The 53,952-nt window shown below is 70.3% G+C and carries 57 protein-coding genes, 5 pseudogenes and 1 riboswitch (1 of these 63 only partly in view); of the genes and pseudogenes, 28 read left to right on the top strand and 34 right to left on the bottom strand.

The features are described from left to right. Positions 1–555 carry the 5' portion of an SMI1/KNR4 family protein gene (locus ACZ5PB_RS21580; RefSeq protein WP_468693325.1) on the bottom strand. Its footprint begins 75 nt before the window's first position, so only the first 555 of its 630 coding nucleotides appear in the window; it begins with the start codon at positions 553–555; its stop codon lies off the left edge, out of view. A gap of 92 nt (positions 556–647) precedes the next feature. Between ACZ5PB_RS21580 and ACZ5PB_RS21575 the strand changes: the two genes are divergently transcribed. After that, positions 648–794: a hypothetical protein gene (locus tag ACZ5PB_RS21575; protein ID WP_468693324.1), complete on the top strand. Its 147-nt coding sequence runs from the start codon at positions 648–650 to the stop codon at positions 792–794. A 91-nt stretch (positions 795–885) separates the two neighbouring features. Here ACZ5PB_RS21575 and ACZ5PB_RS21570 read toward each other — a convergent pair whose 3' ends face one another. Continuing rightward, positions 886–1,407 carry a hypothetical protein gene (locus ACZ5PB_RS21570; protein WP_468693323.1) on the bottom strand — a complete coding sequence of 174 codons (522 nt, stop codon included), beginning with the start codon at positions 1,405–1,407 and terminating at the stop codon, positions 886–888. A 170-nt stretch (positions 1,408–1,577) separates the two neighbouring features. Here ACZ5PB_RS21570 and ACZ5PB_RS21565 point away from each other — a divergent pair. Together ACZ5PB_RS21565 and ACZ5PB_RS21560 are read left to right on the top strand one after the other, a co-directional pair. Then, positions 1,578–1,748: pseudogene (locus ACZ5PB_RS21565) on the top strand (DUF6624 domain-containing protein); the annotation flags it as partial. Positions 1,749–1,788: 40 nt separating this feature from the next. Further along, positions 1,789–1,983 (top strand): annotated as a pseudogene (locus tag ACZ5PB_RS21560) (SgcJ/EcaC family oxidoreductase); the annotation flags it as partial. Between the two features lie 96 nt (positions 1,984–2,079). Here the strand turns inward: ACZ5PB_RS21560 and ACZ5PB_RS21555 are convergent. The 5 genes from ACZ5PB_RS21555 to thiM all read right to left on the bottom strand — a co-directional run bounded on the left by ACZ5PB_RS21555 (position 2,080) and on the right by thiM (position 6,742). Continuing rightward, a complete protein-coding gene (locus tag ACZ5PB_RS21555) occupies positions 2,080–3,495 on the bottom strand; it encodes a purine-cytosine permease family protein (RefSeq protein WP_468693322.1) in 1,416 nt (471 codons plus the stop codon). After that, a complete protein-coding gene (gene tenA / locus ACZ5PB_RS21550; RefSeq protein WP_468693321.1) occupies positions 3,492–4,199 on the bottom strand; it encodes a thiaminase II in 708 nt (235 codons plus the stop codon). The genes ACZ5PB_RS21555 and tenA overlap by 4 nt, the downstream gene beginning before the upstream one ends. 5 nt (positions 4,200–4,204) lie before the next feature. After that, entirely contained in the window at positions 4,205–5,044 is an 840-nt protein-coding gene (gene thiD / locus ACZ5PB_RS21545) for a bifunctional hydroxymethylpyrimidine kinase/phosphomethylpyrimidine kinase (protein ID WP_468693320.1), read from the bottom strand. Beyond that, the gene (gene thiE / locus ACZ5PB_RS21540; protein ID WP_468693319.1) at positions 5,041–5,679 is read right to left on the bottom strand and encodes a thiamine phosphate synthase; all 639 of its coding nucleotides are present in this window, start codon (positions 5,677–5,679) and stop codon (positions 5,041–5,043) included. Before thiE ends, thiD begins: the two co-directional genes overlap by 4 nt. Before the next feature lie 232 nt (positions 5,680–5,911). After that, the gene (thiM, locus tag ACZ5PB_RS21535) at positions 5,912–6,742 is read right to left on the bottom strand and encodes a hydroxyethylthiazole kinase (RefSeq protein ID WP_468693318.1); all 831 of its coding nucleotides are present in this window, start codon (positions 6,740–6,742) and stop codon (positions 5,912–5,914) included. Further along, positions 6,736–6,865, bottom strand: a riboswitch (TPP riboswitch). It overlaps the preceding gene by 7 nt. 165 nt (positions 6,866–7,030) lie before the next feature. On the opposite strand from thiM, the gene ACZ5PB_RS21530 reads away from it, so the two are divergent. Together ACZ5PB_RS21530 and ACZ5PB_RS21525 are read left to right on the top strand one after the other, a co-directional pair. Beyond that, positions 7,031–7,615, top strand: coding sequence for a matrixin family metalloprotease (locus ACZ5PB_RS21530; RefSeq protein WP_468693317.1), 585 nt, complete (start codon positions 7,031–7,033; stop codon positions 7,613–7,615). 4 nt (positions 7,616–7,619) lie between these two features. Next, a complete protein-coding gene (locus tag ACZ5PB_RS21525) occupies positions 7,620–8,108 on the top strand; it encodes a hypothetical protein (protein ID WP_468693316.1) in 489 nt (162 codons plus the stop codon). Positions 8,109–8,542: 434 nt separating this feature from the next. Here the strand turns inward: ACZ5PB_RS21525 and ACZ5PB_RS21520 are convergent, their stop codons facing one another. Next, on the bottom strand, positions 8,543–8,908 hold the full coding sequence (locus ACZ5PB_RS21520; protein ID WP_468693315.1) for a hypothetical protein: 366 nt from the start codon (positions 8,906–8,908) through the stop codon (positions 8,543–8,545). A 253-nt stretch (positions 8,909–9,161) separates the two neighbouring features. Between ACZ5PB_RS21520 and ACZ5PB_RS21515 the strand changes: the two genes are divergently transcribed. The 5 genes from ACZ5PB_RS21515 to ACZ5PB_RS21495 all read left to right on the top strand — a co-directional run bounded on the left by ACZ5PB_RS21515 (position 9,162) and on the right by ACZ5PB_RS21495 (position 12,025). Next, positions 9,162–9,404: a hypothetical protein gene (locus ACZ5PB_RS21515; protein ID WP_468693314.1), complete on the top strand. Its 243-nt coding sequence runs from the start codon at positions 9,162–9,164 to the stop codon at positions 9,402–9,404. Between the two features lie 277 nt (positions 9,405–9,681). Beyond that, the gene (locus ACZ5PB_RS21510; RefSeq protein ID WP_468693312.1) at positions 9,682–9,915 is read left to right on the top strand and encodes a chaplin; all 234 of its coding nucleotides are present in this window, start codon (positions 9,682–9,684) and stop codon (positions 9,913–9,915) included. Positions 9,916–10,064: 149 nt separating this feature from the next. Further along, positions 10,065–11,048, top strand: coding sequence for a chaplin (locus ACZ5PB_RS21505; RefSeq protein WP_468693313.1), 984 nt, complete (start codon positions 10,065–10,067; stop codon positions 11,046–11,048). Between the two features lie 51 nt (positions 11,049–11,099). Further along, entirely contained in the window at positions 11,100–11,333 is a 234-nt protein-coding gene (locus ACZ5PB_RS21500) for a chaplin (protein ID WP_468693312.1), read from the top strand. A 209-nt stretch (positions 11,334–11,542) separates the two neighbouring features. Beyond that, positions 11,543–12,025, top strand: a complete 483-nt coding sequence (locus ACZ5PB_RS21495; protein ID WP_468693311.1) for a chaplin — start codon at positions 11,543–11,545, stop codon at positions 12,023–12,025. Between the two features lie 78 nt (positions 12,026–12,103). On the opposite strand, the gene ACZ5PB_RS21490 is transcribed toward ACZ5PB_RS21495, so the two are convergent. Then, positions 12,104–14,182, bottom strand: coding sequence for an InlB B-repeat-containing protein (locus ACZ5PB_RS21490; protein ID WP_468693310.1), 2,079 nt, complete (start codon positions 14,180–14,182; stop codon positions 12,104–12,106). A 404-nt stretch (positions 14,183–14,586) separates the two neighbouring features. Further along, the gene (locus tag ACZ5PB_RS21485; protein WP_468693309.1) at positions 14,587–14,994 is read right to left on the bottom strand and encodes a rodlin; all 408 of its coding nucleotides are present in this window, start codon (positions 14,992–14,994) and stop codon (positions 14,587–14,589) included. Between the two features lie 264 nt (positions 14,995–15,258). On the opposite strand from ACZ5PB_RS21485, the gene ACZ5PB_RS21480 reads away from it, so the two are divergent. Continuing rightward, positions 15,259–15,666 carry a rodlin gene (locus tag ACZ5PB_RS21480; protein ID WP_468693308.1) on the top strand — a complete coding sequence of 136 codons (408 nt, stop codon included), beginning with the start codon at positions 15,259–15,261 and terminating at the stop codon, positions 15,664–15,666. Positions 15,667–15,803: 137 nt separating this feature from the next. On the opposite strand, the gene ACZ5PB_RS21475 is transcribed toward ACZ5PB_RS21480, so the two are convergent. The 5 genes from ACZ5PB_RS21475 to ACZ5PB_RS21455 form a co-directional block, all read right to left on the bottom strand. Continuing rightward, the gene (locus tag ACZ5PB_RS21475; protein ID WP_468693307.1) at positions 15,804–16,301 is read right to left on the bottom strand and encodes a DUF5949 family protein; all 498 of its coding nucleotides are present in this window, start codon (positions 16,299–16,301) and stop codon (positions 15,804–15,806) included. Between the two features lie 159 nt (positions 16,302–16,460). Continuing rightward, the gene (locus ACZ5PB_RS21470; protein WP_468693306.1) at positions 16,461–19,058 is read right to left on the bottom strand and encodes an ABC transporter permease; all 2,598 of its coding nucleotides are present in this window, start codon (positions 19,056–19,058) and stop codon (positions 16,461–16,463) included. Positions 19,059–19,191: 133 nt separating this feature from the next. Further along, positions 19,192–19,989 carry an ABC transporter ATP-binding protein gene (locus ACZ5PB_RS21465; protein ID WP_468693305.1) on the bottom strand — a complete coding sequence of 266 codons (798 nt, stop codon included), beginning with the start codon at positions 19,987–19,989 and terminating at the stop codon, positions 19,192–19,194. 248 nt (positions 19,990–20,237) lie between these two features. After that, complete coding sequence (locus ACZ5PB_RS21460) at positions 20,238–20,900, bottom strand: response regulator (protein ID WP_468693304.1); 663 nt, start codon at positions 20,898–20,900, stop codon at positions 20,238–20,240. Further along, on the bottom strand, positions 20,897–22,708 hold the full coding sequence (locus ACZ5PB_RS21455; RefSeq protein WP_468693303.1) for a sensor histidine kinase: 1,812 nt from the start codon (positions 22,706–22,708) through the stop codon (positions 20,897–20,899). The genes ACZ5PB_RS21460 and ACZ5PB_RS21455 overlap by 4 nt, the downstream gene beginning before the upstream one ends. A gap of 347 nt (positions 22,709–23,055) precedes the next feature. Here ACZ5PB_RS21455 and ACZ5PB_RS21450 point away from each other — a divergent pair, with 347 nt between their 5' ends. Beyond that, a complete protein-coding gene (locus tag ACZ5PB_RS21450; RefSeq protein WP_468693302.1) occupies positions 23,056–23,382 on the top strand; it encodes an STAS domain-containing protein in 327 nt (108 codons plus the stop codon). 129 nt (positions 23,383–23,511) lie between these two features. On the opposite strand, the pseudogene ACZ5PB_RS21445 reads toward ACZ5PB_RS21450, so the two are convergent. After that, positions 23,512–23,714 (bottom strand): annotated as a pseudogene (locus ACZ5PB_RS21445) (hypothetical protein); the annotation flags it as partial. Between the two features lie 131 nt (positions 23,715–23,845). Here ACZ5PB_RS21445 and ACZ5PB_RS21440 point away from each other — a divergent pair. Both ACZ5PB_RS21440 and ACZ5PB_RS21435 read left to right on the top strand, forming a co-directional pair. Continuing rightward, positions 23,846–24,595 (top strand): GAF and ANTAR domain-containing protein, encoded by a 750-nt coding sequence (locus ACZ5PB_RS21440; RefSeq protein ID WP_468693301.1) that lies wholly within the window; start codon positions 23,846–23,848, stop codon positions 24,593–24,595. Positions 24,596–24,637: 42 nt separating this feature from the next. Beyond that, complete coding sequence (locus ACZ5PB_RS21435; protein ID WP_468693300.1) at positions 24,638–25,381, top strand: GAF domain-containing protein; 744 nt, start codon at positions 24,638–24,640, stop codon at positions 25,379–25,381. 72 nt (positions 25,382–25,453) lie between these two features. Here the strand turns inward: ACZ5PB_RS21435 and ACZ5PB_RS21430 are convergent, their stop codons facing one another. The 4 genes from ACZ5PB_RS21430 to ACZ5PB_RS21415 all read right to left on the bottom strand — a co-directional run bounded on the left by ACZ5PB_RS21430 (position 25,454) and on the right by ACZ5PB_RS21415 (position 28,150). After that, positions 25,454–26,182 carry an ANTAR domain-containing protein gene (locus ACZ5PB_RS21430; RefSeq protein WP_468693299.1) on the bottom strand — a complete coding sequence of 243 codons (729 nt, stop codon included), beginning with the start codon at positions 26,180–26,182 and terminating at the stop codon, positions 25,454–25,456. A 396-nt stretch (positions 26,183–26,578) separates the two neighbouring features. Then, the gene (locus ACZ5PB_RS21425; RefSeq protein ID WP_468693298.1) at positions 26,579–26,995 is read right to left on the bottom strand and encodes a CBS domain-containing protein; all 417 of its coding nucleotides are present in this window, start codon (positions 26,993–26,995) and stop codon (positions 26,579–26,581) included. A gap of 102 nt (positions 26,996–27,097) precedes the next feature. Further along, positions 27,098–27,232, bottom strand: a complete 135-nt coding sequence (locus ACZ5PB_RS21420; RefSeq protein ID WP_468693297.1) for a hypothetical protein — start codon at positions 27,230–27,232, stop codon at positions 27,098–27,100. 441 nt (positions 27,233–27,673) lie between these two features. Continuing rightward, positions 27,674–28,150 carry a MarR family winged helix-turn-helix transcriptional regulator gene (locus tag ACZ5PB_RS21415; protein WP_468693296.1) on the bottom strand — a complete coding sequence of 159 codons (477 nt, stop codon included), beginning with the start codon at positions 28,148–28,150 and terminating at the stop codon, positions 27,674–27,676. 121 nt (positions 28,151–28,271) lie between these two features. On the opposite strand from ACZ5PB_RS21415, the gene ACZ5PB_RS21410 reads away from it, so the two are divergent. Next, a complete protein-coding gene (locus ACZ5PB_RS21410; RefSeq protein WP_468693295.1) occupies positions 28,272–28,871 on the top strand; it encodes an SgcJ/EcaC family oxidoreductase in 600 nt (199 codons plus the stop codon). A gap of 140 nt (positions 28,872–29,011) precedes the next feature. Here the strand turns inward: ACZ5PB_RS21410 and ACZ5PB_RS21405 are convergent, their stop codons facing one another. Further along, complete coding sequence (locus ACZ5PB_RS21405) at positions 29,012–29,740, bottom strand: SDR family oxidoreductase (protein ID WP_468693294.1); 729 nt, start codon at positions 29,738–29,740, stop codon at positions 29,012–29,014. A gap of 104 nt (positions 29,741–29,844) precedes the next feature. Here ACZ5PB_RS21405 and ACZ5PB_RS21400 point away from each other — a divergent pair, with 104 nt between their 5' ends. The 3 genes from ACZ5PB_RS21400 to ACZ5PB_RS21390 are packed head-to-tail and all read left to right on the top strand — an operon-like array spanning position 29,845 to position 33,055. After that, positions 29,845–30,105 carry a phosphopantetheine-binding protein gene (locus ACZ5PB_RS21400; RefSeq protein ID WP_468693293.1) on the top strand — a complete coding sequence of 87 codons (261 nt, stop codon included), beginning with the start codon at positions 29,845–29,847 and terminating at the stop codon, positions 30,103–30,105. Continuing rightward, positions 30,102–31,376, top strand: a complete 1,275-nt coding sequence (locus ACZ5PB_RS21395; RefSeq protein ID WP_468693292.1) for a cytochrome P450 — start codon at positions 30,102–30,104, stop codon at positions 31,374–31,376. Before ACZ5PB_RS21400 ends, ACZ5PB_RS21395 begins: the two co-directional genes overlap by 4 nt. After that, positions 31,373–33,055: an AMP-binding protein gene (locus tag ACZ5PB_RS21390; RefSeq protein ID WP_468693291.1), complete on the top strand. Its 1,683-nt coding sequence runs from the start codon at positions 31,373–31,375 to the stop codon at positions 33,053–33,055. The genes ACZ5PB_RS21395 and ACZ5PB_RS21390 overlap by 4 nt, the downstream gene beginning before the upstream one ends. Before the next feature lie 64 nt (positions 33,056–33,119). On the opposite strand, the gene ACZ5PB_RS21385 is transcribed toward ACZ5PB_RS21390, so the two are convergent. The 4 genes from ACZ5PB_RS21385 to ACZ5PB_RS21370 all read right to left on the bottom strand — a co-directional run bounded on the left by ACZ5PB_RS21385 (position 33,120) and on the right by ACZ5PB_RS21370 (position 35,524). Next, complete coding sequence (locus ACZ5PB_RS21385) at positions 33,120–33,665, bottom strand: EF-hand domain-containing protein (protein ID WP_468693290.1); 546 nt, start codon at positions 33,663–33,665, stop codon at positions 33,120–33,122. 422 nt (positions 33,666–34,087) lie between these two features. Then, entirely contained in the window at positions 34,088–34,468 is a 381-nt protein-coding gene (locus tag ACZ5PB_RS21380; RefSeq protein WP_468693585.1) for a DUF2267 domain-containing protein, read from the bottom strand. A gap of 114 nt (positions 34,469–34,582) precedes the next feature. Next, complete coding sequence (locus ACZ5PB_RS21375) at positions 34,583–34,978, bottom strand: DUF2267 domain-containing protein (RefSeq protein ID WP_468693289.1); 396 nt, start codon at positions 34,976–34,978, stop codon at positions 34,583–34,585. Positions 34,979–35,074: 96 nt separating this feature from the next. After that, positions 35,075–35,524 carry an Hsp20/alpha crystallin family protein gene (locus ACZ5PB_RS21370; protein ID WP_468693288.1) on the bottom strand — a complete coding sequence of 150 codons (450 nt, stop codon included), beginning with the start codon at positions 35,522–35,524 and terminating at the stop codon, positions 35,075–35,077. 128 nt (positions 35,525–35,652) lie between these two features. Here ACZ5PB_RS21370 and ACZ5PB_RS21365 point away from each other — a divergent pair, with 128 nt between their 5' ends. Beyond that, a complete protein-coding gene (locus tag ACZ5PB_RS21365) occupies positions 35,653–36,285 on the top strand; it encodes a type III effector protein (RefSeq protein WP_468693287.1) in 633 nt (210 codons plus the stop codon). 161 nt (positions 36,286–36,446) lie between these two features. On the opposite strand, the gene ACZ5PB_RS21360 is transcribed toward ACZ5PB_RS21365, so the two are convergent. Next, on the bottom strand, positions 36,447–38,069 hold the full coding sequence (locus ACZ5PB_RS21360) for a vWA domain-containing protein (RefSeq protein ID WP_468693286.1): 1,623 nt from the start codon (positions 38,067–38,069) through the stop codon (positions 36,447–36,449). Beyond that, the gene (locus ACZ5PB_RS21355) at positions 38,066–39,298 is read right to left on the bottom strand and encodes an AAA family ATPase (protein ID WP_468693285.1); all 1,233 of its coding nucleotides are present in this window, start codon (positions 39,296–39,298) and stop codon (positions 38,066–38,068) included. Before ACZ5PB_RS21355 ends, ACZ5PB_RS21360 begins: the two co-directional genes overlap by 4 nt. 424 nt (positions 39,299–39,722) lie before the next feature. On the opposite strand from ACZ5PB_RS21355, the gene ACZ5PB_RS21350 reads away from it, so the two are divergent. After that, positions 39,723–39,929 (top strand): hypothetical protein, encoded by a 207-nt coding sequence (locus tag ACZ5PB_RS21350; RefSeq protein WP_468693284.1) that lies wholly within the window; start codon positions 39,723–39,725, stop codon positions 39,927–39,929. 913 nt (positions 39,930–40,842) lie between these two features. Further along, entirely contained in the window at positions 40,843–41,031 is a 189-nt protein-coding gene (locus tag ACZ5PB_RS21345; protein ID WP_468693283.1) for a hypothetical protein, read from the top strand. Positions 41,032–41,213: 182 nt separating this feature from the next. Here the strand turns inward: ACZ5PB_RS21345 and ACZ5PB_RS21340 are convergent, their stop codons facing one another. Then, positions 41,214–42,080 carry an LLM class flavin-dependent oxidoreductase gene (locus ACZ5PB_RS21340; protein WP_468693584.1) on the bottom strand — a complete coding sequence of 289 codons (867 nt, stop codon included), beginning with the start codon at positions 42,078–42,080 and terminating at the stop codon, positions 41,214–41,216. 270 nt (positions 42,081–42,350) lie between these two features. Beyond that, positions 42,351–43,052 (bottom strand): DUF6585 family protein, encoded by a 702-nt coding sequence (locus ACZ5PB_RS21335; RefSeq protein WP_468693282.1) that lies wholly within the window; start codon positions 43,050–43,052, stop codon positions 42,351–42,353. Between the two features lie 584 nt (positions 43,053–43,636). Between ACZ5PB_RS21335 and ACZ5PB_RS21330 the strand changes: the two genes are divergently transcribed. From ACZ5PB_RS21330 to ACZ5PB_RS21305, 6 genes are all read left to right on the top strand, one after another. After that, positions 43,637–43,801: a hypothetical protein gene (locus tag ACZ5PB_RS21330; RefSeq protein WP_468693281.1), complete on the top strand. Its 165-nt coding sequence runs from the start codon at positions 43,637–43,639 to the stop codon at positions 43,799–43,801. Positions 43,802–43,869: 68 nt separating this feature from the next. Continuing rightward, positions 43,870–44,961: a UbiA family prenyltransferase gene (locus tag ACZ5PB_RS21325; RefSeq protein ID WP_468693280.1), complete on the top strand. Its 1,092-nt coding sequence runs from the start codon at positions 43,870–43,872 to the stop codon at positions 44,959–44,961. Next, positions 44,958–46,412, top strand: coding sequence for a cytochrome P450 (locus tag ACZ5PB_RS21320; RefSeq protein ID WP_468693279.1), 1,455 nt, complete (start codon positions 44,958–44,960; stop codon positions 46,410–46,412). The genes ACZ5PB_RS21325 and ACZ5PB_RS21320 overlap by 4 nt, the downstream gene beginning before the upstream one ends. Next, positions 46,409–48,190: a DUF6875 domain-containing protein gene (locus ACZ5PB_RS21315; RefSeq protein ID WP_468693278.1), complete on the top strand. Its 1,782-nt coding sequence runs from the start codon at positions 46,409–46,411 to the stop codon at positions 48,188–48,190. The genes ACZ5PB_RS21320 and ACZ5PB_RS21315 overlap by 4 nt, the downstream gene beginning before the upstream one ends. 5 nt (positions 48,191–48,195) lie before the next feature. Further along, the gene (locus ACZ5PB_RS21310; protein ID WP_468693277.1) at positions 48,196–48,603 is read left to right on the top strand and encodes an Mpo1-like protein; all 408 of its coding nucleotides are present in this window, start codon (positions 48,196–48,198) and stop codon (positions 48,601–48,603) included. 612 nt (positions 48,604–49,215) lie between these two features. Continuing rightward, on the top strand, positions 49,216–49,443 hold the full coding sequence (locus ACZ5PB_RS21305) for a hypothetical protein (protein WP_468693276.1): 228 nt from the start codon (positions 49,216–49,218) through the stop codon (positions 49,441–49,443). A gap of 66 nt (positions 49,444–49,509) precedes the next feature. Here ACZ5PB_RS21305 and ACZ5PB_RS21300 read toward each other — a convergent pair whose 3' ends face one another. Continuing rightward, a complete protein-coding gene (locus ACZ5PB_RS21300) occupies positions 49,510–49,779 on the bottom strand; it encodes a barstar family protein (protein WP_468693275.1) in 270 nt (89 codons plus the stop codon). 79 nt (positions 49,780–49,858) lie between these two features. Further along, positions 49,859–51,241: an MFS transporter gene (locus ACZ5PB_RS21295; protein ID WP_468693274.1), complete on the bottom strand. Its 1,383-nt coding sequence runs from the start codon at positions 51,239–51,241 to the stop codon at positions 49,859–49,861. A 291-nt stretch (positions 51,242–51,532) separates the two neighbouring features. Here ACZ5PB_RS21295 and ACZ5PB_RS21290 point away from each other — a divergent pair, with 291 nt between their 5' ends. Continuing rightward, positions 51,533–52,561, top strand: coding sequence for a methyltransferase domain-containing protein (locus ACZ5PB_RS21290; protein WP_468693273.1), 1,029 nt, complete (start codon positions 51,533–51,535; stop codon positions 52,559–52,561). Between the two features lie 418 nt (positions 52,562–52,979). Here ACZ5PB_RS21290 and ACZ5PB_RS21285 read toward each other — a convergent pair. The 3 genes and pseudogenes from ACZ5PB_RS21285 to ACZ5PB_RS21275 all read right to left on the bottom strand — a co-directional run. Then, positions 52,980–53,141: pseudogene (locus ACZ5PB_RS21285) on the bottom strand (IS21-like element helper ATPase IstB); the annotation flags it as partial. After that, the gene (locus ACZ5PB_RS21280) at positions 53,138–53,344 is read right to left on the bottom strand and encodes a hypothetical protein (RefSeq protein ID WP_468693605.1); all 207 of its coding nucleotides are present in this window, start codon (positions 53,342–53,344) and stop codon (positions 53,138–53,140) included. The gene ACZ5PB_RS21280 and the pseudogene ACZ5PB_RS21285, both read right to left, overlap by 4 nt. A gap of 216 nt (positions 53,345–53,560) precedes the next feature. Then, positions 53,561–53,952, bottom strand: a pseudogene (locus ACZ5PB_RS21275) (hypothetical protein); the annotation flags it as partial.

Here is a 53,952-nt window from a genome sequence, read left to right as displayed (position 1 = left end):
CAGCCAGTGGGCGAGATACCAGGCTTCCCATTCCCCGTCCGGGGTGAGTACGCAGGGGTTGAGAAGGTAGACGTCGGTGGCGTCCGGGGTGTGGCTGATCTTCAGGGTGTGCGGCAGGTATTCGGGACGCAGCGTGGTGGAGTCCTGGCCCTCGCCGTAGCGGAAGTACTCCTCGTCGCTTACTCGCTCGGTGTCCCGGCTTCCCTGTGTCCAGGCGGTGATGAGTTCCGGGTCCAGGTCCCGTACCCATCCGACCTCCTGGGCCGGCAGAACGCGGTGAATCTCCTGGGTGGTGTCGAGCCAGCCGTTGCTGGTCAGCAGGAACTGCCGGTAGCTCGGCGGCAGAACGGCGCCCAGGCGCCTTTCGAGCGCGCCGAGTTCCTCGCCGGTGGCCCCAGCGGTCCCCAGCCATCGGGCCCTGCGCACGTCGTCAGGAAACGGCTCGCCCCGTTCCTGTTCATGCAGCACGGGGTCGAGCCACTCATCACTCCACCGTTGCAGCAGGTCCCGCCATGCATAGCGGGGCCCCTCGTCCTGACCTGGTGCATCTCCCATGACGGAAGATTAACGGCGAGCACTGACAGCCCCTCCGGACCGAGACTGCTCAGACCGCCCATGGAGCAGCACCCCAAGCTCAGTGCGCGGCCATGCTGCCCCGGCTGGAGGCCATCATCGATCAGCGGCAACACGATGACAGCGATCCCGTCCTACGACGACGCATCGAGGACACCCGCCAACCAGTCACCGTGATGAAGTTCTGCGTGGACAAGGGCGTTGCGCTCATCTTCGGCTGACCCCCGGACCGCTGCCGGCCGGCCGCACTTACGGGCCGACTGGCCGGTCACCTTCGATGTCGTGGCCGACGTGCCTACGGTGCCGCACAGTTCAGCCCCGGTCCTCGGTGTCCATGGTCGCCAAGGTCTCGCGCATCAACTGGTCGATGGTTCCGGGCTTCTCGATCAGGGAGTCGAAGAGATCAGCGAGCAGCCGCAGCACGAAGCCGTGCACCAACGCCTCCTTCGGCGGAATCTTCCCGAACCGGTCGCGCCAGGCCACGGTGTCCATGCCCATCGAGGCGGCCATGAGTACTCCAGTGGCCATCGGCACCTGCTCCGGGTCGGCCAGCGCGAAGGTAGGCAGTCGGCGGATCACCCCAGGGATGAGCTCGTTGAGCGGATCAATCCGATCCCCGCCACCGGGCGGCGCGGACATCAAGTACCCGGTCAGGACTCCCACCAGGAACACCGTGCCCCGGGCGACCTCCTCGCTCCCGACCGAGTCCATCGCGGCCTTCACCCGCTCTTGAGCCTGCTGCCGCTCCTGGGTCGGCGTCCGCTTCTCCAGGACCCGGCAGGCGTCCCACGCCGCACGGACCGCCTCATCCACCACCACTCCATCGCTGCTCATGAAAGCGACCGTAGACGACCCGACGCGGCACGAAGGCATCCCGGCAACGAGGGCGGCTCTCCGGAACGATCTTTACGCCGCATATGCGCCTTCAGGGTTGCCGTCGCCGCGCACAACGCACCGACGTACCAAGGGAGTCGAGAACGGCGTACGACGCTGCCGCGCTGGCGATGGAACTCACCGACATGGCCGCAGAAGATCATCAGCCCTGGCCGACCGCAGAAACGGTCGGCGAAGAAGCCGCCCGCGCGGCGTGGTTGATCGCCCAGCACGCCGACCGGCAGCTCGACGTCCAGCGGCGCGCCCCTCACCTGATGGAGCAAGCGGTGTCGGCCGGCTCGGACCCCTGCCTCCCTTTCGACGCCCTCGGATGTCCAGCAGATCACCGCACTCTTCGCGCACTTCATGCGGACCTGGACGGACAACGACGCCGCCGCGTTCGGCGCGTGCTTCACGGAGGACGCCGACTACGTGTCGTACGACGGCACCCGCGCCGAGGGCCGGCCCGCCCTCCAGACCAACCACGACGTGCTCTTCCGCGGTGTCCTGGCGGGATCCGCCCTGGTCGGCAACCTGGAGTCGATCCGTTGGGGCTGCGGCAGCCCGGCCGTACGACTGCGACCGTGGTTGAGCGGGACGCAGCCCGTCACCGACCGGTGCGAAGCGCGTTCTCTAACCCGCGACGTGCCGGTGCCTTCGGCCCACCGCGAGGGTGGTGAGCGCGGCCACTGCGAAGGAGAGCAGGGAGGCGCTCATCCACGGCTGGACGGTCATACCCACCGCGTCCTGCAGCCAGGCCCAGAAGTCGGACCAACCGGCGATCTTCGTCGGTGCGATCAGCTGGTAGGTGGCGAAGCCCAGTGCCCAGGGCAGCAGCATGATCCAGCGGGTGGGGGCCTGTTCGGAGACGTCCCAGGTGCGGTGGCCGCCGAGGACGAAGAAGTCCACGACGAGGACGGCGAACATCGGGATGAAGACGGCGCCGATCAGGTAGAGGAAGCTGGCGTAGCTGTCCATGTTCACCAGGAGCGCCAGGCCGGTGGCCAGCGTGCCGCTGATCAGGCACAGGACGCGGCGGTCCGCCCGGGGCAGCAGGTTCTGGGCGGAGACGGCGGTGGAGTAGACGTTGGCGAAGGACTGGTCGACCTCGCGCAGCACCAGGACGCCGAAGCAGATCACACCGACGCTGGTGGCGGTGAAGGGGTCGAAGACCTTGTACGGGTCGGTGCTGTCGAACGCGATCACGGCGAGGGCGGCCACGCCGAGGACCGAGCCCGCGATGCCCGCGAGGGTCTGGCCCACCACCAGGCCGCCGAACGCCTCCCGCTCGCTGCGGGAGTGCCGCGCGTAGTCCGCGACCAGCGGCAGCCAGGAGATCGACACCGCGATCACGCTGTCGGCGGCGAACCAGAAGTCCTTCCAGGAGCCGCCCTCCATCGGGATGCCGCGGCCCGCCAGGTCCCAGCCCAGGTAGAGGATGGCCAGGACGACGGCGACGGTGACGTACCGGCGGATGATGCGCAGGGCGCCCAGCGGGCGCAGCGTGAGCGCCGTTGTCACCGCGCCCGCGAGGAGCACGTACAGCCAGCCGGGTCCCGGTTCGCCGAAGACCTGGCGCGCCAGGATCTTCAACCCCGTGGAAATGACGACCAGTTCGAAGACGGCCCAGCCGACCATCTGGAGGACATTGAGGACGGTGGGCAGGTACGACGCCTTCGCGCCGAACAGGCCGCGCAGCAGCACCATCGAGGGTGCGCCGGTGCGGGCCCCGGTGATGGCGGCGAGGCCGAGCGCGAAGGTGCCGATCAGCGTGCCGACGACGGACGCTGTGACGGCGGCGGCGAACGACAGGGTCGGACTGCCGGTGCCCAGCGGGTCGAGGACGACCAGCATGCCGCTGAAGCCGAGCAGGCTCACGCCGAGGTTGGCCCAGAAGGCGCCTTGGTCCAGGCCGGTCAGAACCTTGGGCGTGGGCTGGTCGAGGGTGAGCGGAGCCTCGTTCGCCGGTGTCGGTGTCGGTGTCGGTGTCGGTGTCGGTGTCGGTGCCGATGCCGGTCTCGGGGCGGTGGGTTCGGTGCTGGTCGTCACTTCGCGCGCTCCGCATTCTGGTCGGGAGCGGCGTCGAAGGGCCAGGCCTCCGTGCGCCAGGCGGCGTCCCAGAACATCCACTCCCAGGTGGACGCGGTGATGAAGGCCGTACGCATCCGGGCGCGGGTGGCCGGGTCGGCCTGGTCCGCGAGCCGGTTGACGATGCTCCTGGCGTGTTCGGTGGCGGCCTCGAACTCCTCGTCGGCGTACGTGCCGATCCAGTCGCCGTACGGGTGGGCGGCGAGGTCACCGGCCTGCCCCAGGAGTTCCCCGCCCACCTCGGCGTAGATCCAGAAGCAGGGCAGGACCGCGGCGGCCAGCTCGGCGTAGCCCTGGGTGTGGGCCACCGAGAGCAGGTAGGAGGTGTATCCGGTGCAGGTGGGGGAGGGCGTCCAGGCATCGACGTCGACGACGTTGCTCTGGTGCAGCGAGCTCTCGACGATGACGGCGTCGTGGGCGTGCTGCGCGAAGAACGCGATGTCCTCGGGCCGGTCCGCCTTCGCGGCGGCGCTGGCCAGCGCGCGGGCGTAGTCCCGCAGGTAGTGGGCGTCCTGGGCCAGGTAGTAGACGAACTTGTCCCGGTCCAGAGTGCCGTCACCGAGGCCGGTGACGAACGGCAGCTTGTCGATGGCCGCGCGTATCTCGGCCGTGGCGGTCCACAGCTCGTCGCAGAAGGTCGCGGTCGTCGCGGTCGTCGTGGTCAAGGGGCTCAGCTCCAGTACTGGTGGAAGTGGTGGACGGGGCCGTGACCGTGGCCGATGCGCAGGGTGTCGGCCGCGCGCAGGGCCCCGTTCAGGTACTCCTTCGCGGCACGGACGGCGGTGTGCCAGTCCTCGTGCCGGGGGCGGAGGGCGGCGATCGCGGCGGAGAGGGTGCAGCCGGTGCCATGGGTGTTGCGTGTGTGCACGCGGGGAGCGGACAGTTCGATGACGCTCGTGCCGTCGACGTCCGTGCAGTCGACTTCTGTGCCCTCGACGAGGACGTCGACCGACTCGGCGTCGTGCGTGTGATGGCCGCCCTTGAGGAGAACGCGCCGGACCCCGGTGCCGAGAAGCGCACGAGCCTGCTCGACGGCCTCGGCGCGGTCCTTCGCGGCAGCGGTGCCCAGGAGGTCGCCCGCCTCGGGAAGGTTGGGGGTGACGAGGTCGGCGAGCGGCAGCAGACGGTCGCGCAGGACCGCCACCGCGTCCGCCTCCAGGAGGCGGTGGCCGCTGGTCGAGACCATGACGGGGTCGAGTACGACGTACCGGGGACGGTGCCGCTCCAGGGCGTCCGCCACGGCCGAGGCGATGCCGGCGTCGGCCAGCATGCCGATCTTGACCGCGTCCACCGCGACATCGGCGAAGAGCGTGTCGAGCTGCTCGGTGACGAATGCCGGAGGGACGGCGTGGATGCCGGTGACGCCCTGGGTGTTCTGCGCGGTCAGAGCCGTCAGCACGGCGGTTCCGTAAGCCCTGTTGGCGGAGAACGTCTTCAGGTCTGCCTGGATCCCGGCACCGCCGGAGGGGTCACTGGCGGCGATGCTGAGGGCGATGGGCGGGGCGCTCACGCGGGAACCTCCTTGAGCAGGGTGTGGACGAGTGAACGGGCCGCCGCCTCGGGGTCGGGCTGCCCGCAGACCGCGCTGACGACGGCGATGCCCGCCGCGCCGCTTGCCACGACCGCGGCGGCCTCGGACACCCCGATCCCCCCGATGGCCACGCAGGGCAGCGGGCTCTCCCGCACGATCCGGGCCAGGCCGGCCAAACCGGTCGGTGTGTCCGCGTCGGGTTTGGTCGACTGCGGGAACACAGGCCCGACGCCGAGGTGGTCGACGGCGTCCGGCACGTGCGCCAGCTGCTCGGGACGGCTGACGGACAGGCCGACATACGCATCAGGACCGAGCAGGCGCCGGGCGGTCGCGGGGGAGACGTCCCGCTGCCCGAGGTGGACGCCGTCGGCGTCCAGCCAGACGGCAACGTCCACGCGGTCGTTGACGATCAACGGGACACCGGTGCCCGCCAGTTCGGCCTGGACCGCCCTGCCGAGCGAGAACAGCGTGCGGGCGTCCGCGTCCGGATCACGCAACTGGACGGCGGTGACACCGCCCTTGACCGCCGCTGCCACGGTGGCGGCGACGCCACGGTCGCCGCAGAGCCGGGTGTCGGTGACGAGGTACAGGGACAGGTCGAGAGGAGGTCGCATGGTGGGTCCTTGGGAGTCTCCCGGCCGGGCAAGGGCGTGGGAGACGTATCGGGAGGTACGCGGGAAGAGAGGCTCTGACCTGCGGGGACGGTGAGTTGTCCACAGGCTTGAGCGCGAGGAGCGGCGGTCGGCCATACTTGATGTTGGGGTCGCCCCCCCGGGCGGGAGGGGGCTGTTCAGCGGGCGGCGTCCAAGCCGTCGCCCACCGCGCAACCCCGCAACATGCCCGCGCTCAGCGCAGGTTGACGGCCTCGGCGAGCCGGTCCGCGCCGAGCTCGTGGAGCGCGTCGAGCAGAGCGACCGCGAACGTCCCGGGCCCCGCGGAGCGCGTCGCGGCGACCTCCGCGGCCACGGTGAGGAGCCCCGTCGCGGCGGTTGCGGCCAGCAGCGCGTCGCCGGTGACAGCCGTACCGGCGGCCACCAGAGCACCGAGAGCACACCCCGTCCCCGTCACCAGGGACAGCAGCGGATGCCCGTTGGCCAGCCGCACCACCCGTGTTCCGTCCGTGAGGACGTCCTCGGGGCCGCTCACCGCCACGGTGCAGCCGTACCGCCGGGCCAGCGTGGTCGCCGCGGCCAGCGCCGCCTCGGGCGCCTCGGTGCTGTCCACACCGCGCCCGCCAGGACCGCCTTCGAGCGCGAGGATCTCGGAAGGGTTGGCGCGAACTACCGCCGGGGGAGCGCTCTCCAGCAGTTCGCGGGCGAGCGCGGTGCGCCAGGGCAGCGGGCCGACCGCCACCGGGTCGAGCACCCACGGCCGCCCGGCCCCGGCCGCCGCCTTCACCGCGACGCGCATCGCCTCCGCCGTCACGGCCGTCACCGTCCCGAGGTTGACCAGCACACCGCCGGCCGTCCTGGCCAGCGCCCCGGCCTCCTCCGCGCTGTGCACCATCGCGGGGGCGGCTCCCACCGCGAGCAGTACGTTCGCGGTGAACTGCGACACCACGGTGTTGGTCAGGCAGTGCACCAGCGGTGCGGAGGTCCGCAGTGACGCGATCACACCCGCCACGGCAGCACGCGAAACGGCAGTGTCGTGCGGAGCGGATACGGAGACAGCATCCATCGTCAACACCCTTCCTACGCCGGCATTACCCGGGCCAGGTTCATGCGGTCGGCGAAAAGGGGAGCTGTCAACTCCCGTCCGCCCTCTCAGCCCGGCTGCTTCCGAGCTCCCGCGGTGGTCGCTACGCAATGTACCCCCTTCGGGAACGGGTGTTCGTGCGCGGGTCACGGCGAAGCCTCCGGACGGCCGGTCCGGTGCACCTCCCTGCGTGGGCCCGGAGGATGCGTCGCGGGAGCGCATGCGCGCCACGGAAATATCACGGAGCGCTATTGTTCGGTGACTATGAGGGTGAACACATTGGCCCTGGCGGCCGCTTCGGCCGCCGTTGTGCTGCTGGCCATTCCGGTACCGGCCCTAGCCGCCCCGCAGGCCAGGCCCCATCTGTGTGAGAAGGGGGAAGCCGATTCCCGCGGGCGCTCCTCGGTGGACGGCACCGAGCTCACGTGGGACGACAGCACCAAGTACGACGACGCGCGGCAGCGAGCGGCGAGGGTCTGGTCGGCGGGCACGCTTCAGCAGGTGAGGATCAAACCGGACGGGGCGACGACCTACGCGGACCTGGAGTGGAAGGACACCCACCACACCGGTGCGGGCTGGAAGCTCGTGTACGGCAAGTGGGATCCGAACACCGGTACCGACTACCTCTGGATGAACAGGGCTTACCTCGACCCCGGGAAATCCCTGGGCGCGGACGCGCACCGCAGACGGGTCGCCGCCCACGAACTCGGGCACGCACTCGGGTTCTGTCACAAGAGCTACGGGAGCGGCAGTTACCCCTCGCTGATGTGGGCGGCCTACGGGCATATCCAGGGCAAGGGGATCAGCTCGCCGACCGCGAGCGACATCAGGGCTTATCACGCACTGTGGGGATGAATTCATGAACAACGGGAAACCGCTGGCTCTGGCCGCAGGCGCCCTGGCGGCCACGGCACTTGCCGCGGGCGGCTGGGCGGGCTACCAACAGCTGGAGGAAGGTGTCGGCTCCGGGCATGTCCTGCGGGGCTACGACGCCATGAGCCCGGCGGGCACCGCGCCGTACGCCGACGACGTCTTCACGGGCCGTGTGCTGGAGTTCGAGGAGCAGCGGGAACTGGCGGACCTGACCACGGACATCTACCGCGTCCAGGTGGAGTCGGTCCTGCGCGGTGACGTACGGGGCACGGTGCGGGTCACCTTCGCGCCGGACGAGGAGCCCGCCCGGCGGCTGACCGACGGCACCACGTACGTCTTCGCGACACAGGCATGGCAGGACACCGTGACGGGTGGTCAGGCACTGCTGTTCCAGGGCGAGATGCGGCCGGCGGACACCACACAAGTGGCCGCGTGGAAGAGAGCCGCTGCTCTCCCCGTGATCCCGGAGAAGTAGACCGCGAAACGTGCTCCCACAGAGAGCCGGGGACGGATGGGGACCAAGTGGATTTTGGCCCCCATCCGTGCACAAACGCCAGGGAACGGGCCAGCGGTCGTACGCCAGGTCAAACGAACCCTGAGCAGAAACGTTGCTGTGCCACTGCCCCGAAGCGCGCATTCTTCACAATTCATGTGCATATCCGGCACTGACCTGCCTGACGATCACATGGTTCGCCGGCGCCGCTACGGCAACCCGGGTGTTTACCTGACGTTCGAGTAAGAGCGCCCGGTGGGCCGTAACCGAACAAAAAAGAACTGCCGACTGCCTCCGCGGCAATCCGCGGAGGCAGTCGGCAGTCCGATGGCCTTCGAGCACGAGCTCCACGAGGCCGGACTCCACCTCGCCCCACTCGTCCTCGCCCGCTGCGCGGGCGCCCGGAACCGAGCAGATCAGCCCAGTGAGTCGAGCGGAACCCCGATCGGGCCCCCACCTGCGGTGAGCCCGCCGAGCAGGGCACCGGGGGCGGGTACTGCGCCGGGGCCGGCCCGGTGCACACCGCGCGCCGCCGCCTCCTCCTTGGCCTGCAGCCCGTCCACGTTCGACTTGACGTCGGCCAGGAACTTCTGAGGGGTGGCCAGGTCCTTGAGCTGCCGCATCTGCTGGGCCGTGACGGCATCGGCCTCCGTCTGCTTCTCGGCGACCTGGGCAGCACCGGGCATGGCGTGGTCCCCGCCGTGGTGGGCGAACGCCGGCGTGGCCGACCCCAGGGCGACGAGCGTTCCCGCGAGAGCTGCGGTGGCCTGCGCGTACTTCATGTGCGGTCCTGTCCTAGGCGATGTCGGAACGACACAGCGCGCCGGAGTGGCCGCTGCCGTTTCACGTCTGGAGAACGCTCGCGGCTGTCGATGGAGACGTCGCCGGACCGGAGATCACCCTTTTGGCTCGGCGCACCGGCCTTTTGGCTAGGCGCACCGGCGCCCGCAGGACAACGGATGCCGACGCGTGACTTTCGCGCGGTGCGGCTCGTTGCGCCAGCGACTCGCCGATCACTCACACCGCAGGAGAACCATGCGCCACCACAAGACCTCCGCCGCCGCCCTCGCCGTCCTCGTCTCCGGCACTGCGCTCGCCGCTGCCGGCACGGCTCAGGCCGCAGCGCCCGAGGCCGCCCCGAAGCCGGCTCCCGCAGCTGCCGCGCCGGCCGACGACCTGCTCGGCGGACTTCCCGTAGCGGGTGGCCTGGCCAAGGGCGGCCTGCCCACCGGCGCCGTCCCCGGTGGCCTGCTCGGCGGACTCCCGCTGGGCAACTGACCCGGCCAGGGAGCCTTTTACGGGAGCAGGCCGGATTCTGGGGCTCCCAAGGCCCTGATATTTGCGATTTCCGCTTCTCGGTGATCCCCTACGCACCTTGCACAATCTCCGGATAGGCCTTTCGGGTGACAGTGGAAGTTCGCGGAATTAAGTGAGTTTCCTTAATGCTGGCGGACTCGTTATCAATGTCGACGGCGACGCTACGGGATTCTGTAGAAGCCTCGTGCAGCACGAAATGCGTGACTGTTCACGACGTCGCTGAAAGAAAGGTCACAAAATGAAGTACACGAAGGTTGCCGCGATCGCTGCCGGCTCGCTGATGGCTCTCGGTGCGGCTTCCCCCGCCATGGCGGACGCCGAGGCCGAGGCTGCGGCCTCGCACTCCCCGGGTGTTGTCTCCGGCAATGTCGTCCAGGTGCCGGTTCACGTTCCGGTGAACGTGTGCGGTAACACGGTCAACGTGATCGCGCTGCTGAACCCGGCGTTCGGCAACACCTGCGTCAACAAGTAGATCTGCGCCCGGACTTCGTGAGTCCGGAGTTGGCCGGCCCTCGCATGCACTGCACGCCTTGCGTCCGAGGGCCGGCCGGTCAGCGCCTCATTGTGGGTGGGCGAGCAGTCGGCTGGCCCCGCAAGCATGAAAGAACAGGAAACGGCGAAGTGCGACAGGTAATGAGTAAGAGCGTGCTGGTAACCGCAGCCGCTTCAGGAGTTCTCTCCTTGATCGGGGGCCAAGCCCATGCCGACGCGGTGGGCGACAGCACGGTCTCGAACTCGCCGGGAGTCGTCTCCGGCAACAGCGCCCAGGTGCCGGTGCACGTTCCGGTCAACATCTGTGGCAACACTGCCAATGTGATCGGCCTGCTGAACCCGGCGTTCGGCAACAAGTGCACGAACGCGTCGGGTGCCCAGCCCGCCGGTGGGGGCGCCTCGGCGGACTCTGCGGTGTCCCACTCGCCGGGAGTCATCTCCGGCAACAGCGCCCAGGTGCCGGTGCACGTTCCGGTCAACTTCTGCGGCAACACGGTCGACGTGGTCGCAGCGCTGAACCCGGCGTTCGGCAACGAGTGCACGAACGCGTCGAGTGCGCAGCCCGCCGGCGGGGGTGCCTCGGCGGACTCTGCGGTGTCCCACTCGCCGGGAGTCATCTCCGGTAACGGCGCCCAGGTGCCGGTGCACGTTCCGGTCAACTTCTGCGGCAACACGGTCGACGTGGTGGCAGGGCTGAACCCGGCATTCGGCAACGAGTGCGCCAATGGGACCCCGAAGGCCGACCAGCCTCCGGCGGATGAGCCGCCCGCGGACGAGCCTCCGGCCGATGAGCCCCCGGCGGACGAGCCCCCTGCGGACGAGCCGCCCGCGGATGAGCCGCCGGCCGATGAGCCCCCGGCGGACGAGCCGCCCGCGGACGAGCCCCCGGCGGACGAGCCCCCGGCCGATGAGCCGCCCGCGGACGAGCCCCCGGCGGACGAGCCCCCGGTGAGCCAGCCCCCGGTGAGCCAGCCCCCGAGCAAGCCCACCACCCCGAAGCCGACCAAGCCCACTCAGTCCAAGCCGGTCAAGCCCACTCAGTCGAAGCCGGTCAAGCCGGTCAAGCCCGCCGGTAAGCCCATGGGCAAGCCCCACGGCAAGCCGATCGGCTAGTTCGCAGCCCGGCACATCACCACTGACATCCCACTGAAAGGTCGTAAAGACATGAAGTACACGAAGGTTGCCGCGATCGCTGCCGGCTCGCTGATGGCTCTCGGTGCGGCTTCCCCCGCCATGGCGGACGCCGAGGCCGAGGCTGCGGCTTCGCACTCCCCGGGTGTTGTCTCCGGCAATGTCGTCCAGGTGCCGGTTCACGTTCCGGTGAACGTGTGCGGTAACACGGTCAACGTGATCGCGCTGCTGAACCCGGCGTTCGGCAACACCTGCGTCAACAAGTAGATCTGCGCCCGGACTTCATGAGTCCGGAGTTGGCCGGCCCTCGCATGCACTGCACGCCTTGCGTCCGAGGGCCGGCCGGTCAGCGCCTCATTGTGGGTGGGCGAGCAGTCGGCTGGCCCCGCAAGCATGAAAGAACAGGGAACGGCGAAGTGCGACGAGTATTGAGTAAGAGGGTGCTGCTCACCGCAGCCGTCTCAGGAGTTCTCTCTATGACCACCGGCTACGCCCATGCCGACGCGGAGGGCGACAGCACGGTCTCGGACTCGCCCGGGGTCCTTTCCGGCAACAACGTTCAGGTCCCGGTGGACGTTCCGGTCAGCGCCTGTGGCAACACGGTCGACGTGGTGGGAGCGCTGAACCCGGCATTCGGCAACGAGTGCTCCAACGGACCGACCGTCCAGACTCCTCCGCCTGCCGACGAGCCCCCTGCGGATGAGCCTCCCGCTGATGAGCCGCCTGCGGACGAGCCCCCTGCGGATGAGCCGCCCGCGGATGAGCCCCCCGCTGAAGAGCCGCCTGCCGACGAGATCCCAGTCGACCAGCCGCCGAAGCCCAGCAAGCCCTCCGCCCTCGTCAAGCCGCAGCTGGCGCACACCGGTGCCGATGAGCTCGGCGGCGCTGCTGCGCTCAGTGCCGCGCTCCTCACCGGTGGTCTGCTGATGACCCGCCGCGGTCGCGCCGCCCAGCGCTGACGGGCGCTGGACTCCGAATGCCGAAGGGACCTGTTCCTGCCTTGTCGGGAACAGGCCCCTTCGGCGTGCTTCGGCCGGTTACCTCACCGGCTTGAAGACGGCGGTCAGCGTGTGGTTCGAGTCGTCGCTGAAGGACACGGCGGTCTCACCGTTGGACTTGTCGGTGTCCCCGCCGTACTCCTCGTTGTCCAGCAGCCAGCCGGCGAACACGAAGCCGCGCTTGGGGACTGCCGTGGCCGTCACGGTGTCACCTTCCGCGTAGGGGCCCTGCTCGGAGAGGGAGACCTCGCCCTGCCCGCCGGTCACCTTCACGTCGAGGTTGTACTTGTTGCGGTCGAACTCCGCGCGCAGCTGGAGGTGCTCGTCGTCGGGCGTGAGCTCGATGGTGTCGTGGTCACCCGCGAACGAGCCGTTCAGGGTCCAGCCGCTGAAGGACCAGCCAGGAGCGGGTACGGCGTCGTAGAGCTCGGTGCCGGTAGCCGGTGCACCGCGCTTGGCCGGGGTCTTCTTCACGGTGCCGCCGCGGGTTGCGGAGGTGTTGACCGTGGGCTTGGGGGTCGCGCCCTTGCGGAAGACCGCGGTGAGCTGCTTGTCGGTGGAGACGGTGACGTTGACGGCGTTGTCGGCGGTGCCGACCTTGCGGCCGTTCAGCGTCCAGCCGGAGAAGACGTAGCCGGCGGCGGGCTTCGCGGTGAACCGTGCGGTGGTGTTCTTCGGGTACGGGCCGGTCTTCGTGGGCGTCACCGTGCCGGCCCCGGCGGGCGATACCGCTGTGGACACCGCGCACAGGGTTTCGCTCGACTTGGCGTTGCGGTAGGTGGCGATGGCCTTGGCGGTGGTGTTGAAGATCCGGGCGGTGTCGGACTCGTCGGGCTTGCCGATCGGAATGCCGAGGGGCTCGCCGCGGTAGGACATCAGCGCGTTGGAGTACTGGTTGATGCGTCCGCACCGGCCCTTGGTGGCCTTACGGCAGCCGGACTCGTACGCCATCATCGTGGCGAAGTCGCCGGTACGCGGGAAGTAGCCGTTGGCGCCGAACGGCGGCGGCTGGACGGGCTCGGTGGTGCGGTCGTGCGCCGCGCCGAGGTTGTGGCCGATCTCGTGGCCGAGGGAGAAGTTCTTCAGCGCGGCGTGCGCCACCACGTTGAACCCGTAGTTGGCGGTCTTCGACGAAGGGGCCTTGGGCGAGTAGCCGAGGCCGCCCGCGGCCCGGCCCCCGGCGATCACCGAGACGAGGTCGGCACCGTACTGGTCGCGGTAGGTCATCATCTCGTCGAGGACGTTGTCGCGGGGCGTGGCGAGTGCCTTGATGAGGTCCTGCGTGACGCCGTCGCGCGCCGCGGCGACCTTGCTGACCGCAGGGATGTTCACCAGCCGCAGCCGGGCGTTGACCTTGCTGTCGGCCAGGCCGTCGTTGGCCAGGGCCACCGCCCGGGTGATGTCGGCGCGCATCTGGGTCACACTGCCGGCCTCGGCCAGCGCCTTGGGGGTGTAGCCCACGATGAGGTCGATGAGGGTGGTCTTGCCGCCCTGCTGGCAGGCCTTGTCCGGGGCCACCGGGGCGGACCGCAGCACGGGGAGCGGGGCCGGGGCCGGGGGCATGCTCATGGATGCCGACTCGTCCTCGTCGCCCAGCGGGGTGACCTGGGTGATCGACACCTGGTTCGGGCCGTTGGACTCGATGGCGTAGCTGTCGCCGCCCAGCATGAACTGGGCGGTCACGTGCTCGTTGCCCGGGTTGCCGTCGCAGGCGTTCTGGGCCGTGGCCACCACGTGCTGGCCGGTGGCCCCCACGACGTCGGCCGTCAGGATGACGGTGTCACCGATCACGTTGCGGGTCTGCTCGACGACCTGGACGTTCACGTCGTCGAAGAGCGCGAAGCTGTACTCACGCTCGGACGGGCCTGCGCAGAGGGCAGCCAGGGCCGTGGGGTTGATCTTGGCGTCCCGCTGGCGCACCGCCTCGCTGCCGCCACCGTCCTCCGGCGTGGTGTCCTCGTTCTCCGAGGCCACGGACAACAGCGAGCCCGGCCCGGCGAACACCGCGGACGGCGCGGTACCCGGCCCGGGCGGGGCGGGCGGTGCGGAGAACCCGGTGGCTCCGAGGACCATCGCGCCGAGCGCGAGGCCTCCCACCCACTGCGTACTGCGGTTCACGTGTCAGCTTCTTCCTGCCGGTGTGCGAAAAGGGAACGGCGTCACCATTCCCCGACCGGGCCATCCGTTACTGCGCCATTCCCGCTTTGTCACCCGGGTGCCGTGCGGGGTTGCTCCCGAACGCTTATTTCGCACTGAGGACACGAAAGGCAAACGGGTGATTCTCGCCGGATCCGCCGATGGGGGTGCGGTAATCTACTTCCTGAACCTGTTCCGACGGAATTCATACAGCCGTCGGCCCCTGCGCCGTCGAAGACCGTCATTTCAACAAGCGGGTTTCGCACTTCCTCCGCAGCACTGGACAGCATTGAGCCCCCTGACCCGAGAAGGGTCAGGGGGCTCAATGCTGTGCGTGGCGGAGTCTGTCCTTGTGTGCGGCCCGTGGGCCGCACACAAGGGGTGGATCAGTGGTTGTTGGCGCCGTTGCCGGAGAGGACCGGGAAGTCGCTGAGGATGTGCGAGAGCGGCTCGTCGCCCTTGGCCTGGGTGGAGTTCTCGACGCACTGCTGGTTCTGCGGCGCGGACAGGACGGGAATGTCCTGGACACCGACCGGGATGGCACCGATGAGCGACGTGGCGTTGGCCTTGACCGGCAGGCCGATGCAGGGCTTGTTGAGCGAGCCCTGGACCAGGGACAGCTGGGGGCTCATGTCACCGGCGGTCTCGGCGTTGCCGTAGTGCTGCTCCGCACCGTTGCCGCTCATCGACGTCGTGCCGCCGTCGTCCGCGGTCGCCATGGCCTGCGGAGCGCCGATGGCACCGAGACCCAGTGTGGCGGCGGCAAGTGCGGCGGTTGCCATGACCTTCTTCATCTCTGAAATCCTTCTTTCCCATTGAGTACCCCGACCTGGAGCTTCCTGAAGAACTGCATTCCCACCGTTTGGTTATCACCGTTCACTCGTACGGAACGTCGTACGGCGGAGACCAAGTAAATGAAGAACGGAAAGAATGAAAATAGCGGAAGCGGTTCGGTGGGTAGTTTCTCTGCCAAATGGGTGAACGGAAAGAACCAAACTTGCAGCCGGGCGGTTGTGCAGTCAGTAGATTGCCCCCCGGAACGAAGAGGTACTTTCCACATGAACAAGATGATGGCCTCGGCCGTACTCGCAGCGTCCGCGATGAGCCTCGGCGCTGTGGCCGCCCCGCAGGCCATGGCGATCGCCAACGACGACGGTACGACGTCGATGAGCGGCAACGGTGCGGAGCAGCACTACGGCAACGCCGAGACCGCCGGTGACATGAGCCCGCAGATGTCCCTGGTCCAGGGTTCGCTCAACAAGCCCTGCGTCGGCCTGCCGGCCAAGGCCAACCTGACCTCCCTCGTCGGCCTGGTGCCGGTCGGTGTCCAGGACATCCCGATCCTGTCCGCGCCGCAGAACCAGCAGTGCGTCGAGAACTCCACCCAGGCCAAGGGCGACGAGCCGCTCTCGCACATCCTCAGCGACTTCCCGGTCCTCTCCGGCAACGGCGCCCACAACGGCTGAACCCAGGACTGGGCATCCTGGGCCCGGTAGCGGTGTGTGCGTGAACAGCCGCTCACGCACATGAGAAGAGGTGGCGCAGGTGGCCCCGCGAAGAAGTCTTCTTCGCGGGGCCACCCGCATGTTCCGCAACGGCGCTGCTAGCGGAGCCGCGACACGGGAAGTCGGCAGTGGGCGGAGGTCCGGATGGTGTCCTCGTCACCGACGAACGCCTGGAGTTCCGTCTCGCCGACGGCCTGGCCCGGCCGGCTCTCCGGCCAGGCCCGCGTGGTGAACATCAGATGCACCTGGCCGCGCTTCTGTGCGGCAACAGCCCATTCCGGCGGGACCGGGCAGGTGACGTTGATGCTGGGCAGGGTCAGGACGGCGTTGCTGCCGTCCACCAGGAGGGTCACCGGCACGCTGGACAGGGCGCCGTTGACGATGGCACCGCCGACCGGAAGCCCGGCCTCGGTGAGCAGGGCGTGGACGGCGGCCTTGCCCTCTTCCTCGGTGCCCGAGCCGTCGCCGAGCGCGTACCCGAGCAGAAAGGCCGCGTCGTGTCCGTCGTCGCTGTGTTCGCCCGCCCACGCGAGTACGGCGATCGTTCCCAAGTGGGCGCGATTGAGGGCAGTTCCAGTGGTCTGAGTTGGAGTCATGGGGCAGGACAGTAATTGCACCGCACGGCCGTCCACCGGCCCATGTCACCCACTCAGGCTAAGGAATGCGGCCCGGTAGCCCGTACGTGTACCTGCCTGCCCGACGCCCGGCGTTCCGCACCGGGGCAGCGAGCACGACAGGCGGGGAGGTCAGTCCGCTCACCGTGTGCCGATGGCCCGCAGTACGTGCAGCCGGGCTGCCCGTCGGGCGGGCCACATGGCGGCCAGCAGTGCGACGGGCAGGGCCAGGGTCAGGAACAGGGCCAGCTGTGGCCAGGGCAACGCCGTCGTGTACTGAGGCAGGCCCGAGACCGTGAGGCTGCCGCCCGCCCAGGCCAGGAAGATGCCGACACCGGAGCCGAGCACCGCGCCGACCAGCGAGATCACGGCCGACTCCAGCTGCACCGTACGGCGCACGCCCCGGCGGTCCAGGCCGAGGGCGCGGAGCAGGCCGATTTCGCGGGTGCGTTCGTGGACGGACATGGCGAGGGTGTTGGTCACGCCGAGCACGGAGATCAGGACCGCCAGGCCCAGCAGCCCGGACGTCATGTCGAGCATGACCGCGATCTCGGCGAACTCCTCCCGGACGACCTGTTCCTGGCTCTGCACCTTCAGCAGGGGGTTGTTGCCGAGGGCGGAGCGGATCGCACGGTCGAGGCCGGTGGCCCGGCCGGGGGCGGCCTTCACCAGGACGCTGTCGTAGCGGCCGGTCACGGTGTACGGCAGGACGTCGTGGAGGGCGCCGACGGCGCTCTGTACGACGCGGTTCTCCCGGTAGACACCGACGACCGTCAGCTCCTTCGGCGGCGAGGGCCGTCCCGATGCCTGGTCGAAGCTGCCCCGCAGGGTGTCGCCGGTGCGCAGCCCGGTCCGGCGGGCGTACGTCTCGGAGAGTGCGATCCGGCCGGGGCCGAGCGCGGCGGCCGAGCCACTGGTGAAGTCGAGGTCCGCGACCTGGCCGAGCCGGCGCGGGTCGAGGCCGGTCACCAGTGCGTACTGGCCGCGCGCCCGGAGCCCGGCCGAGATCACGGGGGTCGCGGCGGCCACGCCCGGGACTCCGGCGACCTGGTCGCCCAGGCGCGGGTCCAGGCCCAGGTAGGCCGAGTCGGTGACCCGGTAGTCGGCGGTGAGCCCCTGGACGGTGGCCCGGTTCACAGCCCGGTCGACCGAGTGGCTCGTCACGGACAGCCCGGTGATCAGGGCGAGTCCGGTCATCAGGGCCGACACGGTGGCGGCCGTACGGCGCGGGTCGCGCAGCGCGTTCCGTCGGGCGAGCCTGCCGCTGACGCCGAAGAGCCGGGCCGCGGCCAGCCCTGCCAGCGACACCAGAGGGTGTGCCAGCAGCGGGGCGAGTACGACTGTGCCGGTCATGGTGAGGAACGAACCGGCCACGGCCAGCAGTACGTGGGACCGCGCGCCGTCCTGCACCGTCGACACGTACAGCATGACGGCGACGCCCGCACCGGTGAGCAGTGCGCCGAGGAGGTTGCGCAGCCGGGTGCCGCGGACCGGAGTCGGCGTGTCCGTGCTGCGGAGCGCGGCCACCGGGGCGATCCTTGCCGCTCTGCGGGACGGCAGCCAGGCGGCCAGCACCGTGACCAGGACGCCGACGGCCGTCGAGCCGAGCAGCGCGGTGGCCGGGACGGCCAGCGGGCCGTCGGGAAGGGCGGCGCCGTTCGCGTTGAGCAGCGGACGCAGCCCGGCGGCGATGCCGAGGCCGAGGACGAGACCGGCGGCCGACGCACCGAGTCCGAGAAGGGCGGCCTCGACGAGGACGGAGCGTACGACCTGGCGGCGCGAGGCTCCCACGGCACGCAGCAGCGCGATCTCACGGCTGCGCCCGGTGACCAGCACGGTGAAGGTGTTCGCGATGACGAACCCGCCCACGAACAGCGCGATCCCGGCGAACACCAGCAGCATCTTGGTCAGTGCCCCGGTGTTCTCGGCGGTCTCCTCGGCCTGCCGGGCGGCGAGTTCGGCACCACTGACCGCGGTCGCGCCCTCCTGGGGCAGCAGCGCGCGCACCCGCTCGGTCAGTGCGTACTGATCGGTCCCGGGCGCGGCGGCCACGGCGATCTCGTTGAACCGGCCGGGGGCGAGAAGGAGGTGCTGCGCGGTGGTGGTGTCGAACAGGACAAGTGTTCCGCCCGCGGTGACCCGGGGGTCCTCGCTGCGGACGGTGCCGACGAGCTTCCCGGTCAGGACGGGGCCGGTCGTGGCGAACCGTACGGTGTCGCCGGTCCGGTATCCCGCCTTCTCGGCGGTGGTGGCGTCGAGCGCCAACTCGCCTCTGGACAGAGGGCTACGGCCGGAGACGAGGGGGTGGCGGGGATCCTTGCCGTCGGGGCCGGGGACGTAGTTGGTAGCCAGGTTCTGCCGGCCGCTGCCGGCGTCGGCGGGCTCGCCGTCCGCGCGGGCGAGGGTCGCGCTGCCGTGCACGGAGGGGCGTACGGACGTGACGCCGGGCAGTGCGCGGAGCCGGTCGGCGAGGCGCGCGTCCAAGGGGGTGGCGGGCTTTCCTGGCGTGACGCCGACGCCGGGTCCGACGCCGACGCCCGGGCCGGTGGTTTCCTCGGCCTGTACCGAGACCGCCACGTCCTTGAGGTTTCTGGCGGAGGCGGCGCCGAAGGCCTGCGCGACCGTCTCGCCGAAGACGAGGGTGCCGGAGACGCAGGCGGTACCGAGCATCACCGCGAGCGCGGTCATGGCCAGCCGGGCTTTGTGCGCGAGGACGTTGCGCAGAGCTGTTCGCAGCATGGGGAGATCCAGGGGTGGGGGAGAGGCAGGAGGTTCAAGGAGCGCGTGTCCGAGAGGCGCGTACGTGAGGTGCGTAGGTGATGTGCGTACGGGACGTGCCGACGGGAGGCGAGCGGTGGTCGCTGCGCGTCGTTCAGCAGGTGTTCTTCGTAGGTCCCTTGGCGCCGATGAGCCGCATCCGGTCCAGGACGCCGTCCGCGGTCGGGGCGAGCAGTTCGTCCGTGAGGCGGCCGTCGGCGAGGAACACGACGCGGTCGGCGTACGCGGCAGCCACCGGATCGTGCGTGACCATCACGACCGTCCCGCCCAACTCCCATACGGATCGCCGCAGGAGGTCCAGCACCTCGGCGCCCGATCCCGAGTCGAGGTTGCCGGTCGGTTCGTCCGCGAAGACGATCTCCGGCCGGGACGCGAGGGCACGGGCCACCGCGACCCGCTGCTGCTGGCCCCCGGAGAGCTGGTCCGGCCGGTGACCCGTCCGGGCGGTCAGCCCCACGGTCCGGACGACCGTGTCGAGCCACTCCCGGTCGGGGCGGCGGCCCGCGATGTCCAGGGGCAGCGTGATGTTCTCGTACGCGGTGAGGGTGGGAAGCAGGTGGAACGCCTGGAAGACGAAGCCGAGCTTGTCGCGGCGGAGGCGGGTGAGGCCGCGGTCGTTCAGGCCGGAGAGTTCGGTGCCGCCGATGCGCGCCGAGCCCGAGGTGACCGAGTCGAGGCCCGCCATGCAGTGCATCAGTGTGGACTTGCCGGAGCCGGACGGGCCCATGATCGCGGTGAACCGTCCGCGTCCGAACTCCACCGAGACCGAGTCGAGTGCGACCACGCGGGTCTCCCCGGTTCCGTACGTCTTGCCGAGACCGATGGCACAGGCGGCGGCCTCGGTGGCCGGTCGGTGCGGCGGGGCGGATAGGGGTACGTCGATTTCGGGCACGGCGGCACTCCTGAGGCTTCGGACGGGATCGCAGGGCGCACCGGGGGCGACCTGCTCCGTTCCATGCTGTTCGCACGAATCGGGCGGTCCGTGGGCCGCAGGGTGTGTTGTACGGCCTGCCGAAGGTCGGGGAGCGGGAAGGGACGTGCTCCGCGCGGAGGAGAAGGGGATCTTACTTCTGGCAGAGGGCAGCCGGCTCGGGGCGCAGCCCCCGACAGCCGGCTCCCTGACAGAGCGTCAGCAGCCCCTCACGGGACGAGACCCGCCCGGTGGGCGAGCACCGCTGCCTGGACCCTGCTCCCGCAGCCCGTCTTCTCCAGGATGGCGCCGACGTGCGTCTTCACCGTGCCCACACCGATGCCGAGCGCCCGTGCGACCTCCAGGTTCGGGAGGCCCCGCCCGAGCATCACCAGGACCTCGCGTTCCCGGTCGGTGAGCCGGGCGAGGCGCGCCCCGCTGTCATCGGCTGTCGGCGGGGTGTTGCCGCGGAGCATCCGCCGGACGACGGTGCCGGTCACGCCGGGGGAGAGGACCGCGTCGCCGGCCGCCGCCGCGCGCACCGCGCTGATGAGTTCCTGCGGCCCTTCGTCCTTGAGCAGGAAGCCGGTGGCACCGGCGTGCAGGGCGTGCAGCACGTTCTCCTCGTCACCGAACGTGGTCAGCATGACGATGTACGGCGCCGGGTCCAGATCCAGCAGGGGGCCGATCGCCGCGAGCCCGTCGAGCACCGGCATCCGTACGTCCAGCAGCACGACGTCCGGGCGGACTTCGGCGGCGGCTGCCACCGCGTCGGCCCCGTTCGCAGCCTCTCCGGCGACCTCGATGCCCTCGGCGTGCCGCAGGATCAGGCGTACGCCGTGCCGGATGAGCTCCTCGTCGTCGGCGAGCAGTACACGGACGGTGTCGGTCATGGGTGTCGCTCCTGGGGGCGGGTGTTCGCGGAGCCCGGTGTCGTGGACGGGCCCGGGGTGCCGGTCCGTTCGGTGACCAGCGGGACGGTGAAGCGGTCGACGGTGGTGAGGGGGCCGTCGGTGAAGCAGTAGCGCACGAGGGTCATTTCGCCCCTCGCGCGCAGCTGAGGGGCGTCGGACGAGGACGGGTACAGGCAGTCGGTCGCCGACTGCGGGCGGGCGGGTTCGTGTCCCACGGCGGCGGCCCGCGCCTCGTCGCTGTCCGTGCCGACCACGCGCACTACCTCCTGACGGCTCATGCCGAGGCGGGGCGACTCGTGTGCCGCCGGGGGCGGGCCCGGCATCGCCTCGTCCAGGAGCGCCATCCCGAACAGTGTCAGCACGCTCACCCCGGCGAGCCCGAGCAGCCCGGTCACGGCGGGGGCCAGGCGTCGCCGGGCCCATGTCCGGCGCGACCCGGAGGACGCCGCGGACCGCTCTGCACGCGCGGGCTGTTCGTCCCGAGGATCCTCGTGCGCGGCACCGGGCGGGTCCTCCGCCGGTCCCGGTGGCCGGGCCGGGCTTCGTACGGTCGGCAGCTCCGCCGACACCACGAATCCGCCGGCCGGGTCGGGGCCCGCCGTCAGCGTGCCGCCGAGCAGGCCCACGCGTTCGGAGAGCCCGGTCAGGCCCCGTCCGGTGGCGACCCGGTCGAGGGGCCGCCCGGTGCGGGAGGGCTGTGGGCCGTTGCGCACCACGACGGCCACGACCCGTTCGCCGTGGGTGATACGGACGTTGACGCGGGCGCCGGCCGCGTATCCGTGCGCGTTCGTCAGGGACTCGCGTACGACGCGGTGCACAGCGCGCCGCAACTGTGCCGTGTGGCCGTCCAGACCGGGAGCGTCGAGGTCGGGGCCCTCCCAGTCGAGGTCGACCGGGACGCCGCCCGCTCGGGAATCGGCGACCAGGGAAGCGATGTCGGCCCGGGTGCCGGTTGCCTCGGTGAGGGATTCGGCGTTCGTGTCGTGGCCCAACGGGCCGAGCACTCCCAGTACTTGGCGCAGCTCGCGCATCGCGTCCCGGGTCGCTCCGCGTACCAGCGCGGCCTCGTCGCGCAGGTCGGGAGCTTGCTGCTGGAGGGCGAGTTCGAGGCCGCCCGCGTGCAGCGAGATCAGGCTGAGGCGGTGGCCGAGCAGGTCGTGCATCTCGGCGGCGATCCGGGTCCGTTCGTGGATCCGGGCAGCACGGTCGGCCTGCCGCCGGGCCTCCTCGGCGGCGGCGGTGCGTTCACGCAGCGCTCGCAGCAGTCGCTGCCGCTGCCCCGCCACCGCCCCGGTCAGACCCGGCACCAGCACTGTGGTGGTGGCGAGGACCGCGCCGAGGCCGAGGCCGAACGGGTAGGGCTCGATCCCGGAGTACGGGGCGAACAGCATGCCGCCGAGGGCGGCAAGGGCCCCGCCCGCGAGCAGCGGCACGGCGCGGCTCCGGGCGTCGGGCAGCTGCCGGGACGCGGTGTACGAGGCGACGGCGGTGAGCAGCCCGGCGGCAGGGAACGCGCCCAGGACGGCCGCGAGCCCGAGCACGGAGGCCACCGGGTACCGCCGCCGAACGACGAGCAGCCCGACCGCGAGCAGACCGAGCAGCACCCGGACCGCGCCGGGCAGGGCCTCGCCGAGCCCGCTCAGTACCAGGGACGAGAGGATCACCAGGCCTCCCGCACACACCGCCTCGGCCCCGGCCCGCCGCAGTCGCCGCGGCCCGCCCGGGGCGGCGGGCGAGCCGCCGCGGGCGGACAGCAGCGAAGTGAGCAACGGAGTGAGGGAGGGCATACGGTCGATTATTGGGTATCGCGGAAGCTCAGCCCGCTCAGCACCAGGGCAGGCAACGGCGGCAGCACACTGCCGGTGAGCAGGAAGAGCAGTGCGACCATCGCAATGACAACGGCTCCCAGAGCGTGGGAAGCCGGTGGCGGTGTCGATGCGGCAGCGGGGAGAGCTCGGGGGCCGCGCCGGCGGACACCCTCCAGCGACACCGGCCCTTGCTGTGGCGACCGCAGGGTACGCGGAGTGAGGACGTCCTGCGGGGCGAGCATGGTGGTCCTGGAGACTCTGTCGCTGCTGGAACCTGGTGAAGTCGTTCGCCCGTTCGGTTGCGATGCGGGGCGGGCGCCCGTTGTGTGCTCCGGGGCGCGCCCAAGTCGCCGGTGGATCACCGCGTATGGCGGGAGCCTCGGGCCGGGAACGACGGTAGCCCAGTCCTGGTCGTGGACTGGACGAGTGCCCCGTTCCTGACAACGACCGGAGTGGGCCTGCTGGAGGAACTGCACTGCCGGCTGGCCGGGATGGGGGTGCAGGTGCGGGTGGCGGTCTCCCGGCGACTGCCCATGACGGTGCTACGGCTGACGAACCTGGATCAGGTGGTACCGGTGTATCCCGGTGTGGACCAGGCTCTTCACGCCGAGGACCGGAGCCGGGCGGACAAGCCGGGTGCGGGTCAGGGGTAGGGAGACAGGGGGAATCAGGTGGCCTGGCGGGGGTGGGGCAGCATACAAAGCGGATGCGACACGGAATCGAAGATGCGCGGCATCGCGTGCCGTCCCTCCGTGACCACTGTGCAACCGGCCAAGGCCCCTGGCCGCTGGGAAGGCGACCGGGCAGCCGAGATGGGTGCAGCGCGCCGAGACGGCGTACGACCGGTCGCCGATGAAGTGCCGTGCCACGTCGGCCTGTTGCTTCAGCAGGGCCGGGTGAGGAGCCGCCTGGCCAGTGTGCCGCCGGACGTGCCCCAGCAGCCGAAGCCCGTGGCGACGTATGTGTGACGACTCGTCGCGCCCGGGGAACGCGTACGGAGGGAAGGGCGCGGGGTCCGTACGGGCCGGTGGCGGGGGCGCAGGAGTGGTGTGGAAGGGGCCTTCGTCCGGGCCGTTGTGAGATCGTGAGCAGCGACGTACGCGCGGGCGGAGGTGGATGGTGACGGACTTCGGGGAGGTCCCCCCTGGCGGCGACCGGCCCTCCGGCTCCCCGGTGCGGCGCGCGCTGCGGCGGGTGTTGGCCGGGGGCGGTGACGTGCAGTACATACCGGCCCGGTTGTGCCAGGTGTGCGTGGACCAGTTGTCGGTCACCGGTGCTTCCATCTCGTTGAGCGGCGACCGGACGAGCCGGCTGGTCTGGTGGTCGAGCGACGAGGTGGCGGGGCGGCTCGCGGATGCCCAGTACTCTCTCGGGGACGGACCGTGCCAGCTGGCCATGGACCTGGCGGCCCCGGTGCTGGCGAGTGATCTGAGCGAGGGTCCCGACGCCAGGCGCTGGCCGGTCTTCGCGGAGCAGGCCGTCGCGATGGGGGTGCGTGCGGTGTTCTCCCTGCCGTTGGGCGTGGAGGCGCAGGTGCTGGGCACGCTCGATCTCTATCGGGACGTGCCCGGCGAGATGGCGGTGGGGGATCTGAGCAGCGCGTTGCTGGCGGCGGACGCTATCATGCTGGCGCTGGTGAACCTTCAGGCGTCGGCCGTTCCCGACGACGGGATGGCGCCCTGGCTCAAGGGGGCCGAGACCAACCGCGACGAGGTCCAGCAGGCCACCGGAATGATCATGTTCTATCTGAACACGGATCCGCAGCAGGCTCTGGCCCGGCTGCGGGCGCATGCCTTTGTCCACGGCCAGAGCGTCAGCGAAGCCGCACGTGATGTGATCGAGCGGAGGGTGACCTTCGATGCGTGATTCTCAGGAGCTGCCCACCCCGGACAGAGACGGTGAACAGACATGATCAGTCGCGAACAGCGCATCGCGAAGGCGTTCGTCAGCCTGGCCGACTGCCTTGCCGACGATGTCGATCCCACCGTGCTGTTGGACCGCCTCGCCGCCCACTGTGTGGCCCTCACCAGCGCCGACGCCGCCGGGATCATGATGATCGACGCCCGGGGGACGCTGCGCGCCATGGCGGTCTCCGACGGTCGGGCCGCGCTGTTGGAACTGTTCCAGATGCAGAGCGGGCAGGGTCCGTGCATCGACTCATGGCGTGAGCAGCACCGTCTCGACGCTCCCGATCTGGCAGCCGAACAGGCCCGGTGGCCGGACGTCGTGCCGCTCGCGCGTGCGCTCGGCTTCCGTGGGGCGTACGCGCTCCCGATGACGGTGAACGGACAGGGCGTCGGCGCACTCAACCTGCTCCGCGAGGATCCAGGAACGCTGACCGACACCGAACTCGGGCTGGCCCAGGCGTTCGCGGACGTCGCCGGCATCGCCGTGGTCCGCTGGCGGGCGGATCCCGCCCGCCCGCACGACGTGCTGACCCAGGTGCAGGCGGCGGTGTCCGTCAAGGCGACCGTCGAGACGGCCAAGGGGCTGCTCGCCGCGGCGGGCGGCATCCCCATGCGGGAGGCCGACGAAGCCCTGCACCGCTACAGCCGCCTCCACGGCCGACGGCCCTCGGAGACCGCCCAGAACCTCCTGCGCCGGACCCTCGCCCCGGAAGAGGTGCTGGCCGTGCACCCCGCCTCCCCCTGACGGAGCGACGAAGGCGACGAAGGAAGTGCGGGGAAGTGCGGGGAAGTACGGGGATGCGGACCGCCCCGCGCCTCACGGGCGTGGTGGGGGGCCGCCCCCGGAAGGAGGCCGGCCGCCGACCTTGGTGATGAGTTCCGCACACAGCGCGTACACCTTGAGGTTCCTGTTCTGCGAAGTGGTCCGCAGAACGGCGAACGCCTCGTCGGGTGTGCAGCGTTCGTGGCCCATGACGACGCCGATGGCCTGGTCGATGACCGTGCGGGTGACCAGGGCCGATTGGAGGCCGGCGGCGAACTCCTGCGCGTCGGCGATGCGTTGGGCGAGCGCCAGGGCGCTGGTGGCCTGCGAGGCGAGGTCGCGCAGCAGCACCAGGTCGGCGTCGGCGAAGCCGTCCTCCTTGGCGGAGTAGAGGTTCAGCGCACCGGCCGTGTGGGTGTGTGTGGCGATCGGCAAGGACAAGGACGAGTGGGTGCCGCTGGCCACGGCGAAAGCGGGATACCCACCCCACCGTTCTTCGGCGTGCATGTCGGGGATGCTGACCTCCCGGCCGGTGCGCAGCGCCGTCAGACACGGCCCGTCGTCCTGTCCGTACTGCTTCTCGTCCAGCTGCTCCGCGCTGGTGCCCGCGCTCGCCACGGTCAGCGGGCGGCCCTCGCGCTCCAGGGTGATGCCGCAGCCGTCGGAGGCCGGGGTGTACGCGGCGGCGCGCTGTGCGAGGGAGAGCAGGAACCCCTCCAGGCTGTCGGTCTCCAGCAGGAGTCCCATCAGATCGGGAGTTCGGTGCCCGGGTTCCTCTGCCATGTCAGTCCAACCCGGGCCACGGAAGCCCTGTCCGAGTGAGGCGCGGGGCATCGGAGTCTTACCGGAAGCCGCCGGAGGCCTCGTACCAGCCCACTGTCCCACTCGGAGCAGTACATGGCGATGGAACCGCGGGGCGGACGGGTCGTTCCGCGATGTTCAGGGAGGCAGATGCCGTCGGTGAACCCGCCGGGTTCCACTCCCCGTACGAGGCCCGGCAACCGGAGCGCGGTCGCCGGGCCAACGGTTGTGCGTGGTCCGTCCGCCTGGTCCGCCCGGGCGGACGTGTCTCTTCCTGCGCCGATGGTGCGCCGCCGGTGGGCCCTCCTCCCGAGTGGCCCACCAGCAGCGGACAGGCAGTCAGCCGGTCGGCCGTCCCTCCGTGGGCGGGCAGGCCGGTCAGTCGGTGGAGAGCGCTTCCAGGAGCTGTCCCGCCTTGGGGTCGGTCAGCGCCCGGGCCGCGTCGGCGAGGGCCACCATGCCGACCAGGACGTGCCCGTCGATGACGGGGAGGCGGCGGACCTTGTGCGCCGACATCGTGGAGAAGATCTCCTCCGCGCTGTCGTCCGCACCGATGGTGACCGCCTCGCCCTGCGCGAGGTCGCCCACCTTCACCGTGGCCGGGTCCTTGTCGGCGCCCAGGACCTTGACGACGATGTCCCGGTCGGTGAGGACCCCCTTGAGACGTTCGTCGGTTCCGCAGATCGGCAGGGCGCCCACGCCGAGCCGCGTCATCTTGCGCGCGGCGTCGAGCACGGTGTCCTGCGCGCCGGCGCACTCTGCGCCGGCGGTCATGATGTCGCGTGCGGTGGTCATACGGATTCCTCCTGGTTCTTGACGGTGAGGTGACCGGGGCCGCCCTGACGAACTGCCCCGGACGTCGTGCCTGCTTGGCGCGCCCGGAGATCGCGTCACGGATCAGGTCGACGAGTCCGGCGCCCGGGGCCAGCAGCTTGTCCGCGGGTGGGGTGTCCGGTGGGTGAACCGTGGGTCGCCCGCCCGGAGGGCTTCGAGGTCCTGGAGGAGCCGCTCGACCTTGGCGTGGTCGCTCACGGCGGACTCACCTCCCGCGTCGATGTTTCCTTCCTTCGCGAACGTCCGGCACACTGCCGCGCCCACCTCGGGTGCCCGGCCGCCGGAGGTCGTAACACGCGGATTTCCGCGGGCTTACGACATAAGGAAACATGGCCGGATTTACGCCCTCGCAGCGTGCCCAACGAGCCGGTTGACGTCGGCCACGGTGACTCCCCCGGCACTGACAGGGTCCACCACGAAGTGCCACGGCCCCGGGCCGGATCGTCACGGAAGACCGCCGGCCGGTTGCACGTGCGGCGCCGTCGCGCCTATCGCCACGTACCGCATCTGGGCCGGGCCTCGCGAAGACCTCCTTCGAGGTGGTCAGGTCCGCCTGCCAACTCGCGGGAATCCGGGCGATCGCCGACCCGAGCCCCATGTGTCCGGGCCAGGGCCCCGTCCTGGCCCGGCTCTCGCAGGTCAGCCCCTCTTGTTCTCGCGTGTCGCCGTCCGGATCTCCTCCGTCGCGGCCCGGAAGGCCGGTGCCGCGCGAGTGAAGTAGTCGAAGAGCAGGGCTTGTTGATCCGGGGTGTACTCGGCGAGCAGGTCCCCGATGTGACGGCGCGCCGGCGCGACAGCCGCCTCGACCGCTCCCAGCGCGTCGGGGACCGCCTCCACCAGGACCCTGCGCCGGTCGGCGGAGTCCGCGGTGCGGCGTACGTATCCGGCGCGTTCGAGCCGGTCGATCAGTCGCGTCGTCGCGCCCGTGGTGAGGCCCGTGCCGGTGGCGAGTTCACCCGGAGTGAGCCTGCCCGCCAGGCTGATGCGGCTGAGCGCGTACCACTCGGACGCCTGGAGACCCGCCGCCTCCGCGCCCGCCATGGCTTGCAGCCCGACGGCGTCGATGTAGTCGCGGAAGACCGCGTGCCGTTCATCCCGTTCCCTCGTCGACATCATGATCCCCTTGCCTAATATCTGCGCGTGTGCAGATAATGCATGTGTGCAGCTACTGCACGACTGTAGTCATTGTGCCCGCTGTTGCCGCCGGTCCGCCACCACCGAACGGAGAGCCCTCGCCATGAACCGGAAGCTCGTCACACGCGCCGCCCTCGTCTCCACGCTCGTCCTCGCCCTCGGCGCGACCGGCACGTATCTCTATCTCGACGCCACCTCCGACGTACGGCGCACCGGTGCCGCTGCCTGCGCCGAGGTGATTCCGGCCGACGCCGACCGCCGCGACGGCAAGGCCGTCTGCGCCACCCTCGACGCTCTCGCCGATGCCTGGGAGCGGGGTGACGCGGAGGCGTACGGCCGTCAGTTCACCGAGAACGGCACGTACACCACCTACATCGGCAGCCACTACGAGGGCCGCGCCGACATCACCGCGAGCCACCGTGCGCTCTTCAAGGAATTCCTCAAGGACAGCAAGCTCGCCGCCGAGTACCTCGACATGCGCTTCCTGACCAAGGACGTCGCCGTCCTCACCAGCCGAGGCGCCGACTACACCGGCGACAAGCCCGACACGGACGAACTCACGAAGGTGACGACCTTCACCCTGGTCCGCGAATCCGACGCCACCTGGCAGATCGCCGCGTTCCACAACACCGAGCGCAGCAACGTCATGGAGCGCTTCTCCTTCCTCTACGCCCCCGACACCGCTCCGAAGGCGGAAAGGTGACCCGCGCCTTGATCAAGGCCGCCCCCACGCACCTGTCCGTCCTGCCCGCCCTGGCCGCGTGGCGCGAGCGCTGCCCCAAGTCCCCCGTCGCCACCGGGGGTTGTGCGCCTGGCGGCGACAGGTGTCCTGGAGTCGTCCGGCTACAGCATCCCGCCGGTGGCGGAGATGGTCTGGCCGGTGATCCAGCCGGAGTCGGGGCCGGCCAGGAAGGAGACGATGCCGGCGATGTCGTCGCCGGTGCCGAGGCGGCCGAGCACGGTGTTGCGGGCCGCGCGTTCGAGGAGTCGCGGGGGCAGGGACTGCCGCAGCATTTCGGTGTCGGTGGCGCCGGGGGCCACGCAGTTCACGGTGATGCGGCGTGGGCCGAACTCCTGGGCCGCCACCGCGGTGAACTGTTCGACTGCGGCCTTGCTGGCGGCGTACACGGCATTGCCCGGTGTGGGGCGGCGGACGCCGATGGAGGACAGGGTGATGACGCGGCCTCCGTCACGCAGCCGGGTGGAGGCGTGCTGGAGGGCGAGGAAGGTGCCCTTGGTGTTGACCGCCATCACCCGGTCGTAGGTCTCCTCGCTCGCGTCCTGGATGCGCGCGTCGGGGAGCCACACGGCGGCGTTGGCGACCAGGATGTCGAGGCCGCCCGTCGCGCGTTCCGCCTCGGCGAACAGTTCGGCCACCATGGCGGAGTCGGCGAGGTCCGCTTGGATCGGGTGGGCTCCGGTGGCGGCGGCGACCTCCTTCGCGGCCTGCTCGGCCCGGTGGTAGCCGAAGGCCACCCGGGCCCCGTCGGCGGTGAGCCGCTCCACGATCGCCCGGCCGATTCCGCGCGAGCCGCCCGTGACCAGCGCCGTACGCCCCGTCAGAGTGCCCATGAAACTCCGTTCAACTACCTTGCGTTGATAAAGCGTTGCGTAGAGTAGCATTTTCGGGGTCGAAGTGATCAGCGGATGGGAAGCGCAAGTTGAGCGAGCGACGGATGAGCAGATCGGAAGTCCGGGCCGTTCTTGTGGACGCCGTACGGGAGTTGCGGCCCGAGTTCGCCGAACTGTCCCTCACCGGAGACGAGCACCTCAGCGCCGAGTTGGGGCTGGACTCGGTGGCCCGGGTGGAGCTGCTGGTCGTACTGGAGGAGGAGTTCGGCATCGAGGACGAGGTGGACCCGAGGATCTTCATGACGCCCGCGACCATCAACGGTCTGGTGGAGCAGATCGTGGTCACCGAGGACGTCTGCCCGTGAACGTCGCAGCAGCGGCCACTCCCGCCATCACCACGCACACCATCAGCGGAGACGATGCCAACCCCGCCGCCCCCGAGGGCGATGCCGCTCCCGTCCCTCGGCTGGGCGAAGGCGGGAAAAGCCACGGCGGAGGGTGCCCGGAGGGCGGTGGACGGGTGTACCTCGCCGGTTCCGGGACGGCGGAGCGGTTCTTCGGGGCCGGGGACGACGAACTGTCCCACGCGGAGGGCTGGGATGCCGTCTTCGGCGGGAGGTTCGGCCGCGGAGTCCTCAATCTCGACGGTGAACGTCACCGTTCCTACCGCCAGGCGCTCGTGCCCCTGCTGCGCCGCGGTGTGGTGGCGGGTCATCGGGAGGTCATCGCGGAACTCCTGGCGCGGGCCGTACAGCAGCTGCCGATGGGCACACCGGTGGACCTGCACGCCTTCACCCAGCCCCTGGCCTTCAGGGTGGCCGCCCGTCTGTTCGCCGGGATGGACGAGCACCAGGCCGAGGAACTCCACGCACTCTTCAGCGAGTTGAGGACGCCGCCCGCGGGGGAGCTGGGCACGCCCGGCGGCAACCAGGCCGCTCGGCGCGTGGGACGTGCGCGGCGCCGGGTGCGCGAGCTGCTGCGCGACGCCGTCAGCCGCCTCGGCCACACCGACGGGCCGGTGAGACGGCTGCGGGCACTGCCCGATCCGCCGCCCGACGATGTGATCGGCGAGAACATCGCCATCCTGATCCTCGCGGGGTACGAGACCACGGGATACCTCAGCGCCCGGCTGCTCTGGCTGCTGGCCCGCCATCCGCTGCAACAGGAGGCGGTACGCGGCGAACAGGGCGATCCTGTGGCCGCACCCCAGCTGGAAGCGGTCTTCAACGAGACGGCCCGCCTGCACCCGCCGCTCGCATGGCTGCCCCGCAGGGCGCGTACCGACCTGGGACTGGACGGCACGGCGGTCCCGGCCGGCACCGAGGTCTTCTACTCGGTCTCGGCCACCCAGCGCGACCCCGAAGTGTTCGCCGATCCGCACGCGTTCCGGCCGCAGCGCTTCGCCGAGGGGGAGCGGCACGGCCGCCTCGCGATGACACCGTTCGGCGCCGGACGGCGCATCTGCGTCGGCATCCACCTCGGCACGCTGGAGACGAAACTGATCGCCTCCGGCGTGGTACGGGAGTTCCGGCTCAGCGCGCCACCGGGCCCCTACATCGGCGACGTCTCCCACAACGGCTCCACCGTCACCTCCGCCGCACCGCTCCTGGCCCGGCTCGACCCGATCTCTGGATGACCATGCGACCGCTCGACTGCCCCACCCTCTGCGACGCCGTACGCGCCCTCGGCCCGGAGGTGTCGGTGACCTACCCGCGCACCGGTGAGCGAGGTGAGCGAATGGACGCCACCGACCTCGACACCGGCTCGACGCGGTTCGCCCACCGCCTGGTGGCGGCCGGAGTACGCCCCGGCGAGGTCGTCGGCCTGCTGTCGCTGACGGGCCCTCAGGTTCTGGTCGGTCTCCTGGGAATCGTGCGCGCGGGTGCCGCGGCCAGCATGTTCCCGACCGCCGGCGGTACGCCCGAGCGCGAGGCCGAACGGCTGGCCCCCGCGATCGACGCCGCCCGGATGAGGCACCTGGTGGTGCACCCGGACTGCCTCGACACGGCACGGGCACTCCAAGGGCTGCGCCCCGACCTGACCGTGGTGAACGCCGGCACGACCGCTGCGGGCCCCTCTCCCACAGACCCCTCTCCCACAGACCCCTCTTCCGCCGGGCCACTGCCGCAGGCTGCGCCCGACGACCTCGCGGTGGTCCAGTTCACCTCGGGCAGCACCTCCGCCCCCAAGGGCGTGATGCTGTCGCACTCCACCGTGCTGGCCGGACTGCGGGCGATCGCGGCCTCCGCGGAGATGAACCGTGACGACGTGATGGTGACCTGGGTGCCCCACTTCCACGACATGGGACTGTTCGGCCCGTTGGCCGTCCTCTTCGCGGGCGGCAGCGTGCACGTGATCCCACCACTGGAGTTCGTACGGCGGCCCGGCAGGGTCCTGCGGCTGATTGCCGAGACCGGCGCCACCATGCTGACCGGACCGGACTTCTCCTACCAACGGCTCGCGGCCGCCGCCACACCGGAGCTGACGGCGGAGCTCGACCTGTCGCGGTGGCGGCTCGCCTTCAACGGCGCGGAACCGGTTCGAGCCGCCACCGTTGACGCCTTCACCGCCCGGATGGCACCCGCGGGGGTGTCGTCGTCGACGATGTACCCGGTGTACGGCATGGCCGAGGCGACCTTGGCCATCGCGTTCCCTGTCCCCGGTACCGCGCCCAGGACCATTCATCTGAACCGCCGACTCCTGGCCGACGAAGGGCTCGCCGCCGAGGTGGCCCCGGACCATCCGCTGGCAAAGCCACTGGTCAGTGTGGGCAGGCCGGTACTGGGAATGCAGGTGCGGCTGGTGGACGAGGCCGGAGTGGTGTGCGGTCCTGGGCAGTTGGGCGAGATCCAGATCGCCGGGCCTGCGGTCACCACCGGATACTTCGGCGCCCCTGATGCCACGGCTGAGGCCTTCGACGGGAGTTGGCTGCGTACCGGTGATCTCGGGCTCCAGCTCGATGGCGATCTCTTCGTCACCGGGCGCCGCAAGGAAATGATCATCGTCAACGGCCAGAACCATTTCCCCGAGGACGCCGAGAGCCTTGCCCGTCAACAGCCAGGCGTGCACCGGGGACGGTGCGTCGCCTACGCGGACAGCGACGGCGAACGTCTCACCGTCGCAGTGGAGATCGCCCCGGGCGGCGACCCCGACATCGTGGCCGGGCAGATCCACCGGACGCTCTCCGACCGCCTGGGCCTGGCTGCCGTGCACGTCCACCCGCTGCGTCCCGGTCGGCTGCCCCGTACGACCAGCGGCAAGTGGCAGCGCGGCCTGGCCCGCGAACTCCTGACGGAACAAGCCCGGACGCGTTGAAGCCCGAGTGCGCCGCCCACCGCCGGGGGCGACAGCGCACTCGGGCCTCTCGGGCCTCAGGGGGTCAGATCTTGCCGAACAGGTGGTTGCCCCCGGCGTTCGCGTCCTCGCTCAGGAAGAACTCCTCGATGGCCTTGGACAGTTCGGCCTCGGTGACGTAGCCGTCACCATCGAGGTCGATGCGCGCCATGGCGGCCTCGTGGTCCTTGTCACCCATGCCCAGGCCGACGTGCGCCTTGGCCAGCTCCTCGCCGTCGAGCTTGCCGTCGCCGTTGGTGTCGCACAGGGCGATGATCGCCTTCGCCACGGGCTGGATGAGCTGGCGGTACCCCTCCCCGGACGCGGCGTCGGACCGCAGCCCGTCGATGTACTCCGCGCGGCTGACCGAACCGTCACCATCGGTGTCGAGAGTCTGCCGCAGGCCCTCCCACAGGCTCCGGTACGCGTCGCTGAGCGCACGGTACTTGGGCGATTCCGGGGTCTGGTCGAACTCCCGCCCCATACGGCTGACGATCAGATCGAAGTCCTCCTGGCTGATCTTGCCGTCGCCGTTGGTGTCGATCAGGTCGAAGTGCCGAGTGATCTTACGGGTCAAGAGGTCGGTGGACATCAAGCGTCTCCTTGCTTCGAAACAGTGCAACTCATCACTCAGGGTACACAGTCGAATGCGGAGCGAAGTCACAACTCGTGTTGCGTTTTCGGGGGAGTCCGAGGGTTTGGAGACGGTCACGGGGAGCTGTCGCGGTCAGTGAAAGGGCTGTCCGGTTCCGGCCTGCGAGCCGGGGTGCACCTCGCTTTGCCGGATCATTTTTGACGCTCCGTCAAATCCCGCTGGCTCAGGCTGAGATGCCTCTTCGGGGTCGTGTCCAAGACATGGGCCACCGCCGCGCTGCATGGTGCGAGCGGGCTGGCGGTACGGTGGGCCGCCCGGCGACGGTGCGGACTGCGCCCTGCGGGCCACCGGACGGTGGCCCGCCAGGCCCTGGGGATCACCGGCGCAGATCTCCGCCCCGCCGTTCTCCGCCTCGCCGTCTACGCGGCTTGGGCGAGTTCGGCGCGGCCGAACAGCAGGGCAAAGCCGGTGGGGAGCTGGTGGAGGATGCGGGTGGTCAGGTCGGGGCCGGCGTAGGCCGCGACGGCGGAGAAGACAGCTCCGGTGTCCCAGCGAGTGGTGGCCAAAGAGGTACCGCTGTGGGCGGCGAGGTCCTTGACGAAGGCCCAGCCGGTCAGTGGCTGGGGGTCGGGGATCTGCGCGGTCAGCACGCGTGCTGCTTCCAAGGGGAGGCAGCCGGCCAGGTCGACGCGTTCGTCGCCAGTCAGCCGGCGCCCCAGCCCGGCGAGAACCAGGCGGACGACCTCGTCCGCTCTTTCGCGGGTGGGGTAGGCGCCCTCGTAGCGGACTTTCTCCAGCATCTGCTCGTATGCCGCTCCGTACGGCTGCTGCGGCGGCGTGGATCGGTCGGGGAACACGGGGGTGGTTGCCCTTCTTGCTCTGGCCGGTGCTCGGGCACCGGCGTGCGGAACGGGTCAGACGGACTGGGGGCGGCCGAAGAGCAGGTCGTAGCCGACGGGGAGCTGGAGCAGGATCTGGCCGAGCAGGTCCTTTTCGGCGGCGTCGGCGACGGTGGACAGCACTGCGCTGACGTCCCAGGCGGCGGTCTGTTCGGTGGCGCCTTCGATCCATGCGGCGGTTGCGCGAACGAACCGCTCCGGGGACAGCGGGTCGGCGCTCTGCAACGGGTTGAGCAGGATGAGGGCGAACTCCTCGGGCAGACGCGCCGCCAGTTGCGCGCGGACGTCGCCCAGCAGGTGCGCGCCCAGAAGTGCGAGCACCACCCGGGCCGCGCGCTGGGCTTCCTCCAGGCTGTCGTACTCGCCGCGTTCCTTCACGCGGCCGAGGAATGCCTCGTATCGCAGAACCATCTCGGTCGCCCCTTTTTCAGCTTCGGGCTGCGTACGGGGTGCGGAGCGCGCTGCGGGGAGATCGGGTGCTCGCGCTCCGCACCCGTACGGCCGGTGTCAGCCGGAGATCTCCTTGCGGTCCTTGCGGTCCTTGTGGCCGGACCCGATGCCGATGGAGATCTTGCGGGGCTTGGCGCGCTCGGCGATCGGGATGCGCAGGGTGAGCACGCCCGCGTCGTAGTCGGCCTGGATGCGCTCGGTGTCGAGCGTGTCGGCGAGCACGATCTGGCGGGAGAAGACCCCCAGCGGCCGCTCGGACAGTTCCATGGTTACGTCGTCGGCCTTGGCTACCGGCCGCCGCTCGGCCTTGACGGTGAGCATGTTCCGCTCGACGTCGATGTCGAGTGCGTCCGTGCTGACACCGGGAAGGTCGAAGGCCACCACGTACTCGTCGCCCTCGCGGTAGGCGTCCATCGGCATGGCCGACGGGCGGGACCAGGTGCCCGGGCCCATCAGCTGCTGTGCCAGCCGGTCCAGCTCACGGAAGGGGTCAGTGCGCATCAACATGGTGAGAACACCTCCAGCAGGTTTGGGCAGTTGCTGCCAATGCGCTGCACTGACACTGTTGTAGCATGTCATCCAATGGATGACAAACATGGTGTCATCCATTCGTTGACAGAAAGGGAGAAGTGGCCGTGAGCGAAGCCGACCAGCCATCCATCACCAGCGCGAATGCCCGCAGCCCGGTGTCGTTCCTGGCCGTCTCGGCGGCCCTGGACGCCATGGACGACGCCCTGCGCGATGCCCGGAACGCGCCGCCGGCCACCCGCGACGCGCCCGGGCCCGGGCCGGAGCGGGCGCTGGCCTCCCTGATGCTTCTGCGGGAGATGCGCGAGCAACTCGCGGACTGGGAGACCGGGCTCATCGAAACCGCCCGCGACGCGGGAGCCAGCTGGGCCGACCTCGCGCTCCCCCTCGGCGTCGCAAGCCGCCAGGCCGCCGAGCGCCGCTATCTGCGAGGCCGCCCCGGCCCCGCCGGGAGCACCGGCGAACAGCGCGTCCAGGCCACCCGCGAACGCCGCGCCACCGTACGCGCCACCGCCACCTGGGCCCGCCGCCATGCGGCCGACCTGCGCCGTATGGCAGGCCAGATCGCCGCCCTCACGGACCTGCCCCCCGGGGCCCGCCTCCCGCTCAGCCAACTCGACGTGGCGCTCGCCCACGACGACCCAGCCGAACTCGTCCGCCCGCTGACCGCCGTCCGCCCCCACCTGGCCGCCTCCCACCCCGACCTCGCCGCACAACTCGACACCCTCACACCCCCCTGAGCCCGCTGATGCGTCACGAGGACGCGAGGCACCCGACATCACGGGCAGGAGTGGTGCACGCGTTCGCGTGGACGCCGAGACTGTTGCTCGCGTGCTCGCGTGCTCGCGTGCTCGCGTGCTCGCGTGCTCGCGCGCGGGAGCTCACAGCCCCGCCCGCCCCGTCAGATGATGCGGAACAGGTCAGCAGCGGCGTGCACGTCCGTGAGGTCCTCGACGGTGCGGAGGTTGTCGGAGAGGAGATCCAGTACGGATTCGGGTTCTGCCGCACGCGGGGCGCCGACGGCTATGGCGAAGAGCCGGAAGTCCAGGCGGCGTTTGGCCGTTCGCCAGCCGCGCAGCCACTCCTCGCCGACGTCGCACTCGTCGTCGGTGATCATCACGATGTCACCGCGTGAGCGCGACGCGTCGTTGAGCTCCTGGTCCAGGATTTCCCTGGCGGCACTCAGCGGGGTCTCGTAGCTGGTGCCGCCGCCGAGGAACGTCTCGGCGAATTCCAGGACCCGGCCGGTCGCGACCTGTTCGCCCGCGGGGAAGCGGAAGGCCTGGATCCTGCCGGGGGCGGAGAAGAGGATGCCGACGAAGTCGCGTCGGGAGTGGCGGGCCTGGTCCAGCAGGGCCAGGGCGCAGCCCTTCGCCCAGGCCTCCCTGGTGACGCCGCCGGGACCGGCTTCGTACATGGAGTGCGAGGTGTCGACGCACGCGATGATGGCGCCGCGGCCGGTGCTCTGCTCGCCCAGGTGGTCGTACAGCATGAGTTCTCCCGCAGCGTAGCGGGCGGCAAAGAGCGCGCGCAGTGCCGGTGAGCCGAGGTGGGCGAGTTCGGCGGGGACGATGCGGGAGAGATCGTCGCCGAGTGTGACGCCGACCAGTTCTCCGGTGGTGCGGTGCACCTTGCGGGCGCGCTCGCCGTCGGCCATCCGGCGGAAGCGGCCGATCAGGTCGGCCCACCGGGCGAGCCGGCCGGTGCCCAGTCGCTGTGCGAGGCGCAGGCGCTGGTCGAACGGCATCCGTTCCTGTTCCGCCGGGGCGACGCCCCAGGCACGCATCAGCGCAGCCTCCTTGCGGGCGGCGGCGACCGCCCGTGCCGCCGCGGTGTGCGTGGCGGCCCGCACTCCGGGGGCCACCGCCGTGAGCGCCTGGCCGGCGGCCTGTCCGGCCTGCCGGGCGGTGGCCCCGGCGGCCTCGGCGGCGGTGACCGCCTGCCGTACGGCGTCGGCGGCCCGACCTGTCACGGCGCCCGCCTCGTCGGTCTGGCCGACGGCTTCCCGGAGCGCGGCGGCCACGGCGGCTGCCGCGTGTTCCGCGTTCCGCTGTGCCTCCTTCGCCCGGTCCGCACTGTCCTGCTCCCGGCGGGTGTGTTCCAGGATCCGGCGGAGTTCCGGGGCCAGCGCGAGCACGGCCAGGGCTGCCGCGTAGGGGTCGCCCGCGGCCGTGCTGCGCAGCTCGTCGAAGTCGGCGGACTCCGTCAGCGCGGTCACGATCCGGTGGTTGAGCAGCCGGGACGGATCCATGGCGGCGCGTGCGCGTACCTGTGGCCTCGTTGAGCGGTACGCGGCCACGAAGACGTCCGTCAGCAGGTCGCGGGCGCCGTGGTGGGTCGCGTCCAGGTCTGCGGCCAGTTCGTGCAGTGCGGTCGCCCGCTCGTAGGTGTCGTGCCAGGTGGCGAGGTCGAAGCGGTCCGCGAGAACGGCGGTGGTGTGCTGCTCGGCGGTGCCGGAGGAGCGGGCCAGCCAGGTCGCGGACAGCCGGGTCAGCGCGGCAAGAGTGTTCGGGGTCTCGCTCACGGTGCGCTTCCGGCAGGTCCGGAACCTGTTGTCACCATGCTCGTGTCCAGGCCCAGTGCCTCGGTCAGTACGCGGGCGCGGACGGCGTGCTGACGGCCCGTCACGCGGTCGACAGTGGCGGTGGAGCGGCCGGTGCGTACTGCCTCGCTGCGCAGTTCCTCCAGCCGCTTCCCCGCCGTGGCGAGCTTGTGGTGGGCGTTCTTGATGACCCAGGTGCTCAGCGCCTCGCGGGACTGCCCGGCCATGGAGTCGAGCTGGACCTCCAGTTCGTCGAGGAGGTCGGCGAGGTCGAGTGCCTCCTTGGCGTCGGGGCTGACCAGGTGCAGTACTTCCCGCTCGACGGTGGGCCGTTCGGCGGGCGAGTTCCACAGGACGTGGGTCAGGACCGGCAGGTCCTGCTCGCTGACCGACGTACGGCCGTCGAGGTACGCGGACGCCTGGAGCAGCCGCACTGCCTGCCGCCATCGACGGTCGGAGGCGACGATCTCCTTGCGGCGGAGGGCGGAGCGCAGGGTACAGATCGCGTCCACGAGCGTGTCCGGGACCTGCACGGCCGGTACGTCCTGGGTCACGGCCTGCTGGAGTGCGGCCAGTTCCACGGTCGTACGGGGCCGCTGCTGCGGGTTACCGGTGACGGCGGAGCGGATCAGGGCGGCGAAGTTCACCGGGTCGTTGAGGTAGCCGACCTCGATCCGCACCAGCAGCCGGTCGTAGATCGCGGCCGAGTCCTCCCCGGCGGGCAGTTCGTTGCCGGCGGTGATGGCGCCGATCAGGGGGCAGCGGACCGGTTCGCCGCCGTTCTCCGGGTGGTAGATCCGCTCGTTGAGGTAGCCGAGCGTCTCGTTCAGGGCCGCGGTGGAGCACTTGAATATCTCGTCGATGAACGCGATGTGCGCGGTGGTGGCGCGGCCGTCGTAGACCTGGCGGTACTCGCCGCGGGCCAGGGCGGCAACGTCGATCGGCCCGAACATCCGGGTCGGAGCGGTGAACTTGGACAGCAGGATCTCCCAGTACGTCGCCCCGTCGACCCGCCCGGTGAGTTCGCGGGCCAGCTCGGACTTCGCGGTGCCGGGTGGGCCGAGCAGCAGTGAGTGCTGTCCGGCCAGCAGCGTCACCACGAGCGTCCGCACCACGTCGTTGCGCTCGTAGAACCGGTCCGACAGCTCACCGGTGATCGCCCGCAGCCGCACGGCTGTCTCCTGCGTGTCCAGCGTGCCGTGTGCGCCCAACTCTTCGACTCCGTAATCTCGTTCGCCGCACCGAGCCGAGCGGTCAGCGGATCTGTCCGTGCGGCTTCGGCGCCATCAGCCGGTAAAGGCCACCCCTGGGGCGGCCCCTGGGGTCGCACTGTCCGGCAGCCTGTCGGCGAGCATACGACGATGATTCGCCAGCGTTCCGGGAGGTCCCACCAGGGGTGTGCGGAACCACACGGCACACCACGCGCGCCTGGCACGCCACAGGCGCCTGGCACGAGACAGGAGCGACACCCCTGGGACAGGCCATGAACACCTCTTCTCCGCGCACGGCACCTTCACGCACCGCAGGCGGCGCCGGGTGTCTCCTCGCCGTTCTCGGCGCGGCGGGCGTGCCGCTGGCCTGGGCACCTCGGCCACGAGCAGTATCAACGGCGGTTTCGAAGGCCAGACGCACGAGTTGAGCGTCCTCTACATCGACCTGCCCCTCATCACGCTCGGCGGCGCGCTCGTCCCGTTGCTCGCCTGGATGCTGACGATGCGCTGGACGGGCCGCCCCTGGGCAGCGGCGGCCGCGGGCCTCGCCGCGCTCACGCTCGTGACGTGGGGGCTCCTGGAGTGGTGGACTCCGCAGCACCCGCCGGGCTACGGCGACGGACCACGGTGACCGGCCCCGCGTCTTCGGCCCGGTGGCGGGCCATGGCGCCGTTCTGACGCGGGTCTTCGGGCGATGGTGGCGCGGGCGTTCCGTACGACGATCCGGTTGCAGCAGGTTCAGGCGCTGGGCACCGACCTCACGGCCGTACAGGCCGCGCAGATTTCCCACCACGCCCGTGTAGTTGCCCTTCCGCCTGGCTCCTCAGCCACAGCATGGACCCATGGTCCGGCCGGCCCCGTCGGGCGCCGGAAGTGCTCGAAACCCCGAGTACGGTTCGTCCAGGGCCTGCACGCCCCGCAGGACCACCTCCGCCGTAAGGGGCAGTTGCATGCGCATTGCCCACGCGCACGGACGGGTCCAGGCGTTCCGAGGACGTCATGGGCCACGGCTGATGCGGAGGCCGGGGGAGGGGCGAGCAGGGGTATGGGGGGCTGACGAACTGCACGCACGTACCCACGGCAGCCGGGCGCCTGGTCGCGGTTGGTCAGCGATAGGGCGGCGATCGGGACGTCCTGATGGTGATGTACGTGGGCCACGATGTGGCGCGCCCGGTCTGGGTACTGCGGGACCTGCCCGTCGGGCTGGTCGGGCCTCTGCGGTTGGACCCCGTCCTGCGCCTGCCGAAGCCTCCGCCCCCCCCCGAGACCTGGCCGGAGCCGACGGTGGTCACGGTGAAAACACCTCCCACTACGACGAGGCCGGAGCCCACGCGCAGGACCAGGACCCTCTCCGGCTCACCCACCGCTCGGCCCGGAGAGAACGAGACGGACAACCTCTCTGGTTGAGGGCAGCCTGATCCGTCCCAGGACCGACCATTTGCCCGTGAACCCCCCGCCGCAGCACAGACGGCAGGCTGAACGGAGCGATCCGTACGGGCCCGTGCCCGGCCTTTGAGATGCGCGGTGTGCAGGCAGGAAGATCGATGACCGGGACGGCGAACGCTCCCTCGCACCCGTGTCCGTTCGGCCCGGGACCTCCCTGCCTCGGTCCACCTGGATCGTGGCGGGCGGTCCGCGCGGAGTTGACGCTCGGCGCGGTGCTGGCACCGCTGGAGGAGCGGGAACGAGAGCTGACCGCGCAGGCCGCGACGGTGCGGGCACAGATCACGTAGCTGACCGCGCAGGCCGCGACGGTGCGGGAACAGATCACGTAGCTGACCGCGCAGATCGACCAACTCGGCCGGGCCGCCGAGGAAGTGCGCACAACCCGCAAGACGCTTCTGAAGCTCAGGGGATCCCTGAGTTCTGCCAACGCCGTTGGCAGGCCGGCACCTTGCGCCTCGGTGCGGGGCGCCTAATCGAGCACCGGTGGCCCTGCCTCGATGCGCCGCAGCACCGGTGCCAGGCGGTCCACGTCGGGGCCGGGGTCGAGTTGCCTTTCGTCCCACCAGGTGGCACCTGCGTCGCGCAGCGGACCGATCACATCCTTGGCCTTGGCCGCGTCCGCCGGAGTGGCGCCGCCGACCACGAGGTCGAAGGGGCGCTGGGCGTCACCTTCTCGGTGAGCGCGCACATAGGTGCTCAATTCCCGCACGTCCTCGCGGTTGGGCGGGTATCCGTGCAGGGCGTTCTTGAACAGAGGAACCGCGCCGTCCCACCGTGCGGCCCGTCGCATGGGCGGGCGGTTCGGCCAGAATCCCCCGATCCACACCGGCGGCCGGGGCCGCTGCACGGTGGCGGGCTGCAGGCTCACGTTCCGCGCCTGGTAGTGCCGGCCGTGGTGGTCGATGGCCTCGCCCGTCCAGAACCGCTCCAACAGCTCCAGCCCTTCGTCCAGCCGCTCGGCGAGCACCCGTCGATCGGTGGAGTCGCCGAAGCTGCCGTACTCGTCCTCGACCGGCCCACCCAGCCCCGCGGCGAAGACGACCCTGCCTCCGCTGAGGTTGTCCAAGGTGGCCACCTGCCGCGCGAGTTGCTGCGGCCGATAGCGGGCTACCGGGGTGAGCAGCGTCCCCACCCGGATCCGTGACGTCGCGAGCGCGGCAGCGGTCAGGAGCATCCACGCGTCCCCGAAGGGCCGCCCCGAGTACCCGCGGTAATGGACGTGGTCCCAGACGAAGAGCCCGTCCCACCCGGACTCCTCGGCCGCCGCCGCTACGGTTGCCACGTTTCGGGGATCGGCGAAGTCGCCGAAGTTCGGAATATTGATCGAGAAGCGCATCCGGGCATCCTGGGCCACCACCACCTGGCCCGGCAATGGATTATGCACGGTCACACAGTGGAATCCACCGTGAAGCGGTGCGCCGTCGCCTACTGGCTCCCGCAGGTCCTGCACGGCATCACGGCGTCTCGGCATCCGCGTCAAAGCCGCCAGATGGCCCGGGCCCGCAAACCCGTGAAGAGGCGCAGCGCGCGGACTGCGCTGCGTGCACGACGGACGAGGGTCGCGGGTTGCGGGCCCGGTGAATGTGGTGTTGATGACCGGCGCTGGTTAGAGGTTGGGGCTGAGGTGGCGGCACAGCTTCATGAAGAGGTCCAGGTTGGGGATCTGGAACACCTGTGCCATCTCCGGAGCCTTCGACCTCCTCTGGTGGCCGTTGAACATGAACGTGCCGTCCTGGACCCCGATTTCGATGATCTCCGGCCAGACGATCGAGTACTTCTTGTCCCAGACGCTCTGCTGATTGACCTGGTAGGGACCGAAGTTCACGGTCTCTCCCTGCTGGATGCGCGCGATCGTCCCGGGCAGCTGAGTGCGGGTGACGCATTCCTGGATGTAGTCGCCCCACATGTACGGGTAGAGGAAACCGGCGCCGTTCGCCCACGAAGTGATGCCGAGCGCCGTCTTGTCGGACTTGAACAGGGGTGGTCTGCCGTATCCGATGTTCAGCGCATTGCCCGCCGGGTCGATGAGCACGGAACACGCTTCCGCCCCAGCGCCGTTGACGGTGCGCCGGTACTGCAGGACGCGCACCGTCTCCCAGTCGAACGCGGCCAGGGAGCCGTCCGGGTTCGTCACGGCCAGGCCGCCCTTGAAGAAGTAGAGCCGGCAGTCCCGCTGCTTCCGCCACCCGAAGCCCTGCTTCGTGGCGAGCGTATCGATCCAGTCGCCCAGGCCGCGCTCGGTGGCGAGCGCGGCGACTGCCGGGGACGGCTGCTCGCGGCGTATGTGCTCGATCTCGTCCTTTGCCATGGGGGGATCTCCTGGGTAGGGATGTGCGATAGAGGCACCTAAGATAGGTCAACTGCCCTATGGATAAAGGGGTTGAGGGACGCCGTCGGCCGATCGCCTCGACATCACCGGCGCACGCTGGGGGCTCGGCGGGGCCGAAGCGCGACGAGCCACCCCTTCGTCCTGCGGTGTCGCGACGGCCGAGGCGCGAATACCCTGACCTGCGCTCCTGTGCCGCCTCTTGGGCCGGAACTGGCCATCTTCTTCCTCCGGCCCGCGGCGAAAGCCCTGTGGCGAGCCCGCTCGAACGCCCCTGCCGTCCGTTCCGGGCATCCCGCAGGCCTGCCCAGAGAAGGCCCTGCGGGGGCAGCCTGCCCAACCCGGCCTGGACGAGCATCAGTTCGAGTCCCATGCGGCTCGGGGCGTACGTGGGGTGAGGGGCGGTGGTCTCGGCGATCTCGCGGCGGGAGACCAGGTCGGTCCGGCGGGCGGGGCCGTCTGTCTCCCTTCCGTGTGCCCACCGGCCTTCGAGCCGCTCTTGAGCGGTTGTCGACCCCGTGGTCCGAGGCTCGTTCCAAGCACTGGAGCTGTATCCCGGAGGATCCATGACCCTCGCGCCCACCCCGTCCGTCACGGCCCCCGCCCGCAAGGTGTCGGGCGACGACGTCCCGGAGCCTGGCTGCTTGCCGGCCCGGGGCGCCGCCGTGCCGGTCGTCGGAGCCCGGCCGTTCCTGGCCCGGCGTCCGCTCAGCGGGCGGTTCGGCGTCTGACCCCTCTTCGCCCGGTGCTCCCGCTTCCCACTCTCGCGCCGCTCCGCCGACAGGAAGGCGAACCACCCATGGCACACACCCGGTCCCACCCAGGGCTCCCGCCGCTGGACCTCGTGGACTTCGCCGCACTCACCCCGGCCGAAAGGGTGGCCGCGGTGCGCGCCGCCCCCGGCTCGTCGGGGTCCGGTGAGACCGTGCGCATCCTGCTCATGCTGGGACGTCCCCGCACCTGCGTTCCCGGCCTGCTGGCCTTCGCGCTCGGCTGGACCGCCGCGGACGGGACGCTCAGCGCCCTGTTCCTCCTCGGGCTCGCCCTCACCTTCGCGTACGGGCTGATGGCCAACCTCTACAACGCGTACACCGATCTGGAGGAGGACAGCGTCAACCTCCCCGGCCGGGTCTGGCTGCTGCTGCGCGCCGGGCAGCGCAGGGTGCTGTGGGCCGGCCACGCGATCACCGGGCTGCTCGCCGTCGCGTCCCTGGCCTACGACGCGTACTACCTGGCGGTCATGCTCGTGGCGCTGCTCGGCGCGCACCAGTACTCCTTCGTACCGCTGCGGCTCAAGGCCCGCCCGGTGAGCGGCCTGTTCGCGTTCAGCCTCGCCGTCTTCGGGCCCTTCCTGCTCGGCTACTTCGGCGCGCCCCGGGGCGTACGGCTGCCGGACACCGAGGGGTGGATGCTGCTCGGCTTCCTGATCCTGTGGTTCGTCGCCAAGGGCATGGTGAAGAACCTCCCCGACTTCACCGGTGACCGGGCCGCCGGGCTGCGTACCTCAGCCACCGTCTTCCCCGACTACGCCTCGGCAGCCCGCGCGGCCACCACCATGACCCTGCTCGGCTACCTCTCGTTGCCCGTACTGGTGGTGACCGGCACGGTGGCACCACCCGCCCTGCTCGCCCTGGTCTGGGCGGTATGGGCCTACACCCAGTGCCGGGCGATGGCCCGGGCCACGGACCCGGCCGCCGCCAACCAGGTGCTCAAGCGCGACATGATCCTCTCCACCGCCTTCCTGGCCACCCTCGTGCTGCTCAACGCCCCCGGCTGGGCCACCGCCCTCACGGTCGTGCTCGGCGCCCTCGTCCTCATCGGCAGCGACCACCTCGCTCTCGACTCCCGCCGCAGCCAGGACAGCGGCGTCCGGAAGGAGCAGACCGCATGAAGCGCCTCCCCGGGCCCCGAGGCCCCCGCCAGACCATCGCCGCCACCCGCGCCTTCCAGCGCTCGCTGCCGCACGGCCTGTCCCACCTCCAGCAGGCGTACGGAGACGTGTGCGCCTTCGGCGTCGGCCCGCTGCGCACCGTCTTCCTCGTCGGCCCCGAGGCGAACGCCCTGGTCCTGCGCAACTCCGACAACTTCGTCTTCACCGGGGCGTACGAAATGCTCCGGCCGATCGCCGGGGACACCGCCCTGGTCGTTACGGACGGTGCCCCGCACGACCGCAGGCGGCGGGCCGCCCTGCCCGCGTTCCACCGCACCGGCATGGAACGCGGCATCGAGCTCATCCTCGACCACGTCGAAACGGCCGTCGGCAGCTGGCAGCCCGGCCGCCGGATCGACATCTACCAGGAGCTGCGGCAGACCGTCCGGGTCGCGATGGTGCGCGCTTTCTGCGGCGAACACGTCGCCCGGCAGATGGACCACCTGGTCGAACAACTGGACCTGATACACGAGTTGATGGACTATCCGCTGCCCCGCCAGCTCGTCGCCTGGCGGCTGCCCGGCCGCGCGCGCAACCGGGCCCTGGCCGGCATCGCCGCGGTGGAAAAGGTCATCTACCAGGAGATCGCCCGCCGCCGACGGGGCGGTGACGTCACCGGTGACGGCGACCTGATCTCCGTACTGCTCGCCGCGCGCGGAGACAGCCGAGACAGCGGAGACAGGCGAGGCAGCGGGGACAGCGGGGAGATGAGCGACCAGGAGATCAGGGACATGGTGGTCAGTTCGCTGATCGCCGGTTACGACCCGGTCAGTTCCGGCATCGGGTGGGCCGTCTACCACATGCTCCGCAACCCGGGCGTCTGGGCGGCGGTCCGCGAGGAGGCGGACCGGGTCCTGGGGGACGACGCGCCCACCGTCAGTCACGTCCGCCGTCTGCACCTGCTGAACAGGGTCGTCTCCGAGAGCCTCCGGCTGCACCCGCCGGTGATGATGAGTCCCCGCCGCTGCGTGCGCGGCTTCCGCTACGAAGGCCATCTCATCCCCGCCGGCAGCCTCATCGCCGTCAGCCAGTACCTCACCCACCGCTCGCCCCGGGTCTGGGAGGAACCGGAGCGGTTCAAGCCCGAGCGATGGGAGCGCGAAACGAACGGCGGCCGGACGCCGACCCCCTTCGAGTACCTGCCCTTCGGCTACGGCCCGCGCCGCTGCATCGGCGGCAACATCGCCCAGGCGGTCATCCCGGCCGCCCTCGCCCGGCTCGCCCAGCGCACCACGCTCGAACTGCTCACCCACGATCCGCAGCCCGCCGGCATCCCGGCGCTGCACCCCCGGGACGGCCTGCACGTGCGCGTGACGGAAACGGCCGCTCCCGCGTCCCGCTCGTACGCGGGCGTCGCACACCAGGTGTCCCAGGTATCCCAGTTGCCGCAGTTATCGCAGGAGGAGCGTTGAACCCGCCCCAGCAGACCTCGGTCCAGGACGCTCCGCCCACGCCCACGCCCACGCCCCCGCAGGGCCGCAACACCGTACCCACCGCGGGCGAGGCCCGGCACGCCCGGCAGATGCGCCATCTGATCTACGGTCACCTCCGCTCCCGGGCCCTGTGCGCCATGGCCGAGTTCGGCATCGCCGACCTCCTGGCGGAAGGCCCCGCGCACAGCCGTCGCCTCGCCGCCGCCACCGGCACCGACCTGGCTCAACTGGAGCGGCTGCTCCGGGCGCTGGTCGCGTTCGGCACACTGCGCCGGACAGGGAGCGGAGCCTATGCGCTGACCCCGCTCGGCGACACCCTGCGCTCGGACGTGCCCGCATCCGTCCTGCCCACCGCGCTGCTGGCGTCCCGGGCGATGGCCCCCGCCTGGGACCGGCTGGCGGACACCGTGCGCACCGGCAGACCCGCGTTCCCCGACGTCTACGGTGAGGGCTTCTTCAGCCACCTCGACAGTGACCCGGAACTGCGCTCGGTGTTCGACCGCTCGCAGGAAACGGGACTTGCCCTGGAGTTCGAGGGGGTACGCGCCGCACTCATGCCGTACGGCGTCGGCCCGGCGGACCTCGCCGGCACCGTCGTCGACGTCGGGGGCGGAGACGGGGCGATGCTCGTCGGCCTGCTCGACACGCTGCCCGGACTGCACGGCGTGCTCGTGGACATGGCCGCGGCGCTGCCCGCCGCCCGTCGGCGACTGGCCGCCGCGGGACTGGAGGAACGTTGCACCCTGGTGGAGGGCGACTTCTTCGGCGTACTTCCCCGGGGCGGTGACGTCTATCTGCTCCGGCACATCCTGCACGACTGGGACGACGACTCCTGCCTGGCCGTGCTGCGCAACTGCCGTGCCGCCATGGGCGCCGACGGCCGCCTGATGGTCGTCGACCACCTGCTCGCGGAGGAGGGCGGGGGAGCGGGACCCGAGGCCGGAGGCACTGACGCCGGAAGCGACGACGTTCAGTCGGGCGCCCTGATGGACCTGTACATGATGACCCTGTTCGACGGCGGCCGGGAGCGCAGCCGCGCGGACGTGACCGCGCTCCTGGAGAGCGCGGGGTTCTCGGTCACCACCGTCACCCGCCTGCCCGGCGGCAGTGCCGTCGTCGAGGCGAAGGCGCTGCCGGAGCCGGCCGCGCCGGACGACACCGAAGAGACCGTACGGCGCTGGCTGTGCGACTACGTGACCCAGCCGCACGAACAACTCGGCAGGGATGGCGCGGTGTGCCCGTTCGTCGCTCCCGCCCTCCAGGCGGACACCCTGCGGCTGCGTACCGAGCGGGATCTGCGGGACGCGACCGCCGCGGACCTCACCGCGCTCGTCCACGACATGGTGCGGGAATTCCTGACGGCCCGCTGGGCGCACTCCAACCCCACCCTGCACACCCTCCTGCTGGCCCTGCCCGACCTGCCGCCCTCCCGCTGGCACCTGCTCGACCAGGTGCAGGCAGACGTCAAGAAGGAGCTGGCGGAACAGGGCCTGATGCTCGGCCAGTTCCACCCCGACTGCGCGGAACCGGCCGCCAGGAACCCTTCGTTCCCGGTCTCCCGTTCCCCCGTCCCGCTGCTCGCGCTGCGCCGTATGGCAGTGCACGACGTGCTGTTCCTGCATGAGGACCCCGAACTCTTCGCGCAGTATCAGTGGCGGTTCGCCGCCCGGTACGAACGGGGAGCGGCCGTCGACCCGTTGTTCCGGCACATCTACCAGGCCAGGTCCCGCAAGCTCGAAACCTCCGAAAGGATCTGAGGACGATGAGAGAGTTCGACAAACGGTTCGAGGACTACATGCGTGGCCACACCAGCGAGGCCAGCAGGTGGATGCACGTCGCCGGGATGGCGGCCGCGGCCGTGTCCGCCACACGCGTACGCGGCCGCGGCGCCAAGCGGCTCTGGACCGTGCCGGCCAGCTTCTTCGCCTTCGCCTGGAGCGGGCACTTCCTCTTCGAGCGCAACCTGCCGGTCGGCTTCACGGATCCGGTCGCCGCGTTCTCGGGAGACCTCAAGATGATCTATCTGATGGCGACCGGCAGGAACCGCGAACTCGTCGTGCTGGTCGAGCGGTTGCGTCAGGAGGAGACCCAGGCGGCCGCCTCCACGGACCACACCCCCGCCCCGGCCCGCGTCGGCTGCCCGGTCACGGATGCCTCGGTGTCCGCCTAGGCGATCGGCGCCCTCCGGCCACCCTGCGCGCCGGCCGGAGGGCACCGACGGCCCGGCCGCGCTGCGGGCAAGCCTTGCCACCACCGCCGCGGGCCGGTAACTGGAGCCCCGCACTGCGAAGACGTGCGCGAACTCGTCGAGGAAGTGCTCCCGGTCGTGGGACGGCTCCTGCTGGTGCCAGACGTGCTTGTCGTCGTCGTGCCCGCTAAGGGCTGCTCGCCCCCGAGGTGTCGCGGCAGCGCGCCTCGACCGAACCGTCGGCTGATTCCCTACTGCGGTCTGCTCTCTGGTCCTGTGCCCGGTACGGGATCTGCCAGCCGCACTTCCGAAATCCGCCGGGTGCTCCGGCCCGACAGCCGGCTCTGTTCCTACGAACACGGGCGGGCCCGATGGCCAGCCACAGTGACTGCGTCCCGCGGTCGCGCAAGTGTTCCTCAAGCTGCGTCGGCCCGGCCGGTACCGCCGCTTCTGCGGCGATCACGCAGAACCGGCCCTACCGCGGCGACCGGAGTGCCTCGGCGCTCTCCTGCACCAAGGCAGGTGGCCGGACGGCGGCCCCGAGCGGCACTGTGAGGACCCGGGTGCGCTCGGTGTGCAGTTCCTGGACTCGCCGTGCCCCCGCCCGCCGGTATCCGTCCGGCCAGCAACTCCCTCGTCCGACCGCTCAGGACCCGGGCCTCGGCCGAACAGGGCTGGTGGGACGGTGTCCTGCTCGACCTGTGGCTGCCGGCCGAGTCGCCCACAGAAGCAGAGGAATCCACCGAGTACTCGTTCTCGAACCTTCCCGCCGAAGCCCCCCTCGTCACCGCAGCCCACGCCTTCCTCACCGGGACGTGCTGAGGTGTCGGACCGGCATCTGCACCACCTGCCACTGTGCATTACCGGCCCCACGGGCAGAGGCTTCATCTATGTGAATTCGACGAGCAGACCCGGACGGTACTCATCGCGGTAACGGTCGAGCTGGTGCCGAAGTTCGTCGGCGCCATCCGGTACGTGCACCAGCAGCTCGGACCAACCGGTGAAGCGTATGCGGTCGGGAATTCTGACCAGGCCGGTGACAGCGTCCCAGAACGCAGCCCAGTTCCTGCCGTAGAAGTAAGGGAAGCCGAGCTCTTGCTTCAGCAGGTCGTGCAGTTCCCTCTCCGTGAAGACGGAGGAAACATCGATCGTCACCATGATCCGACATCCTACGGAGACCATCCACCCGGCCGAGATTCGCAGACGTAGCGGACCTAACGGAGTCCTGCTAGGCCCTTCAGCCCTTCGAGGCCGGACCTTCGCCGACTGCCCCCTTGTGCACCACGCGAGCGCCGCCGATGTCGCGCCTTCCGCCAGCGGGGCCACTGACACGTCTGCTGGCGAGCGCCGCGACCGTCGCGAACAGTGCTGCCAGCAGGTAGGCCGCACCGTCGACCCAGAACGCCAGCCGCAGGCCATCGCGCGGCACCGCGGCGGCAGCGACCAGCCCGCCGAGCAGCGCCACGCCGAGCGAATTGCCGATCTGCCGTGCGGTGTTGTTCAGCCCGGACACCAACCCCGCCGGGTGCCCCGGGGCGGCTGCGACGACACATGCGACCAGCGCCGACATGCCCACGCCCACGCCGATGCCGCACACGACGAGCGCGATCGTCATGGAGAGGGTGTTGCCGAAGGACCAAGCGAGCCACCAGATCGCGAGGCCCGAGAGCGCGCAGCCCGAGACCGCCACCGCGGGGCTGCCCCACCGCTTCGAGAGGTGTCCGGCAAAGGGGCTGGCCAGTGCGTGTGCGAGGAAGAGCGGGGCGATGCGCACACCGGCCGAGGCGGCCGAACCCTGCTGCACGTCCACGACGTACAGGCTGGTCAGGAGCAGCAGTCCGAGTGTGCCGAGGCTGACCAGCAGGGCAGCGAGGTTGGTGCCGGCGAACGGCCAGGACCGGAACAGATGCAGGGGTACGAGTGGAGCGGGCGAGCGGGCCTCCACGAGAAGGAACGCGGCCACCAGCACCACCGCCACGCCGACGGAACCCAGCGCCGGCGCCGACGACCAGTCGGTGCTCGTGCCGTGCGCGACACCCCAGGTGAGGGCCAACAGTGCGGTGCAGGCCAGGACTTGACCCGGCCAGTCCAGGCGACGCAGCGGCCCGTGCGATTCCCGCAGGACTCTCCGTCCGAGGGCGATCCCGAGGATTGCCACGGGGAAGTTCAGCCAGAACATCCAGCGCCAGCCGAGCCCGTCCACGATCAGCCCGCCCAGGATCGGCCCGATGGCCAGTGAGGTTCCGGCGACGGCCGCCCACCAGCCGATCGCCCAGGCGTGTTTGTCGGCCGAGAACCAGTCGAGCAGGACAGCCAGGGAGGAGACCAGGACTGCCGCAGCGGCGATGCCCTGTCCGGCGCGCAGGGCGATGAGCCAGCCGATTCCCGGTGCCAGCGCACAGCCCGCCGACGTGAAAGCGAAAGCCGCCAGACCGGCCAGGAACGTTCGTTTCCGGCCGATGCGGTCTCCGAGGACGCCCAGGCCGAGCAGGCACGACGCGAAGGTCACCAGGAAGGCGTCGACGACCCAGATGACGGTCGACGTCGGCGCCTTGAATTCCGTCTTCATCGCACCGAGAGCCACGTTGGTGATCGTCGAGTCCAGCTGCGTCATGAACATTCCCGTGCAGATGGCTGCCAGGACCGCGCGATCCCGCCCGGAGGTAATGCGACTCGGTAGTTCCTTCACGGCAGACCAGACTGGTGGACGGGGAGAGGAGAGGTCAAGGTCAATATTCGGCCCGGACAGGGAACTTGGCGGGAAGGACCTTTGGCTCGATCCGGGCTGGAGGCCGTCGCTTGCTCTCATTAGAGTTTCACGACGCGTGCGCAGGACTCCAACAGCAGCACCCCAACAACAGCACTCCAACTTCAGGGAAACAGCAAGCAACGACCCAAGGGGAACAGGGAATTGATAGGCGCAGCGAGCGGACCCGAACAGGACGTCACACGCATCTTCAACTCGGCGGTCGCCGCGTCCGCTATCAGCGCGGCGTGGGACCTCGGCATTCTCGACGAGCTCCAGAGCAAGGGGGAAATCGACGCGCACGCCTACTCCTCCCTGCGGGATTTCGATGTACGGTCGACGATCGGAGTCCTGCGTGCGCTGGCCTCGGTGGACATCGTGCACCGTGACGACGCGAAAGCCTTTCCCGCGAGGAACTTCCACGAGGTGTACCGCACACGCTCCTTCTTCCACTGGCTGACGCGAGGAAGTGCCCAGCTCTTCCGGGAGATACCCGAGGTGATCGCGGAACAGAACCGGCACGGAGACTTCTACCAACGGGACTCGGCCGCGATCGCACGCGCCTGCCGCGAGATCAGCGAGCTCACCTACGACCCGTGGTTCTACCAGGCCGTCGACGACCTGGACTTTGCCCCCGCCTGCATCGCCGACCTGGGATGCGGCAGCGGTGACCGCCTCCTCCAACTGCTGCGCCGCTTCCCGGACGCCCGCGGAATCGGCATCGATGTCGCGCGCCCCGCTCTGGACGACGCCGTCGGTGATGCCGCCGCGGCCGGACTCGCCGATCGGGTGTCGTTTCTCCAAGCCGACGTGCTCGCTCTGGAACAGCGCGCGGAGTTCGCCGAGGTCGAGCTGCTCACCTGTTTCATGATGGGCCACGACCTCTGGCCCCGGGAGAACTGCGTTCGCCGGCTCCAGAACTTCCGTACTCTCTTCCCTCGGGCCCGGCGATTTCTGCTCGGGGACGCGACCCGTTCTGCAGGAGTTCCGGACCGCGATCTGCGCACCTTTACTCTCGCCTTCGAATTCGCCCACGATTTGATGGGAACCTTCCTGCCTACCCTTTCCGACTGGGAATCCGTCTTCGAGGAAGGCGGCTGGTCCGTGCGGAAGGAGCACCGCATCGACCTTGCGGTCGGGGAAGTCATCTTCGAACTCGAACCCAGCCAAGGGTTTTCCCGTAAGAGTTTGTAACACGATCAGGCTGCAGGCCGAGGAGACAAAAGCGTCGTGGAGTGCGGTTCTGAATTCCCAGTGGACCGCGAGGAGTTCAAACGCGGTGGAGCAGGGCGAAGGCCTGTGCCACTACGTAGCGGAGTTTTCCCATGCCCTGGATGTTCGGCATCCACCGGCCTGGCCCCGGAGGTTGACGAACGGAGCCGGACACCGCCCGTCGTGATCGACGAGTCGCACCTCCTCGACCACCAGGAGCTGGAGGCGATCCCTCTCCAACACGAGCCGGAACAGCAGAAATGCGCCGAACAGTGCCCAGGCGCCTCGGACGGGAGCCGAGGCCGGGCTCCGGGCGGCTCCCTGGCCCGAAGGGGATGTCACAAGCAGCCGGCGGCCCTTCACCCGGAGGAAGGAGGGCCGCCTCATGAAGCTGCGGTGTTCAACGGATCATGGCGGCAGCTTCGGCTCGGGCGTGCGTGCCGGCGAGGCGGTAGGAGTCAGTCTCGGTGAAGGTCTTGGTCCAGCCGTCGAAGGACTCGTTGGAGGCGATGGTGACGCTGTTCTTCTCCTCCTCGCGTACGGTCAGGACCTGGAAGTTCAGTGGGCCATGAGCCAGCCGATGCCCGCAGCTGCCACCACCCCCGCGACTGTCAGCGCGGCAGGGCGCCAGCGCCGCAGGAGATATCCGAGCAGCGTGGCGGTGAGCAGCACGGCCAGCGTCCCGGTCGCACCGCGCACGAGGCCGTTGCTGTAGCCGAACCCACCGAAGTGCTGTGCGAGCCACCCGGCCCAGACGATGCTCATACTTCCCACTCCTCATGAAAGGCAGCCCACAAGGCCGGACGACTGCCGAGGGCAGCCGCCCCACCCGTGCTGCCGAAGCAGAACCGATGGCCACGGCTCCGCCGCAACATGCCTCACACCCAGTGCGTGCTCGCGCGTCTCCGGCCATCCTTGGCGGACACGGCAGGCGCCTGGGGCTCCGCAGGCCGAGGTGGGTGAGTCGTGCGGGGTAGCGGCTCATGGCTGGTGCGAGATTCGGGCGGCTTCGTCGGTTCGGCTGCTGGCGGTCTCGGTGTTCTTGGTGTTCTTGGTGGTGAGCATGGTCGTTGTGTCGGCGGGGCGGGGCTGGGGGATGGTGATGCTCATGGTGGGGGTATCCGGTTTGACGGTTACCGGTGGGGTGCCTGCCCGGCGGCGGCCGACCCGGCGGGCAGGGGTGTTCTTGCGGACGTCGGTGATGCCGCGTTTGAGGGTGGTGTTGAACCACTTGCCGAGCGGGCGTTCCACGGCGCGGTGCAGGATCCAGGCTGCGATGAGCATCAGCACGATCACCCCGGCGACCAGGGGGAGGGCGGGGACCCGGTTGCGGAAGTGGTGGATGATCGTGATGCCGATGTTCATGTGGATCA

The sequence above is a fragment of the Streptomyces sp. NPDC032721 genome (assembly GCF_055579625.1).
Note: the sequence above shows the minus strand (reverse complement) of the source record. Positions and strands in the feature narration are given on the sequence as shown.

Bases quoted from the DNA above. Each gene is read 5' to 3' on its own strand.
- ACZ5PB_RS21440 (WP_468693301.1), top strand. From the start codon at position 23,846: ATGGTGACGGACTTCGGGGAGGTCCCCCCTGGCGGCGACCGGCCCTCC.
- ACZ5PB_RS21280 (WP_468693605.1), bottom strand. From the start codon at position 53,344: ATGAGCATCGTCTGGGCCGGGTGGCTCGCACAGCACTTCGGTGGGTTC.
- ACZ5PB_RS21340 (WP_468693584.1), bottom strand. From the start codon at position 42,080: ATGCGCTTCTCGATCAATATTCCGAACTTCGGCGACTTCGCCGATCCC.
- ACZ5PB_RS21525 (WP_468693316.1), top strand. From the start codon at position 7,620: ATGAACAACGGGAAACCGCTGGCTCTGGCCGCAGGCGCCCTGGCGGCC.
- ACZ5PB_RS21320 (WP_468693279.1), top strand. From the start codon at position 44,958: ATGAAGCGCCTCCCCGGGCCCCGAGGCCCCCGCCAGACCATCGCCGCC.
- ACZ5PB_RS21475 (WP_468693307.1), bottom strand. From the start codon at position 16,301: ATGACTCCAACTCAGACCACTGGAACTGCCCTCAATCGCGCCCACTTG.
- thiE (WP_468693319.1), bottom strand. From the start codon at position 5,679: ATGCGACCTCCTCTCGACCTGTCCCTGTACCTCGTCACCGACACCCGG.
- ACZ5PB_RS21500 (WP_468693312.1), top strand. From the start codon at position 11,100: ATGAAGTACACGAAGGTTGCCGCGATCGCTGCCGGCTCGCTGATGGCT.
- ACZ5PB_RS21495 (WP_468693311.1), top strand. From the start codon at position 11,543: ATGACCACCGGCTACGCCCATGCCGACGCGGAGGGCGACAGCACGGTC.
- ACZ5PB_RS21425 (WP_468693298.1), bottom strand. From the start codon at position 26,995: ATGACCACCGCACGCGACATCATGACCGCCGGCGCAGAGTGCGCCGGC.
- ACZ5PB_RS21520 (WP_468693315.1), bottom strand. From the start codon at position 8,908: ATGAAGTACGCGCAGGCCACCGCAGCTCTCGCGGGAACGCTCGTCGCC.
- ACZ5PB_RS21310 (WP_468693277.1), top strand. From the start codon at position 48,196: ATGAGAGAGTTCGACAAACGGTTCGAGGACTACATGCGTGGCCACACC.
- ACZ5PB_RS21405 (WP_468693294.1), bottom strand. From the start codon at position 29,740: ATGGGCACTCTGACGGGGCGTACGGCGCTGGTCACGGGCGGCTCGCGC.
- ACZ5PB_RS21575 (WP_468693324.1), top strand. From the start codon at position 648: ATGCTGCCCCGGCTGGAGGCCATCATCGATCAGCGGCAACACGATGAC.
- ACZ5PB_RS21515 (WP_468693314.1), top strand. From the start codon at position 9,162: ATGCGCCACCACAAGACCTCCGCCGCCGCCCTCGCCGTCCTCGTCTCC.
- ACZ5PB_RS21300 (WP_468693275.1), bottom strand. From the start codon at position 49,779: ATGGTGACGATCGATGTTTCCTCCGTCTTCACGGAGAGGGAACTGCAC.
- ACZ5PB_RS21330 (WP_468693281.1), top strand. From the start codon at position 43,637: ATGACCCTCGCGCCCACCCCGTCCGTCACGGCCCCCGCCCGCAAGGTG.
- ACZ5PB_RS21510 (WP_468693312.1), top strand. From the start codon at position 9,682: ATGAAGTACACGAAGGTTGCCGCGATCGCTGCCGGCTCGCTGATGGCT.
- ACZ5PB_RS21435 (WP_468693300.1), top strand. From the start codon at position 24,638: ATGATCAGTCGCGAACAGCGCATCGCGAAGGCGTTCGTCAGCCTGGCC.
- ACZ5PB_RS21345 (WP_468693283.1), top strand. From the start codon at position 40,843: ATGACCGGGACGGCGAACGCTCCCTCGCACCCGTGTCCGTTCGGCCCG.
- ACZ5PB_RS21335 (WP_468693282.1), bottom strand. From the start codon at position 43,052: ATGGCAAAGGACGAGATCGAGCACATACGCCGCGAGCAGCCGTCCCCG.
- ACZ5PB_RS21380 (WP_468693585.1), bottom strand. From the start codon at position 34,468: ATGCTGGAGAAAGTCCGCTACGAGGGCGCCTACCCCACCCGCGAAAGA.
- ACZ5PB_RS21470 (WP_468693306.1), bottom strand. From the start codon at position 19,058: ATGCTGCGAACAGCTCTGCGCAACGTCCTCGCGCACAAAGCCCGGCTG.
- ACZ5PB_RS21390 (WP_468693291.1), top strand. From the start codon at position 31,373: ATGACCATGCGACCGCTCGACTGCCCCACCCTCTGCGACGCCGTACGC.
- thiM (WP_468693318.1), bottom strand. From the start codon at position 6,742: ATGGATGCTGTCTCCGTATCCGCTCCGCACGACACTGCCGTTTCGCGT.
- ACZ5PB_RS21480 (WP_468693308.1), top strand. From the start codon at position 15,259: ATGAACAAGATGATGGCCTCGGCCGTACTCGCAGCGTCCGCGATGAGC.
- ACZ5PB_RS21295 (WP_468693274.1), bottom strand. From the start codon at position 51,241: ATGTTCATGACGCAGCTGGACTCGACGATCACCAACGTGGCTCTCGGT.
- ACZ5PB_RS21385 (WP_468693290.1), bottom strand. From the start codon at position 33,665: ATGTCCACCGACCTCTTGACCCGTAAGATCACTCGGCACTTCGACCTG.
- ACZ5PB_RS21400 (WP_468693293.1), top strand. From the start codon at position 29,845: ATGAGCAGATCGGAAGTCCGGGCCGTTCTTGTGGACGCCGTACGGGAG.
- ACZ5PB_RS21375 (WP_468693289.1), bottom strand. From the start codon at position 34,978: ATGGTTCTGCGATACGAGGCATTCCTCGGCCGCGTGAAGGAACGCGGC.
- ACZ5PB_RS21460 (WP_468693304.1), bottom strand. From the start codon at position 20,900: ATGACCGACACCGTCCGTGTACTGCTCGCCGACGACGAGGAGCTCATC.
- ACZ5PB_RS21370 (WP_468693288.1), bottom strand. From the start codon at position 35,524: ATGTTGATGCGCACTGACCCCTTCCGTGAGCTGGACCGGCTGGCACAG.
- ACZ5PB_RS21430 (WP_468693299.1), bottom strand. From the start codon at position 26,182: ATGGCAGAGGAACCCGGGCACCGAACTCCCGATCTGATGGGACTCCTG.
- ACZ5PB_RS21455 (WP_468693303.1), bottom strand. From the start codon at position 22,708: ATGCCCTCCCTCACTCCGTTGCTCACTTCGCTGCTGTCCGCCCGCGGC.
- ACZ5PB_RS21325 (WP_468693280.1), top strand. From the start codon at position 43,870: ATGGCACACACCCGGTCCCACCCAGGGCTCCCGCCGCTGGACCTCGTG.
- ACZ5PB_RS21410 (WP_468693295.1), top strand. From the start codon at position 28,272: ATGAACCGGAAGCTCGTCACACGCGCCGCCCTCGTCTCCACGCTCGTC.
- ACZ5PB_RS21415 (WP_468693296.1), bottom strand. From the start codon at position 28,150: ATGATGTCGACGAGGGAACGGGATGAACGGCACGCGGTCTTCCGCGAC.
- ACZ5PB_RS21570 (WP_468693323.1), bottom strand. From the start codon at position 1,407: ATGAGCAGCGATGGAGTGGTGGTGGATGAGGCGGTCCGTGCGGCGTGG.
- ACZ5PB_RS21485 (WP_468693309.1), bottom strand. From the start codon at position 14,994: ATGAAGAAGGTCATGGCAACCGCCGCACTTGCCGCCGCCACACTGGGT.